Raw genomic sequence first — 57,671 nt, forward strand, 5'->3', positions numbered from 1 at the left:
CCCGGTGCGGTGACGCCGCGCCGCCAGGCCGGCGCCACGCCGTCGACCAGCGCGCCGATATCGAGCGCCGCCCGGGTGGCCCGCCGGGCAATGCGCCAGGCGGCATCATGCGATGCCCGGCGATCATGCTGCGCCTGCAGCGGGTGCTGACCGCCCTGGCTGCTGCTCCAGTCGAGCAACAGCTGGGTGTACTGGTAATTGGCTTCGATCGTGCGCTGCGATATTTCGGCAATGCGCCGCAACAGCGCGTTGCTGTCGCTGAGCAGTTCGGTGCCACGCACCGACAGCTCGATCGCGCGGGCCAGCCGCCGCTGGCTGGGACAGGCGGGCGCGGACCCGGCATGAACGAGCGGCTGGCTCATGACGACACCCCCACAGACAGGCGCGGCAGTACTTCGGTGCCCAATTCATCGATCACATCCAGCACCGGCCGGCCATTGCGCACCAGATGCAGGAGCACGTGGCCGACGCCGGCCTCGGCCAGCCGCTCCAGCGCGCCGGACAACGCAATGCGGCCGCCACGGAATCCCTGGCGCGATGCTTGCGCCGGTGCGCTGGCGCGCTCGTCGAGTTCCAGCAACAAGGGCCGCACCATGGGCTGGCGCGCGGCATGGCCGTCGATATGCAGCACCGGCACGTGCTCGCCGCCGCGGTCCCCCAGCGCCGCCTCCAGCCGCAGGCGCGCCGCTTCGGTGTGGTCGGCGCCGCTGACGCCCAGCACGCAACGGCCACAGCTCATGCGCTGTAACGAGCAGGCGCCGGCCAGCCATTGCGTCATGCCGTGGCGCGGCAGGTCCAGTTGCGCAGCCAGCGCCACACCGGGCGCGGCGGCGCCGATGGCGGCCAGCCACACAAAGGGATCGTCGAGTATCGGGTGGCTGCCCTCGGTGGCCGATTGCGGCGGCGCCTGGCTAGCCCACAGGGCGGCAAAGCCGTAGCGGTCGGCGCGCGTGGCAACCGCCAGTTCGAGCACCACATCGGCGCGCTGTCCGGGCTTGCGCGCCGCCGGCGTCATCAGCCCCAGCGTCATGCCGTCGCTCTGGAACAGCTTGTTATAAGCAAGGTTGGACATCGCACATCCTGGTCGGTTAGGGATGTGGCCAGTCTAGGCGAAGGCCGGAATGCGGAGAATCCCAACGCTGCCGAAATCACCTTTGCGCAGGTCGCAAAGCTTGCCCTCCCGCAAGGGAGGGAGAGGGATTATTTACGGATATTCTTCAGCACCGACGGGGCGCTGGCCATGAAGGCATGCAGTTTCTGGTCGATCAGGCGTTCGATATCCTGCGGCACCGCCAGTCCGTACACCGATTTGCGCATGCCGACATAGAAAATCGCCGCGTGCAGTCCCCACACAAACTCGATTTCATCCTCGTACTGCTGGGCGGTAGGCTCGGCGACTTTGAACTCGCGGCGCAGCTCGGCCAGCACCACGTTGAAGATGCGCTCGCGCAGCCGGGTCAGGTAACGGTGGTTGATGCCCTCGCGCGACAGGCCGGCGTGGATGAAGATGCGAATCCAGTCGCGCTGCAGGATGACCTTGCTGTACTGCTGGTAGAAGTGGTGCAGGCGGTCGGCCAGCGGGCGCTTGCGGTCGGCCAGGATTTCTTCCCACTCCGGATTCCAGCGCGACAGGTAGACTTCCTCGAACACGCGATCGGCCAGCGCCTGCTTGTTGGGGAAATAGCGGTACAACAACGGTTGCGAAACGCCGATCTCCTTGGCCAGATCGCGGGTGCTGGCGCCGAAACCATATTCCGCGAAATAGCGGATGGCTTTCTGGACGATCAGTTGCTCGCGCTCTTCCGGCGCCAGACGCGGCGTCGGCGCCGTGGGCGCCGTGGTGGGAGTGCGGGCAGCAGCTTTTTTGGTGGCGGGCGTTGCCATGTCTGGCTCTCAGTAAAGAATCGCCAAGTATAGCCAGCCGTCGATCATTTGACAAATAAGGCGGCAATGACGCCGCCCCTGCCGCCCCTGGCTCAGACCAGCGCCAGTTGCGGGACCGCCTTGCGCCCGGACTGGCGCTGCATGGCACTGCGCGACAGCGGCGCGCCGGCCGCATTGGCCGCCGTGGCCACCGGCGGCGCCGTCAGCTGGAAGCTGCCGACCATCTCCGACAGCGCGCCGGCCTGGTCGCGCAGGCTGGCGGCTGCGGCTGCGGCCTCCTCCACCAGCGCCGCGTTCTGCTGCGTGACGCTATCCATTTCGGTGATCGCCGTGTTGACGTGGCCGATGCCGGTACGCTGTTCGGCCGAGGCCGCGCTGATCGCCGCCATCACGCCGGTGACACGGTCGACGCTGGTGACCACCTCGCCCATGGTGGCGCCGGCCCGCTCCACCATCAACGTGCCGGTGCCGATATTGCGCACGGCGTCATCAATCAGGACTTTGATCTCCTTGGCCGCCGCGGCGCTGCGCTGCGCCAGGCTGCGCACCTCGGTCGCCACCACCGCGAAGCCGCGGCCCTGCTCGCCGGCGCGCGCCGCTTCGACGGCGGCGTTGAGCGCCAGGATATTGGTCTGGAAGGCGATACCGTCGATGGTGCCGATGATCGCCTCGATGCGCGTGGCGCTGGCGTTGATGGCGGCCATGGTGCTGACCACCTCGGTGACCGCCTGGCCGCCGCGCTGCGCCACCCCGGCCGCCGCCTCGGCCAGCGCGTTGGCCTCGGCCGAATGCTCGGCGTTCTGCGCCACCGCCTGGGTCAGCTGCTCCATCGAGGCGGCGGTTTCTTCCAGCGAACCGGCCTGCATCTCGGTGCGGCTCGACAGATCCAGGTTGCCGGTGGCGATCTGCGACGAGGCCGCCGCGATGGTTTCGGCGCTGCCGCGGATGTCGCCGATCATGCCGGCCAGGTTGTGCTGCATCCGGCTCATCGCCGACAACAGGCTGGTCTGGTCGCCGGCGTCGGTGACGACCGCCACGCTCAAGTCTTTTGCGGCGATCCGCAAGGCCATCTCGGCCGCGTATTCGGGACTGCCGCCGATGGTGCGATGCAGGCTGCGGTTGACCGCGATCACAATCGCCGACAGCAGCAGGCAGACGGCAGCGACCATCAGCGCGACTTTCTGCAACGAGGCGTAGAACGCCTGGTTGATATCATCCACATATAAACCGGTCACCAGGGCCCAGCCCCACGGCTTGAAGCTGACGATACGGCTGAGTTTTTCGGACGGCGCGGCGCTCCCCGGGCGCAGCCAGAAATACGACAGATAGCCCTCGCCGGCCGCCCCTGCGGCGGTGCGGGAAATTTCGCGGAACACGTGGAAGCCGTTGGGGTCGGTGAAATCGCTGAGATCCTTGCCATCGTTGTCGGGACGCGCCGGATTCTGGATCGGCCGCGCGTCCATGCTGATGATCACCAGGTAACCATCCTCGCCGTAGCGGATGCTCTTCAGGACGGCCTTGGCGCGGGTTTGCGCCTCGGCCTCGCTCAGCTTGCCGGCTGCGGCGTCGGCCGCCAGGCCCTGCACGATGGTCAGGGCCGCCTTGGCGACGTCGGCCAGATCGGCCTTGCGCTCAGCGTAGCGCAAGTCACGCGCCTCCATGACGTGGAACACTGAAATCGCACACAGGCACACCAGGCTGGCCACCAGCGGCAACCAGAGCTTTTGCTTGAACGTGATCTTTTTCATACCATTCCCTTTTTAGACATCGGCGCGCCACCGGCGGTGGCATCTGCTCACATTAATTGATCATCCGATCAATATCAAGCTGCCGGCGGCGACAAAAAGTCTACATGGCGGGGACGCTGGCGCTAACCTCCTCAGCGCAGCTGCAGCCGGAAGCTGCTGACCATGCCGGTCAGCGCCGCCGCCTGGTCGCGCAGGCTGCCGGCGGCGGCCGCCGCCTGCTCGACCAGCGCCGCGTTCTGCTGGGTGGCGCTGTCGATGTCGGTGATGGCGATGTTGACGTGGCCGATGCCGGTGCGCTGCTCGTGCGAGGCGGCGGAGAGCGCGGCCACAATTGCGCTGACGCGGGTGACGCTGCCGACCACCTTCTCCATCGTCTCGCCGGCCTTGCCGGCCAGCACAGCGCCGGCGCCGATCCGCTGCACCGAGTCGTCGATCAGGCTCTTGATTTCCTTGGCGGCGCTGGCGCTGCGCTGGGCCAGATTGCGGACCTCGCTGGCCACGACCGCGAAGCCGCGGCCCTGCTCACCGGCGCGCGCCGCTTCCACCGCCGCGTTGAGCGCCAGGATATTGGTCTGGAAGGCGATGCCATCGATGACGCCGGTGATGTCTTCGATCTTGGCGGCGCTGGCATGGATCGCCGCCATGGTGCTGGTGACTTCCTTCACCACGCCGCCGCCATGTTGCGCCACGTCCGACGCGCTGACCGCCAGATCGCTGGCGACACGCGCATTTTCCGCATTCTGGGCCACCGCCTTGGTAAACTGCTCCATGGACGCCGCCGTTTCCTCCAGCGTGCTCGCTTGCAGCTCGGTGCGCGCGGACAGGTCCAGGTTGCCGGCGGCGATTTCTTCTGACGAAGAAGCGATCGCTTCGGCGCTGTCGCGGATGGCGCCGATCATCCCTGCCAGGCTGGCCTGCATGGTCTGCATGGCGAACAGCAGGCTGCCGCGATCGCCCGGCGCGGTCTTGACCACGACGCTGAGATCCTGGCCGGCGATGCGCTGGGCCACGGCGATCGCATATTCCGGACTGCCGCCGAGCGCGCGCTGCAGGCTGCGGTTAATGCCCAGCACGATCAGCGTCAGCATGGCGCCCGCCACCAGCAGCATCAGGCCGACGGTGGTCAGCGAGGCATAGAAATCCTTGTCGATGTCGTCGATATACATGCCCGCCACCAGCACCCAGCCCCAGCGCTTGTAGGCAACAATCCGGCTCAACTTGGTCGAGGCGGCGTGCTGGCCGGGCCGCAGCCACAGGTAGGTCAGAAAGCCCTCGCCGCTGGCGGAGTTGCCGATTTTTGCCAGTTCGCGGTAGACGTAAATGCCGTTGGCATCCCGGAAACCGCTCATGTCCTTGCCGTCGTAGTCGGGGAACACCGGATTCTGGATCGCATGCGCATCCATGCCGTTGATGGCGATGTAGCCGTCTTCGCCGAAGCGGATCGCCTTCATCGCGCGCAGCGCGCGCTGCCTGGCCTCGTCTTCGGTGATGCGGCCTTCCTGGGCGTCGGCGGCAAAGCGCTCGATCTGCTTCAGCGCCGCCTGGTCGAGGTTGGCCAGGGCCAGCTTGCGTTCTTCATAGCGCATGTGGCGCGCGTTCAACACCAGCATGGCGGCAATCGCCACCAGGCACAACAGGCTGGCGGCCAGGGGCAACCAGAGCTTCTGCTGAAAAGTAAGTCGGATATTCATGCTCATGACCTTGCGTACAAACCGCCAAGCTTAAATTATCACTTGATAATTTGCAAGATGTTTTTCCGCGCGGCATGCTTCCAGTATTGCCGGTGGGCCCGTGTCGCCCGGCCGTCTACGCGACGTCCACCGGCGAGCCCGGCGCGGGCCGTTCGCGCTCCCACGGCGGCACGTCACCCCAGGCGGCGATCAGCGCATCGATGAACAGCCTGACCTTGGGCGACAGATGCTGCCGGGTCGGGTACAACACGCGGATCGGGATGCGCGGCCGCTTGTGGCCGGGCAGCAGCGCCTGCAGCCGTCCCGCGCGCAGGTCGTGCTCGACCAGGTAGGCCGGCAGGTTGCCGACGCCGGCGCCATCGAGCGTGCTCAGACGCAGCGCCTCGGTGCTGTTCATGGCCAGCTGGCTGGCGGCGCTGAATTCGACTTCCAGCTCGTCGTCGTAAAACACCCACGGCTGCGGCTTGCCGCCACTGATGTAGAACAGGCACTGGTGCTGCTTGAGGTCGGCGATCGCGGCGGGCGCCGGGTGGCGCGCCAGGTAGGCCGGCGCCGCGCACAACACCATGCGCTGCTGCGCCACGGTGCGGCCGATCAGGTCGGAGTCCTGCAGCTGCGCGCCGACCCGCAGCGCGACATCGACGCCCTCTTCGATCAGATCGACGCACTGGTCGGTGAAGCCGACCTCCACCGATACATTCGGCCATCGCGCCAGGAAGCCGTCGATCACCGGCAACACGTGGGCGTGCCCCAGCGCCAGCGGCAAACTGAGTTTGAGTCGGCCGTGCGGCGCGCCGCTGCGTTCGGCCATGGCCAGTTCAGCGTCTTCCAGGTCGTCCATCAGCTGCACGCAGCGCTTGTAGAACGCGGCGCCGTCATCAGTCAGGCTGAGACTGCGCGGGGTGCGGTTGATCAGGCGAACATTCAGGCGCTCTTCCAGCCTGGCGATACTCTTGCCGACGCCGGACCGGGTGACGCCCAGCTGCTGCGCCGCCACGCTGAAGCTGCCGGCGTTGACGGCCGCGATAAAGGTCGCAATTTCGCCAAAATTATTCAGTCCCACGTACCCTCCGTATCCGGTGTGTATCCATGGTACAAGAAAATCCGGCATGGAGCGCCTCCCGCCCGGCCAGGGGGACTGAATGTCGCCTTTAATTAATCTATTGATCAGCTATATTGGAAGGATGCCGCCGACAACCGCGAAGGACAGGGCCGATGAACCAGATACCGACTGCCACGGATAGCGCCAACCCACAGCGCCGCGAGCTGTCGCTCGGCCTTGCCGCTGCACTGCTGGGCCTGCCGCTGGCGGCGCGCAGCGCGCCGCCGTCGCCGCCAGCACCGCTGTCGCTGGCGTTGATCGAGCTGATGCCTTGGGCGTCGACCACCGCCGACGGCGTGCAGTCCGGCATCCTGGTCGACACCGCGGACGCGCTGTCGGTGCTGAGCGGGGTCGAGTTGCAACTGCGGCTGCTGCCGTATCCGCGCGGCGCCCTGCTGCTGCAGCACCGGCAAGTGGATTTGATGGTGGCGCTGCAGGCCGACCAGCTGGACCGGGTCGCCATCCGGCTGGCGCCGCTGTCGCTGGAGGACATCATCGTGGTCGGCCGTCCCGGCACGGTGCTGCGCGCAATGGCGGACCTGAAGGGGAAAGTGGTGGGCCGCCTGCGCAATGCGGAATATGCGGCGGAATTCGCCGCCTCCACCGACATCATCAAGTACGACACCAATTCCTACCGCCAGAGCGTGCAGATGCTGCAGGTCGGCCGGCTCGACGCCGTCATCTTCATCCGCTCGGCGCTGCTGTTCACGCTGAAGTCGATGCAGCTGACCATGGCGGCGGTGGGCCAGCCGCTGTTAATCGGCCGCACGCCGCTGACCCTGTACGCGACCGCCGCCTGTGCCGCCTCGCGCGCAGGCGAAGCGCTGCGCGACGCCGGCAAGACCGTCTACAAACGCCAGACCGTCAAGGCGCTGGCCGAGCTGCTCAACATCGAGTCCAGCGAACCACCCGCCGCCCTGTCCTGGCGCGGCTGACGACCATGCTCAGTACCTGAGCCGCATGCCGACCGCGTAGGTCTTGCCGAGGCTCGCGCTGCTCAGCTTGTCGTTCTGGAACACCGCATACAGCTCGGTACGCTTGGACAGGGCGTACTGATAGCCCAGCGCGCCCGTGTCGCGCCGGGTGTCGGCCAGCGGCGCCCCACTGCTGCGGGTTTGCGCCCACGACAGCAGGATGCTGCCCGGTCCGGCAGGCACCGCGACGCCGGCCTGGGCGGTCTTGCCCTTGCCGCGCTCGACCTGGTTGATCGCCGTATTCCACGAGGCGAACAGCTTGGCGAGGCCGAGGTTGTAACTGGCGCCGGCGAAATAAGTGCGCTGCTCCGACTCGCCCACCGTGGCCAGCCCCGGCCCCACCCGCACGCGCTGCGCCGTCAGCGTCGCCATCCACGGCCCCTGCTCATAGGTGGCGGTGGCGCCGACGTTGTTGGTGCGGGTGCCGAAACTGGTCTCGCCGAGGCCGATGATGGTGGCCAGCTTGACGCCGCCAGCCACCGGCGTGGTGTATGCAATCGCGTTATCCCAGCTGGTGTCGCCATACACCGTGCGGCCCATCGGCACCGACCAGACCTGCGCCAGCAGCGGCCCCAGGCGAATCGAACCGCCGAAGGGATTGGACTGCGCGGTGGCGACGAACAGCGGATTGAGCACCCGACCGATCTTGAGCTCGCCCGCCGCGCCCTGCAGGCCGAGGTACGCATTGCGGGCGAACAGCGCGTCGGTGGTGGTGCGGCCGCCGGTGCCGGTATCGAGCAGCAGATAACCTTCCACCGCAAAGATCGCCTTCAGTCCGGCGCCCAGGTCTTCCGCGCCGCCGAAGCCCCAGTACGAAGTTTGCAGGCCGCCGCTATTGACCACGCTCGAAGCCGGCCCGCCGGCGCTGGTCTCGGAGCGGCCGGCCCACATGTCCAGCACGCCGTACATTTGCACCGACGATTGCGCCGACGCCGCCCCCGACAGCAGCAGCGCCAGCGCTGCCGGAATACCAGGATATTTCATGTCTCCTCCGATTTTTTATGAAGTTTAATTATCGTTCGATAATTTGAATTAGCAAACATAAACCGCGCTCCCGTCATTTTTTGTCTCGTTTACACAGCAAACAGCGAAAACCGGCGACGCGAATTAATTGATCGATCTATTATTAAATACTTTTACAACCACCAGGAAAGCACAATGACAAGCAGGAGACAATTCATCAAACACGGCGCCGCCAGCATCGGCGGCATCGTCATGGTCGGCTGCGGCGTCCATGGGCCGCTGCGGCCGCCCGCAGCCGGCGCTACGCCCGGCGTGCCGCTGATGCTCAACGGCGCGCCGGTCAAGACCATCGACGTCCACGCCCACTGCATGATCCCGGCAGCGCTGGCCTTGATGGGCATGGATGTGTTTTCGCTGTATCCGAAGACCATGCGCGGCGGCCAGGAAAACGTGCTGGTGGTGGCCGAGCGGCTGGCCGCCATGGATGCGCAAGGCGTGGACATGGAGGTGCTCAGCATCAATCCATTCTGGTACGAGCAGCCGCGCGCGCTGTCGGCCGGCATCGTGCGCCTGCAAAATGACAAACTGGCCGAACTGTGCGCCGCCCGGCCGGACCGCTTTGCCGCCTTCGCCTCGCTGTCGCTGCAGCATCCCGACCTGGCGGCGCAGGAACTGGAGTACGCGGTAAAACAGCTGGGGCTGCGCGGCGCGGCCATCGGCGGCAGCGTGGCCGGGGTCCCGTTCGCCGACCCGCGCTTCCATCCGGTGTGGGCCAAGGCCGAGGCGCTCGGCGCCACGCTGTTCATCCACCCGACCGGCACGCCGGAAATGGCCAAACACTTTGCCGGCAACGGCTGGATGCCGAACGTGATCGGCTATCCGCTCGAAACCACCGTGGCCTTGCAGCACTTCATTTTTGAAGGCGTGCTGGACAAGTATCCGCAGTTGAAACTCTGCAGTGCGCACGGCGGCGGCTATCTGCCCACCTCGGCCGCGCGCATGGACCACGGCTGCTTCGTCAATCCCGGCGCCTGCGCGCACGGTCCGGCGCTGAAAAAGCAACCGAGCGAATACGTCAACCAGCTGTACTTCGACAGCCTGGTGTTCACGCCGGAGGCGCTGGCCACCCTGGTGCGCCAGGTCGGCGTGTCGCAGGTGATGCTGGGTTCGGACCATCCCTTCCCGTGGGCCGCCAAGCCAGTCCAGCATGTGCTGGACACGCCGGCGCTGTCGGAGGCCGACAAGGCGGCCATCCTGGGCGGCAACGCGCGTCGCGTGCTGGGCTTGTAACGCGCTACTGCGGCGGCTGGCGCAGCTGGCGCAATACCAGCGGCGCGCTGGCCATGAAGTCCTCGACCTGGCGCGCGACCAGCCGGTCGAGTTGTTCCGGCACATCCAGCCGGTACACCCATTTGCGCACGCCGATATAGAAAATGGCGGCGTGCAGCCCCCAGATGAATTCGATCTCGTCTTCGTGCTGTTGCGGCGTTGCTGCGGCCACCGCGAATTCCCGGTGCAATTCCGCCAGCACCACATCGAACACCTGCTCGCGCAAGCGCGCCAGATAGCGCACGTTAATGCCCTCATGCGTCAGCCCGGCCTGGATGAAAATCCGGATCCAGTCGCTACTGAGGATGACGCCGGCGTATTCGCGGTAAAAGCGCTGCAGGCGTTCGCGCAACGGCAGGCTGCGGTCAGCCAGCAACTGGTCCCATGCCGGCTGCCAGCGCGACAGGTACACTTCCTTGAACACGCGCTCGGCCAGCGCCTCCTTGCTGGGAAAATAACGGTACAGCAGCGGCTGCGAGATGCCCAGCTCCCTGGCCAGCTCGCGCGTGCTGGCAGCAAAGCCATGGTTGGCGAAGTAGCCAATGGCTTGCTGCACAATCTGCTGCTCGCGTTCGCCCGACGACAGGCGGCGCCGGCCGTCAGGCGCCGGCAAGATGCGCGCCGGGCGGCACTGCGGTCTCACGCATCACCGCTGCCGGCGTGCGGTAGCGTTCCGCCATGCGCATTTCCTGCTCGGTGCGCAATTGCGCCTGCATGTAGGCGCCCAGGTGGCGGGCGTGGGCGACGATCCCGCTGCCGTAGGCGACCCGCTCGGCCGAGTAGCCGGCCAGCGCCGCGTCCACCGGCAGCTTGCCCAGCCATTCGGTCAGCGCCAGCGCGTCGCCGGCCGCCTTGGTCACGCCCATGCCGCAATGCGGCCGGGCGACGAAGGCCGAATCGCCCAGCAAGACCGCGCGGCCGTAGACCAGGCTGGGCGACTCCAGGTCGTAGATCGGCTGGAAGAACGGCTGCACGGTGCGCGCCACCACTTCGGCAAACTGCGGCGACAGCGTCTGTTCCGCCGCCGCCCGCATTTCGCCGATCACGCCGGCCGCGATCAGCGGCGGCGGGATGCCTTTTTCGTAGACATGGCCGGCGGCGTCGGTCGACAGGCGCAGCACCTCGGCCTCATCGGCCGGACGGTACCAGACGAAGTTGTAGCGGCGCTTGCCGGCTTCCATCGCATTGAAAGCACCGGCCACCGGATAGCCCAGCATCTGCTCGCGCGGCGGCAGGCAGAAGCCGAAGTGGCCGAACAACTGCCGATGCGTTGCCGCGCTCAGGGTATGCTCCTCGACCAGGCCACGCCAGGCGATGTAGCCGGCGTAGGCCGGCGCGATCTCCGGCGCCAGCAACTGGCGCACCGACGAGCGGATGCCGTCGGCGGCGATCAGCAGTTCCGCCTCGGCCGTGGTGCCGTCGACGAAGTGCGCCTTGACCAGTTCGGCCGTCTGGGTGAGGTCCACCAGGTGCTTGCCGCAGTGGTAACGCTGCTCCGGCAATGCCGCGCGCAGCAGCGCGTACAGACGTCCCCAGGCCGTCAGGATCTGCGGATGCGGATGTTCGCCGATCACCGCGCCGGCGTGGTCGAGCGTAATGCGCGACGGCACTTCCACGCCGATCTTGTCGTCGCCGATGCCGATGCGGGCCAGGATCTCGAACAGTTCCGGATGCGTCACCACGCCGGCGCCGCGTTCGGCCAGCTGCTCGTTGACCCGTTCATAGACTTGCACATCCCAGCCGGCGCGGTGCAGCAGGTTGGCTGCAAACAGCCCGCCCAGCGAGCCGCCGATAATCGCTACACGTTTCATGGTCTCCTCCGTCGTGTGGTTATGCCAGGCCGAGGGCGCGCGCCTCGGCATGCGGGTAGTTCATCTCGATCGTCACGCCGCTGGGATCGGTAATGAATACCTGGTACAGCCCCAGCGACGGCACCGTGCGCTCGGTGTAATCCAGCGCCCGTTCATGCAGCCTGGCGCGCATCGCTGCCAGGTCGGTGGCCAGGAAGGCCACGTGGTCGACCGCGCCGGTGCCGAACAGGCTGGCCTCGTCTTTGTCGCCCAGGTAGTCCTTCAAACCCTGCGGATCGTTGGCGTCGATGCCGATGATGTGCACCACGCCGAAATCGGCTTCATCGTTGCTGTCGTACAACCAGATGCCGGGAAACTTGAACGGCGGGCGGAAGCCTTCGCGCAGCCCAAGCATCTCGGTGTAGAACCGCCGCGACGCCTCCAGGTCGCCGGTGCGGATCGAGTAATGCCCCAGTTTTCTGATACCCATGTGCTCCTCCATTGTTGATGATGTTTGACCCAATATAAGTTATCGATCGATAACTAGCAAGCAGAAAAATGAAAGATTTTCTTGACATCGTGGTCTGTACATTCGATTATTTATCAACCGCTCACTAAAAAACAAAGGAGACATTCATGCACCCATTCCGCCCGCTCGCTGGCGCGGCCTGCTTCGCCTTGGCCGCCACCTTCTCGGCCGCCACCCACGCGCAAACCACGCCGATCCGCATCGGCCTGCCGGTGCCGTTGACCGGCCCTTACGGCGCCGAAGCCAAGGACCAGGTCCACAACGCCGAACTGGCCATCAAGGAATTCAACGACACCGGCGGACTCAACGGCCGCAAGGCCGAACTGCTGGTGCGCGACGACAAGCTCAACCCGGCCGAGGCCGCCACCCGCGCGCTGGAGCTGATCGAAAAAGACCACGTCAACTTCATCGTCGGCAGCCTGTCGGCCGCCACCCAGCTGGCGGTCAACAACGTCACCCGCCAGCGCAAGGTGCTGTACATTTCGATCAGCCAGTCGGACGCCATCAACGAAGCGGCCGACTTCTCGCGCTACACCTTCCACGAGTCGCTCAATCCGCACATGACCACCCAGGCGGTGGGCCACTACGCCTTCACCAAGGGCGCGCGCATCGCCTTCCTGACCGCCGACTATGCCTATGGCCAGGAAATGACGCGCGGCTTCACGCGGGTCGCCAATGAAGTCGGCGCCACCGTGGTCGGCGAGATCAAACACCCATTGGGCGCCACCGACTACTCGACCTTCTTGCCGCGCCTGATGGCGCTGAAGCCGGACATCCTGGTCTTCAACAACTTCGGCCGCGACAACCAGATTTCCATCAAGCAGGCCGGCGACTTCGGGCTGAAGAAGTCGATTCGCTTCGTCACGCCGATCCTGACCTACACCTCGCGCATCGCCGCCGGTGCCAATGTCTACCAGGGCGTCATCGGCGGCAGTTCCTACTACTGGCAGCTGCAGGACACGATTGCTTCGGCCAAGGCGCTGAACCAGCGCTACCAGGCCGCCAACCATGGCGCGCTGCCGTCCGACTACGGCTCGATGGCGTATTCCGCCGTCAAGTCGCTGCTGATGGCGGTCAGGGAAGCCAGCAGCAGCGACACCGAAAAGGTGGTCGACCAGCTGGCCAGCCTGCAGTACGACACCTACAAGGGGCCGCAGTTCTATCGCAGCTGCGACCACCAGTCGGTGCAATCGGTGCTGGTGATCGCTCCCAAGCCGGCGCCCAAGGATGCCAACGACCTGTTTACCGTGCTGCGCGTGGCGCCGGCGTCGACCGCCGCGCTGCGCAGCTGCGCCGAACTCGGCCACAAGTAATCCCACCCTATCCGCAGGAGGCATCATGGAAGGCATCACCCTTGAGCTGGTGGGACTACAGCTGTTTACCGGACTGGCGCTGGGCGCGGTCTACGTGTTACTGGCGGTGGGACTGTCGCTGATTTTCGGCATGCTCACCATCGTCAACTTTGCGCACGGCGCATTCTTCATGGTCGGCGCCTACGCCGGCTACGCGCTGTACCAGCTGGAACCGAATTTCTGGCTGTGCCTGGTGCTGGTGCCGCTGCTGGTCGGCGCGCTGGGCATGGCGGTCGAGCGCGTGCTGGTGCGGCCGCTGTACGGACGCGGCATCGACTATCCGCTGCTGCTGACCTTCGGGCTGGCCTATGTGATGGTGGAACTGGTGCGCATCGCCTTCGGCAAGCAGGGCCTGCCGGTCGATACGCCGGAACTGCTGCAAGGCTCGGCCGATATCCTGATCGGCCAGTTCCCGCTGTACCGCCTGTTCGTCATCGGCGTCACGGCGCTGGTGCTGTTCGGCCTGTGGCTGTTCATCGAAAAGACCTCGTTCGGCCTGATCGTGCGGGCCGGCGCGCGCGATCCGCAGATCGTCCGCATCCTCGGCGTCGATATCGCCAAGGTGTGGCTGATCGTGTTCGGCCTGGGCACCGGCATCGCCGGCCTGGCCGGCTTTTTATCGGCGCCGATGCAGGGCATCAGCCCGGAAATGGGCGGCCCGGTGCTGACGGTCGCCTTCGTGGTCACCGTGGTCGGCGGCATGGGCTCGCTGGTGGGCGCCATCGTCGCCGGCGTGCTGGTCGGGGTGGTCGAGAGCCTGGCCGTGCTGTTCTTTCCGGAGGCCGCCAAGGTATCGATGTTCGTCATCATGGCGGTGGTGCTGCTGGTGCGTCCGCAGGGTCTGTTCGGCCGTCCCGGCCTGATGAGTTAAAAGGTGAAAATCATGCATGCAAAATCCGAATTCCTGGCGCCGCCCAGCGTTGCCGCCCGTCCGCTGGCCTTGCTGCGCCACCACCGCGCGCTGGCGTCCGTGCTTGCCCTGATGGCGCTGCCGTGGCTGTTGCCCAACCAGTCGGTGGCGATCAACATCCTGATCTACGGCCTGTACGGCGTCGGTTTCAACCTGCTGTTCGGCTACATGGGCATGCTGTCGTTCGGCCACGCCGCCTTCCTGGGGCTGGGTTCGTACACGGCCGGCATCCTGATCGCCCACGCCGGGCTGGGGTGGTGGGCCGCGATTCCGCTGGCCATCCTGGCCTCCGCCGTGCTGGCGCTGGCGATGGGCCTGCTGGCGATCCGCACCCGCGGCATTTACTTCGCCATGGTCACGCTGGCGCTGTCGCAGTGCGTGTACTTCCTGGTCTACCAGTTCCCGCTGTCCGGCGGCGAGAACGGCCTGCGCGGCGTCAACCTGCCGAGCATCGACCTGGTCGGCGTGACGCTGGACCTGCTCAATCCGACCACCAAGTACTATGCCTTCCTGGCGCTGGTGGCGCTGACCCTGTTCGCGCTGTCGCGCGTGCTGGCCTCGCCGTTCGGCGGCGTGGTCGAGGCGATCCGCGAGAACGAGGCGCGCACCCGCGCCTGCGGCTTCAATGTCGAACATACCAAGCTGCTGGCGTTCATCCTGTCCGGTGCCATCTGCGGCCTGGCCGGGGCGCTCAACGCCATTCATTTGTCCAGCGTCGCCATCGAAAGCCTGCACTACGAGACCTCGGGGCTGGTGGTGATGATCTGCCTGCTGGGCGGCATGGGCACCTTCTTCGGCCCGTTCATTGGCGCCGCGCTGTTCCTGCTGATCCAGGACCTGTTCTCGCAATGGACCGAACACTGGCAGCTGTACGTCGGCGCCATCTTTATCTTCTTTGTGCTGTTCTTCCCCAAAGGCGTGTGGGGCACTTTGCTGGAGAAACTCCATGACCGCTGACCTGATCCTGCGCACCGAAAACCTGACGCGCCGCTTCGCCGGCTTCACCGCGCTCAACAACGTCTCGGTCGGCTTCGAACGCGGCAAGCTGACCGCCATCATCGGCCCCAACGGCGCCGGCAAGAGCACGTTTTTCAACCTGCTGTCCGGCACCTTCCCGCCGTCCGAGGGCCGGGTGGTGTTCGAGCAGCGCGACCTGTCGGGCTTGAAGCAGCATGAGTTCGCCCACGTCGGCGTCTCCAAGTCGTTCCAGATCACCAATATCTTCCCGGCCTTCAGCGTGCTGGAGAACGTGCGCATTGCCTTGCAGGCGCGCGTCGGCCGGCTGAATTTCTGGAGCCGGCGCGCCGCGCTGGCACTGGACGACCGCGCCCGGGAACTGCTGGTGCTGGTCGGGCTGGGTGCGCATGCGCGGCGGGCGGCGCGCGAGCTGGCGCACGGCCAGCAGCGCGCACTGGAAATCGCGATTGCCCTGGCCGCCGATCCCAAGCTGCTATTGATGGACGAGCCGACCGCCGGCATGAGCCCCGAGGAAACCCGGTCCATGATGGACCTGATCGTGCAACTGGCCGCCGAGCGCACCGTGGTGCTGGTGGAGCACAAGATGAAGATGGTGATGGGCATCAGCGACCGCATCGTGGTGCTGCACCACGGCGAACTGCTGGCCACCGGCAAGCCGGACGACATCCGCGCCAACGACGAAGTCAAGCGCGTCTACCTGGGCCAACACTGAGGAACTATTATGCTGACCATTAAAAACCTGAACGCCTGGTACGGCACCAGCCATATCCTGCAAAACGTCAGCCTCGACGTGCAGCGCGGCGAGGTGGTGTCGCTGCTGGGCCGCAACGGCGCCGGCAAGACCACCACCATCAAGAGCATCATGGGGCTGATCAAAAAGACCAGCGGCGAGGCGTCGTTCAAGGGCGTCAACCTGCTGGGCCTGGCGACGCACCAGCGCTTCGGACTGGGTTTGGCCTATGTGCCGGAAGAGCGCCGCATCGTGCCCGGCATGACGGTGCTGGAAAACCTGCGGCTGGGCATCGTCGCCTCCGGCAAGCTGGCGCAGGAAAAGGACATCATCGAACGCATCGCCGAGACTTTCCCGCGCCTCAAGGAGCGGCTGGGCCAGACGGCGGTGACCATGTCGGGCGGCGAGCAGCAGATGCTGGCCATCGCCCGCGCCACGGCGGCCGATCCCGACATGATTCTGCTGGACGAGCCGTCCGAAGGCATCATGCCGGTGCTGGTCGACGAAATGTTCGACCTGTTCCAACAGCTCAAGCGCCAGGGCAAGACCATCCTGCTGGTCGAGCAAAGCGTGGAGGCGGCGCTGGGCATTTCCGACCGCGCCTATGTGCTCGACCAGGGCGGCATCGTCTACACCGAACGGGCCGACGCCATGCTGGCCGATCCGGCCATCCAGGAGCGCTACTGCGCCGTGTAAAACCGCGCCGGTGCGCGCGGCCGGGTCTCCACCACACCGCCCGCGCGCCGCCTGCCGTGACCGCCAATTCCCCCTCCTCCGATCTCTAGCTGGCTTGACGCCGATCAAACCAGCTTATCAAAAAAGCCATAGCATAAGCATGCTTCAAGGTTAATCGTTCACTATTTGTTTTTTCTCAAACGAAAGGTATTTAAAATGAAACCTGTCATGCGGAAACTCAAATCATCACGGCAACAACGCGGTCAGGGGATGACCGAATACATCGTGATCGTCGCCCTCATCGCGGTTGCCGCCATCGCGGTCTACCAGCTTTTCGGCGCCACCATACGCAACCAGACGGCCGGCATCGCGCTGGAAGTCTCCGGCAAAAACGGCAGTACTGCCATCACCAAGGCGGGCGATGCCGCCACCAAGGCCGAGACGGCTGCGAAGGACACCGCGAAGAACTCGCTTTCCACCTATGGCGACCAGGCCACCACCGGCACCCAGAACTAAGCCGCTCCGCCTCGACCAAATCACCGGCCTACTCTCTTGAGCGTCCGTCTATCATCCCACGCGCAACGCCATTCGTACCATGAAATCGGCACATTCATCCGTCACGGCCAGAATCGCGCAACGCTGCCAGCAGGGTCAGGCGCTCATCTACGGCATCTTCGTTCTCATGGGCGGCCTGGCCGCCCTGATGTTCCTCTTCAATACCGGCCAGCTCACCGCTGAAAAAACCAAACTGGTCAACACGGCCGACGCCGTGGCGTACAGCGCTGGCATCCTGCATGCTCGGGCGCTGAATTTTGACGCCTATACCAACCGCGCGCTGATGGCCAACGAGGTCATGATTGCGCAAGCGGTCAGCATTGCCTCCTGGTCGGCGCACGTGGTCAAGCATACCGAAAACGTGCCGCCGCTCAGCTGCTATACCTACTACTCGGTGCCCGTGGCCCTGGCGCTGACCGAATATATTCCCGTGTGCTATTTGCTCAGCCTGTATGGCGCCGACGTCACCGCCGAGACGGTGGATGCAGGCGTCCAGGCCGCCGCACAGGCCACCGTCGTCGCATCCGAAGTCGCCAAGGCTATCCTGCAAGGCGCGCAGGCCAATATGGCAGCCACCTTTTTGATCGAAAGAAAATTGCTGATGCAGCAGGTGGCCGATGCCAACTATGCTGGCGACGGCGCCGTCCACGTGGACACCATTCCCCTCACCGATAATTTCGTCAAATTCGACGACGACACCTTTATTCATGCCTACTCGGGCGAGGACCGCGGCCGCCTGAAGGACGCGGTGGTGGCGTCCGCCAACCGGGACGCCTTCGTTAGCCAGCGCTCCTGGACGTCGGCCAACAACTTCGCCTGCATTCTCGGCAACAAGGCCGCCTTCCGCCGTCGCGGCGGCACCGAGCTGGTCGACTTCGACGAGTGGAAAGCCATGGACACGGCGTCCCTGCACCAGTGGACCTGGCACACGCACGGCATTTTCCACCTGCCCACCTGTGACGACAGCGAGATGGCGCTCGGCTACGGCACGCAGGCAGCGGCCAACGGGTCGCCCGACGACGCCGGCGCCAGCTATGGCAACTCGCGCGCCGACAATCCCGCCGCCAGCGCTGCGGCCAGCAGCACCGATTGGGGTTACAGCGGCCTGCCCACTTTCTACGACATCTCGACGGCGGCATTGACGTACACCTCCACCGATCCGAACCCGCGCCTGAAATTCGCCATACGCCTGACGCGGGCCAAGGATCAATTGAAAACCTCGGATGCGGCGTCGGACGTCAAACCGAGCGGCAGGCTGGCCATCGCCGGCCACGCCGCTGGCGACGTGCTGGCGGCAGTCGCCACCTCGGAGGTTTATTTCGAACGGCCCAGCGGCCGCGCGGACGGCAAGACCGAACTCGCCAGCCTGTTCAACCCGTACTGGCAGGCGCATCTGGTTTCCACCTCGTCAGCCGACATGGCCTTGGCAATGACCTTGGGAGGTCCACGATGAACACCCTGTTTCGCTTGCTGGTTCTCTGCCTCTGCGCAGTGTCGCTGGCCGGCCGCGCCAGCACACAGGCCGAGGAGGATATGGCGAGGGCGCCGATGCCGCATGCGCAGCTCGGCGCGCAGGGCACGCCGGTCAAGGTACACCTGGTCAGCTTGCAGGGCTATCTGGTCGGACGACCAGACAACGCCGCGCGGCTGGCCATGCTGCACGCCGAAGTCGAGGACTGCGTGCGGCGCAATAGCGCGGCGGGCATGCCATCCAACCCGCCGCGTGCATGGCCGGACCATATCGACAGCCAACGCAGCGACGTGTATTCCGCCATCAACCGAACCATCCACTACACCAGCGCACTGACCTACGGCGTCAACCAGCGCGATTGCAGCTTGATCGAGACCCGCCTGAGCGGCGCCAGCCTGTTCTCCAGCCAGGGAATCTGCGATATCGACCTGCTCAAGAAGACCGCCCACGGCGCCTGTGACGCTACCGGGCAAGCCAGCGCCAGGCCGCCCATCCGCCGTCCTGGCTTGAGCGCAGGGCAAATTGCCGCCATCCAGCGCGACGCAGCAAGCAACCCCGCCATGGCCGCCATGGCGCAAGCCATCCGCACCAACCCGCCGTCCGGGACCGGGGAACGCAAGACCATCCTCGGCATCGAGTGCGAGGTGAGGAAAAGTCCGTTGAACCCGGACGGCACCGTTTGCCTATCCCGCGGCGGCACCTTCCCGGCGTCGACTTCGCCCAGCACCACGCAGCAATCGGCGATGACACTCGAAGAAGACAGCGCCACATCGGGCTTCAAACTCCAGGCCACCAGCGCAAAATTGGACACGCTGGTCAATGGCGCCGTATTCACGCCTTATCTGGCCGGTGGTTTCCGCATTACCGATACCGGAGTGCGCCCATGAAGACCGCGCGTTGCGATGGCCAGGCCTTGGCTGAATTTCTCGTCCTCGCTGCGGCGCTGGTGCCGCTGTACCTGCTACTGCCGGTCATTGCCAAATACCAGGACGTCGCCAGCCAGGTCGCCATGGCCAGCCGCTACGTGACCTTCGAGGCGATGACGCGCAATGACGTCCAGAGCAGCTGGAAGACGCCGGCGGAGTTGGCGGGTGAAGTGCGGCGCCGCTTTTTCGGCAACGCCAACGCCCCGATCAAGACCGGCGATGTGGCCGGCAATTTTCTCGCCCACCAGAACCTGTTCTGGCGTGGTCCCGACGGCGCCGCGCTGATTGCCGATTTCAACAGCGACGTGGCGGTCAGCTTCGGCCCCGACCAGAAAGCCACCCACGACGACGGGTTCACCCCCGCTAACGACGGCAAGCCGTTCAACGGCATCGTGGCCAGCTCGGTCGGCATTCACACTGCGGAGAAGCTGGGCCTTGAGAGCCGCGGAATCTACACCGCGAACGTCACGGTCCGCCTGGCCAATATGCCCGCCGGCCTGACTGCGTACAAGCCGCTCGACAGCATCGACCTGACGCTGAGCCGCCACACCAGCGTCGTCATTGACGGTTGGGCGGCCAAGTCACCGGCGCAGGTGCAGTCTCGCCTCGACAGCGGCGTGCTGGTCCCCGCCACCAAACTGCGCGCCATCGCCTCGGTGGTCAACGGCAGTGTCGTCCTGGTCGAAGCGGGCCATATTGCCGGTCCCAAGCTGGGCGAACTCGGGTTCTGGACCGACGTCGTACCAGCCGACCGGCTCAAGTAGGCAAGGACCAGCAATATGGACTCGCAACGCAGAAGAACCATCGCAACCGTCGGACGGCTGGCCTTCAGACAGGTTCGCACCCTGTTGGCTGTCGTGCTGATGCACGGCGCCGCCGCGTCAGCCGCGCAGACATGGCCGACCGTGCCCATCCCTCAAGGCATAGCTACCTTCGCCATGGGCGACGAGGTCACGGTCAACGGCCTGCCGCTGCGCATGCGCGGCGTGCTGTCCAGCCAACCGCCGGCGCAAGTGGCGGCGCTGTTCCGTGCCAGCCTGGGGCATCCGTTGGTCGAAACCACGCAAGGCGAAAAATTGGTGCTGGGGCGGGCGCTGGGCGAGTTCTACGCCACGGTCCAGCTTGAACCGGCTGCCGCCGGCACGCGCGGCGTGGTGGCGGTCACCAGGCTGAGCGCGGCGATGAGTGGGCTTGACGCTGCCAGGCAGACTAGCCAGCACCTGCTCTCCCGCTTTCCTGCCGGTTCCACGCTGCTGAGCCACATGAGTTCCGTCGATGCCCAGCGCCGCAGTGACGCCGTGACACTCAGTAATTCCCTGGGCGTGGAACTGAACGTCCAGCATCTCAGGCGGATGCTGGAAGCCGAGGGCTACCGGCTTGAACGCGCTGCTGCTGCGACGGCGCCGACAACCATCTCCAGGCGCCAGCCCCAAGGACCGGGCGCCACCCTGTTTTTCGCGCGCCCCGGCGCCCAAGCCGTTGCGGTGGTCTATCGCGAAGCCAGCGGCAACACCGCCATCGTCCTGAACACCGTCACCGAACTGGAGCCCGCGAAATGACACGCCACCCGATGCATCATCGCGCTCAAGATGGCCAGTCCAGCATGGAATTCGTCATCGTGTGCGCCGCCCTCGCCCTCGCGCTCGGTATCGGCATGAGCGGCGATAGCAGCGTCCTCAAGCAGCTACTCGATGCCTTCAAAACGGCCTACCAGGATTTCAGCTACGCCATTTCTCTTCCGGGCTAATCATGAAACTCAAACTCCCCGCGCTCTCCAAGGTGAACAAAACGTGGGCCGTGCTTGGCACCGCGCTCGCCATCGGTCTGCTGGCCGCCGTCGCCACCCGCAGCTTTCTCAGCACGCAGGTGGCCGAGATTGCGGCACGCAACCAGCATCAGACCGTCAGCGTCGTCGTGGCCAAGACCGAACTGGCGCCACACACCATCCTGTCGAACGCCAACCTCGCCGTCCGCAAGATACCGGTGGAGTATGCGCACTCGGGCGCGGTGCTGCCGGCCGACTTCGGGCGCATCGATGGCGGCGCCATCGCCTTTCCAGTCAAGCCGGGCGAGATGATTATGTGGAGCCAGATGGCGGGCAAGCGGGCGCCGACCTTTTCCGCCCGCCTGCAGAACGGCCAGCGCGCCATCACCGTCGTGGTCGATGAAATCAACTCCATTTCCGGCATGCTGGAACCAGGCGACCTGATCGACCTAATGTTCAGCATGGACCAAAACGGCAAGAAGCTGGTGCTGCCGCTGTTACAAGGCATGCAGGTCATGGCCACCGGCCAGCGCTCGGTCGACGATCCGAAAAGCGGTGAGCGCATGCAGTTCGCCACCGTGACGCTGGACGCCACGCCGGACCAGGCCAGGAACATCATCATCGCGCGGGAATCCGGCAAGCTTACCGCCTTGCTCAGGAACCCAGCCGACAAACCAACCACCGGCAACCAGCGCTACGACCTGGACGCCTTGTTTGGCGCCCAGCCGGTCGCGCGGCCGTCCCGCCAGGCAACCGGCGTCCCCGTGCTGTACGGCGGCAGCGGCGCGAAATTCCCGCCCGAAGCCTTGCATCTCGGTCGCTACCGATCCGGCGCGGCGCCATCTCCACCGCCGCCGGTCGCCGCGCCGCCGCCAGCCGGCGCCACATCGACCACGTCACCCTGACCTGACGACGCAACGTGACCGCCCGGCACCGCCGCGCGCCGCACTCTCACGCCCTTTTTTGGACAGTGCTCATGAACAGCCTTTTCCGCAACTGGCTCTCCGTCCTGCTGATAACAACCATGGCCGGCGCGCACGCGCAAACCCCGCCACAGCGCGTCACGCAGGGCCAACCAGCCGAACGCTATGCCCCCATCAAAAAGCAGGAGGATGCCGAGCCGGCGCCGGAACTTGAACTGTTCACCGGCGAGTCGCGCGTGTTCCCGGCGCCCGGCATCGCGCGCATCGCCGTGGGCAACGGCCAGGTCATCACCGCCAATGCGCTGGACGACAAGGACGTCATCATTTTCGCCAACGGCGCCGGCAACTCGACCCTGTTCCTGTGGCACCAGGACGGCCGCGTCCAGCGCGTGAAAGTCACGGTGCTGCAAGCCGACATGGGCCGCTACGCCCGCGAAGTCGCGACCTTCCTGGCGACGATACCGAAGGCCAAGGCCAGCGTGGTGGGCGACAAGGTAGTCGTCGAAGGCGACGAACTGTCCGATGCTGACCGCGATAAGGTCGCCGAACTGGCCAAGCGCTACCCGTTGATCGTCAACTTCACCAGCCCCATCGGCTGGGAGCAGATGGTCATGATGGACGTCAAAGTGGTCGAGTTTCCCAAGACCGAATTGCGCGAACTCGGCTTGAAATGGAGCGCCACCGGCGGCGCGGCCGTGGGCGGCATCTGGGCCCCCTCCAGTCGCGGCGACGCCGGCGGCTACGCGATCACCGTCAGGACCGGCGACACCAACGCGCCGCCGATCAGCGTGCCGGGTGGCGGCAGCGGCAGCTACGTGCCGCTACCGTCCAATCTGACCATCCTCAGCGCCATCAACCTGGGGCTGAACGCGCAGCTGCTGGCGCTGGAACAGAAAGGCACGGCCAGCGTACTGGCTGAACCGCAATTGTCGACCCGCAGCGGCTACAAGGCCAGCTTCCTGGCTGGCGGCGAAATCCCCTATTCGGTGGCCAGCATCAACGGCGTGACCGTGCAATTCAAACCATACGGCGTCAAGCTGGATATCGAACCCAAAGTGGGCAGCAATGGTGTGATCCGCGCCGTCATCGAATCCGAGGTCAGCTCGATCGACGCCTCGCTCTCCACCGCCAGCGGCCCGGCCCTGCTCACGCGCCGCACCAAGACCGAATTCAACGTCCGGCAGGGTGAAACCATTGTTCTGTCCGGTCTGCTACAACGCAACAGCAGTACCGATATCGACAAGGTGCCGCTGCTGGGCGACATGCCGATTCTCGGCGCGCTGTTCCGCTCCAGGCGCTTCCAAAACAAGGAGACCGAGCTGGTGGTATTCGTCACGCCGAGCATTGTCGACAGCCGCAGCGCCGGCCTGGTGGACCGGACGCAACGCGCCGGCGAGCGCCTGGAACGCAACCTCGGCCGGCAGCCCTACCTGAGCAATCCGCTCCAGCCCGGCGCCGATGCCGCCGGCTTCAACCAGGCGCCGGCGGCGGCCGTGCCGGACGCGCCGGCGCCATAGCGGGAGCCAAGCATGTTCCAGGTCGACATCCTCAACCCCGACGGTAGCGGCAGACAGGTCCACGTGCCGGACGACTGCCTGGTCGGCAGCAAGACCAGCAACGACATCTGGCTCGACAGTTGGCGGGTGGCCAAGGAGCACGCGCGCCTGCTGCGCACGCCCTCAGGCCTGCTGCTGGAAGACCTGGGTTCCTACACCGGCACCAGCGTCAACGGCGTGCGGGTCACCACCCAGCATGGGCCGCTGACCGCAACCGACGTCATCGGGATCGGCCCGTATAAACTACAGGTGCCTTACCAGCCCAGTGCGGTGCAGCCGGTGCAGGCGGCGGCGCCACATTCGCGCTCGGCCAGCGCCGCTGCGCGCAACCAGCGCGCCACGGCGGAAATCCACTCCTCTCGCCTGGCGGCCGAACTGGCCCAGCAAAAACGGACAGAGCCGCTAGAGGACGGCTACCCGCTGATACTCGCCCCGCTGGCGCGGCAGCAGCTCGAATTCGAGTGGCGCCAGCGACTCCACGCCATCCTGCTGGAAACCATGGACCTGCGCCGCCACGACGTCTCGAAAATGAGCGACGCGCAATTGCGCGCGGAAACCCAGCGTTACCTGCACGACATCATGCGCGAACAACGCGCCAGCCTGCCGCCGGAGCTGGACCACGAACTGCTGGCCCGGCAAGTGCTGGACGAGGCCGTGGGCCTGGGGCCGCTGGAAGAACTGCTGGCGGACGCCGGCGTGACTGAAATCATGGTCAACCAGTTCGACAAAATCTACATCGAGCGCCACGGGCGGCTGGAAAAACACCCGCTCACCTTTACCAGCGACCGTGCCGTGCTGGGCGTGATCGAACGCATCGTCGCACCGCTGGGCCGGCGCATCGACGAATCCTCGCCGATGGTCGATGCGCGCCTGAAAGACGGCTCACGCGTCAACGCCATCATTTCACCGCTGGCCTTGAAAGGCCCTGCCCTGACCATACGCAAATTCGCCCAATACAAGATGACGGCGGACGACATGGTCTCGCTGGGGGCGCTCAGCGCCGCGATGGCGGCGTTTCTGGAGATCTGCGTGGCCGCGCGCAAAAATATCGTCGTGTCCGGCGGCACGGGGTCCGGCAAGACCACCCTGCTGAATATTTTGTCCAACTTCATCCCGGCCGGCGAGCGCATCATCACCGTCGAAGACGCAGCCGAACTGCAGTTGCACCATGAGCACTGGATCAGCCTGGAGGCACGGCCGGCCAACGTCGAAGGCAAAGGCGCCGTCCCGATCCGGGAGCTGGTTCGGAATACGCTGCGCATGCGCCCCGACCGCATCGTGGTCGGCGAATGCCGCGGCGGCGAAGCGCTCGACATGCTGCAGGCGATGAACACCGGCCACGACGGCTCGCTCACCACACTGCATGCCAACAGCCCGCGCGACGCGCTGGCGCGCCTGGAAACCATGGTGCTGATGGCCGGCATGGAATTGCCGCTGCCCGCCATCCGCGAACAGGTCGCCGCCGCCATCCAGCTGATTGTGCAGCAGACCCGCTTTGCCTGCGGCACGCGCATGGTCACCAGCATCACCGAGATCACCGGCATGGAGGGTGGCAAATTCCAGATGCAGGAACTGTTCCGCTTCGTCAATCTGGGCTATGTGACGACGCCGGACGGCAACAAGGTGCGCGGCTATTTCAGCGGCTGCGACATGGTGCCCAGCTTCTACGAGAGCTTGCGCGCCGTCGGCAATGCGCTGGACATGGGCATCTTCAAACCGGGAGCGCCGTCATGAGCGCCACCTCCATGCTGATGTTCATTACCTGCATCGCCGCGCTGGCTGCCGCCATCCTCGCCTGGCTGGTCATCGATATCGGCATCGTCACAATGGCCAGCTACCGCGCCCACTTCACGGAACGCACGCGTTTTCAAGTCCGCGAATTTTTCCTGTTTATCGACCCCACCAAGATATTCATGGCGCACGCCGCGCTGATGACGCTGGGCGCGATTGTCGCCGGATTGGCCAGCGGCAGCGTGCTGGTGGCCGCCACCTTCTGCGGTGGCCTGGCGCTACTGCCGCGCGCAGTCTACGCGTGGCTGCGCCTGCGCCGGTTGCGCCAATTCGAAGAGCAATTGCCGGACGCGTTGATGATGCTGGCCGGCGCCCTGCGCGCGGGCCTGAGCCTGAACATGGCCATCTCGCAGCTGGTGGTGGAAGCGCCGGCGCCGCTGGGCCAGGAGTTTACGCTGATGCTGCGCGAACAGCGCCTCGGCGTCACGCTGGAGCAAAGCCTGAACGGCCTGGTGCGCCGCATTCCCACCCAGACCACGATCCTGGTGGTCTCAGCCATGCGCATCGCCACCGAGACCGGCGGCGGCCTGGCGGAAATGCTGGAACGCACCGCCAACACCGTGCGCAGCCGCCTGCAAATCGAAGGCAAGATCCGCGCACTGACGGCGCAGGGCAAATTGCAGGCCTGGATCGTCGGCCTGCTGCCGCTCTTGCTGATGCTGGTGCTCGACCACATGGAACCGGACGCCATGGCGCAGTTGTGGCATACCCGCATGGGCTGGGGCGCCCTGGCCGTCATCATCACGCTCGAATGCCTCGGCATCCACGTGATCCGGCGCATCGTCGCCATCGATGTCTAGGAGCATGCCATGGCCGCTACCCGCATCGAACTGATCATCACCACGCTGGCCATGCTGTCTGGCTTGGCGGTGGCGCTGGTTGCCATGCTGATTGCCCGCACCGTCGCCGCCATTCCGGCCGAGGACCGCAGCTACAAGGATCGGCCGCCGCTGGGCTTCCGGCTGTTCTGGTGGCCGATCCATTGGTGCGGCCATGCCCTGCACCCCTTCATCTCGCGCGCGCCGACCGCCGCGCTGCCGGTGCGCTTGCGCAAGGCCGGCCTGGAATACAGCATCAGCCCCGCCCAATTCACTGCGGCCCGCCTGTTTTGCGCGCTCGCCGTCGCCAGCTTCTCGTGTTGGGTGCTGGACTCGCTGGGCCAGGGCAGCACGTCCGGCGGCTTCGGCGCCGCGCGCTACTGGGAAGTCGGCGTCAGCGCCGCGCTGGCCGGCTGGATCTATGTCGGCATCTGGCTGCGCGACCGCATTGCGCTGCGCAAAAGCGAGCTGCACAAGACGCTACCGTTTTATCTCGACCTCATCACCCTTTGCGTGGAAGCCGGACTCAACCTTCAGGGTGCGCTCAACCAGGCCGCGCTCAAGGGGCCGAACGGCACGCTGCGGGAGGAAATCAACCGGGTACTGCGCGATGTCCGCAACGGCAAGGCGCGGGCCGATGCGCTGCGCGCCATGAGCGAGCGCGTGCAGGAGCCGGCCGTCACCAATTTCATCACGGCGATGATACAGGCCGAGCGGATGGGCATGAATCTGGGGCCGGTATTGCGGGCGCAGGCCGATCAGCGGCGCTCGGAGCGCTTCCTGCGCGCCGAAAAACTGGCGATGGAAGCGCCCGTCAAGCTGCTATTTCCGCTGATAGCCTTCATCTTCCCTTGCACCTTCATCGTCCTGTTCTTCCCCATCGTCATTCAGTTCATGCATTCGGGACTATAAGGAACGACCGCCATGACCTTCCCACAAACCTGCACCATCCATACGGCCAGCGGCGCGCACCGGCTCGATGTGCGGCTGGCAAATAGCTTCCTGTCGCGCTTTCGCGGACTGATGCTGGCCGGACCTTTGCAACCCGCGCAAGGGCTGCTGATCACCCGCTGCCGCAGCGTCCACAGCGCCTTCCTGCGCTATCCCATCGACGTGGTGTACCTGGACCAGCATGGCGTCGTCACCGAATGCATCACGCCGCTGCATCCCTGGCGGGTCAGCTTCAGCGGTATCGGCCGGGACGGTGACGGCCAGCGCTACCGGCGCGCCGCCCACACGCTGGAGCTGGCGGCCGGCGCGGTCGAGGTGATGGCGATTCAACCGGGCGACCGCCTGGTCCATCCCCACCTGCCCCACGCGCCGGTGCAGCAGCCCCGGCATGGATCACAGCGCGGCTCGGCGATGATTGAGTTTACCGTCGTCGGCCCCATCATCACCCTGCTGGGGCTGGCGGTGCTGCAATACGGCATGCTGTTTTTCGCCAGGACGCAAATCAACTACGCGAGCTTCATGGCGGCGCGCGAAGGCGCCACCGCCAATGCCAGCGTCGACAGCGTCCATGCGGCCTATGTGCGCGCACTGGTGCCGCTGTATGGCGGCGGCCAAACGCCGGATGACCTGGCCACGTCGCTGACCAAGGCAAGCGAAGACATCGGCGCCAATGGGACCGGCAACGTCAACATCGAACTGCTCAACCCGACCAAGGAAAGCTTTACTGATTGGAATGACCCGGTACGGCAGGCCGCACTGCACACCGGCAGCCGCCGCGTCATTCCCAACAGCGGACAGGCGTTCAAGGACCAGACGGTGGGCGCCACCTCGGGCCAGACCATCCAGGATGCCAACCTCATCAAGCTGCGCATCACCCACGGCTACCTCCCCAAGGTACCGTTTGTCAAAAACCTGTACGGCACCTACCTGAAGTGGCTGGACCCGCATACCGACGCCTTCCATACCAAGCTGCTCGCCGACGGCCGCATTCCGGTCGTGACCAATATCACGCTGCACATGCAATCCGACGCTATCGAGCCCGCTGCGCCAACTTCATCACCCGGCCCAGGCAACGGCGGCACGCCAGTCAATCCCGGCGATCCCCCCGTCACGCACGACCCGCCGCCGTCCTGCAACAACGCCAGTTGCGCCGACCCGACAACGCCCACGCCACCGACGCCGCCGGCATGCAACCCGCTGATCGACCCAACGCATTGCGAGGGGCCGCCGTGTTCCGTGATGTGCTGCAAACCAGACTGAGGCAATTCAATGAAGACATTCCATCAAGGCATGCTGCTATCGTTCTGTTGCCTGCTGCTATCCAGCGCTGCCATGGCGGAGTGCGGCCCTGTGCCGGGCGGGCCTCCGGCCGCATGCACGCCGAGTTCCCCGGCCAGCATCAGCGCCAGCGGCGGCGTCGACGCTGGCGCCGGCAACCCGCTCAACGTCATGACCGGCAACAAGTACCAGCGCGAAGACGACATGCCGGCGCTACCCGGCATCCTCGGGCTGGAAATCGTGCGGCACTACAACAGCGCCTACAGCAAGCCGGGCACGCCAAGCGGACCGATGGGCCGAGAGTGGAAACTGTCCTACGAGACGGAACTCATCGACAAATCCGGCAAGATCCAGATACTCCAGGCCGATGGCTCCCGGCTGATCTTCGACAGGGACCCGAAACATCCCAACCTGTGCAGCACTGTCCTGCCGGCCAACGGCCGCATCATACTCGGGCAGGAGCCGAACGGCGCCAACGACTACACCTGGACCTGGCCCAGCGGACGCCGCCTGCACTTCAACAGCGGCGGAAAACTCGATCGCATCACCGCCCCCAGCGGCGAAGCCGTCTCCCTCCAGTACGACGCCGACCAGCTCCTGGTCAGCGTCACTGACCCGCAAGGCCGCAGCCTGCACCTGGCTTACCTGGACCGGCAGACCGCCAAGGCCGGCGACCGCTTCCGTGGCGTACAGCGCATCGTCAGTCCAGTCGGCCGCTTCACCTACGAATATGGCAGCACTGTCCCCAAGGGCAGCACCGCCTTCGACGCCCGCATCCTGCTAGCCAATATGGCGCGTGTTCGACTGCCGGCGGGTTCTGCGGCCGGCGTCAGCCGCGTCTACCATCACGAAGATCCGCGCTTTCCCTGGCTGCTGACCGGCATCAGCATCGAAACGCCAGGGCCGCGTGGCCAACCCGTCGTCACCCGCTTTGCCACCTTTGGCTACGACGACAACGCCCAGGCCAATCTCAGCACCCACGCCGGCAATGTCGGCAAGGTCACGCTCGACACCCGGGAAGGCGGCAAGACGGTGCTGACCAATAGCCTGGGGCAGCGTACTGTCTACCGCCACGCCATTGTCGGCGGCGAGCACCGCCTGCTGGAAGTGCGCGGTGCGGGTTGCTCCACCTGCGGCGAGACCAATGTGCGCTACACCTATGACAAGCTGGGCCAACTGGTCGAGGCAATCAAACTGAGCGAAAACGGCGAGCCGATCAGCGCAATCCGGCGCACGCTCGACCACCTAGGCCGTCCCGTCGCCATCAGCAAAGTCAGCTACGAGCACGGCAAACCTGGCGCGGCCGTGCCGCAACTGCGCCTGGCGTACCAGGGCGAAGACGTCGCACCGACGCTGCTCGCCTGGCCCAGCGTGGTGCCCGGCAAGGAGCGCCAAACGCGCATCGCCTACAACGCCGCCGGCCAACCGCTGAGCGTGACCGAAACCGGCTGGATTCCTACCTACGCCGGTAAACAAGCCGCAGCGCCAATTGCGCGCACCACCACGTATCGCTACGCCACCATCCACGGTCGCAGCCTGCTTACGCACATCGACGGCCCGCTGCCCAATGGCAAAACCAACAGCCCGATTGACTCCGACGTCACCGTGTTCGAATACGATAACGGCGCGGACAGCAACGGCGCCACCGCGCAAGGAAAACTGGCGCAATACGACGAGCGCGCAGGATCACACAACGGACGGCTCACACGCATCACCGCCCCCGGCAATCTGGTCACCGAGGTGCTGACGCGCGACGAAGCATTGCGGCCCAGCCAGCTGCGCGTCACGGACGGCGATCTGGTTTGGCTGGCCAGCATTCGCAGCAATCGCCGCGGCCAGCCGGAAAATATCGAACTGAGCGGCGGCGCCATGCAGCGACAACTGCGCTATGAGTACGATGCGGATGGCCGTATCCAAACCGTGACGCGTCCGGGAAACCTGCGCAGTACTTTTGAATATGACCCGGCAGGCCGGCCCAGCCGCATCATCCTGCCGGACGGCAGCGGCGTCGCGATTACCCACGATACCGAGGACCGCGCCGGCAGCGTTTCACGCTACAACGACATGACAGCGGCAGCGGCGCAAGCGCTGGCATCGATCCGCTTCGACTATAGCCGTGACATCGGCAAACCTGGCCGCCTCACGGCACAGGCCGATTCACTCGGCCTCCTCAACAGCTACCGCTACAACGACATCGGACAAGTCATCGCCATCACCAACGCCATCGGCACGCATTCCACCTTCGCCTACGATGCGGATGGCCGGCTTGCCAATCGCACCGATGCCGCCGACAGCAAGGACGCGGCCTCACTAGCTCTGGCCTATGACAATGCCGGCCGAGCAACCCGAGTCACCGCGCCAAACGCCGTCAACACGCTGCGACGCTACGACGACTTCGGCCTCAAAGTATTCGAAGCGGACCCGGACCGGGGCGTTACCCTGTTCCGCTATGACGTGGCAGGCCGGCCACTGGTTCGCATCGATGAAACCGGTACAGCCACCAGCTACAGCTACGACCACGCCGGCCGGCTGCTGGCAGTCGGCAAGGACAAGATCACCAATCTGCTCCAGTACCGGTATCGCGGCAGCCGGCTGGCCGGCATGGTCAGCACCACCGATGGCAACCCGGCACATGCCGTCGAGCGCCTGGAATACCAATACGACGCGTTGGGCCAGAAAACCAAAGAGACACGCTGGCTGGCCGACGTGACCGCACGCACCGCCTCCGAAGGATTGCTCTTCATTACCCGGTACGAATACGACGAAGCTGGTCGCCTGGTTCATCAAGTCCTGCCGGATGGGCATAGCCTGCACTACCGCTTTGCCGCAGCGGGCGATGCGCGTCAACGGGCGGACCAGCGTTACCGTCCCGGCCAGCTCCACGCGATTCTGTTCGATGATCAAATCGTCGTCAGCGACATCGAGCAAACCATTGCTGGCGGGCTGACCGGCTACACGATGAGCAACGGCGCGCGGCAACAAATCCAGCTGGACCGGCGTGGCCGCATTGCGCAATTGCGCACGGTCGCGGATTCAGCAAATGGCCCCTGGTGGCGCCGTATCGCGGCATGGTTCTCCTCCAAGCCGGATAGCGCCAACACGCCGCTCTACCAACAAATCAACCATTACGACGAAGCTGACAGACTGGTCCAGATTGAACGCCAAATGGCCGCACCTGACGTTGGCAAGCCGCCCAACGCGCGGCGCGAAAAATACGCTTATGACAGGATGGACAGACTGACCAGCATCGTCTCCAGCGACGGAGCGGACTCAACTTTCCGCTACGACCCGGTCGGCAACCGCGTCGCAGAGTCGGTCAAGTTTACGCACCAATTCGGAGATAAGATTCCTGCCACGGAGCCAACGGCATTTAGATTCAATTATGCACCGAGGGGCAACTGGCTGCTCTCGACCACACAGGCGAATGCAACCGCAGTCCCACATGTGCAGAATGCTTGGTTTTACCATCCTACAGGGCTACCAATAGTACAACTGCGATGGCAGACCAGCGGCGCGACTAACAGGCACATCTTCTATAGCCGCGACAAACGCCCTATCTCTGTATACGAGAACGGTCAACTTATTGCGCGTTACCACTACAACAGCCAAGGCGAGCGCATCGCGAAGACTATTTTTTCACTTCGATCAGAGCTTGTACCGGTCTCGCTCGCCAAGGTGGCGATCCGAGGTGAAACCACCTATTCGCTGTATAACGACGAACGTCTAGCCGCCGAGACGGACAGCCGTGGACACATCACCGCCCACTACGTTTACCTGTACGGCAAGCCGGTGGCAAAAGTTGAAATGATGGATAGCACCTCTCTGATCCATCGCTTGTGGAGTGCAGTCAAGATGCGCACTGAAGGCAAGGCCCGCAGCAGCCTGCCACAAGTCTTTGCTATCGTGGCAGATCACTTGGGCACCCCTCAGGAAGTCCTAGATGAGCGACGGCAGGCGGTATGGCAAGCAGCCACGGCCGCATTTGGCCAAGCGCGCGTGACCTACGCGGCGGTCTCAAAGAATGGAAAACCATTCCAGATGGATTTGCGCTTCCCTGGTCAAGTCTATGACGCAGAAACCGGCCTGCACTACAATTACCTGCGCGACTATGACCCACTACTGGGACGCTACTTGGCCCCCGACCCGCTGGGGGTCAGCGCCGGAACTAATCCATACACATATGCGTCAAATAATCCGCTCACGAACGTTGATCCTCTAGGTTTGTATCAAATCGACGTTCACTATTACATGACGTTCTTTCTGGCGATCACAGCGGGAGTAGATAAAGATGTCGCGCGCCAGATTGCGCTAGCGACTGAGTATATCGATACGAACCCGGTGACTAGGCCAATGAAGGACGGAAGGTTTCTGGACTATTGGGATAGTGTTTTCATAAATCAGCCCGCGCTAGTGCGCTACCATTTCGTGGAGGATGGTTACGACCCTCCTCGAACCGCAGTTGAAAGCCTCTACTACATTACGACTGGTAGTGATTTGCAGAGCTATGTAGATCGACGTATTGTCATGCCGGCAAGTCCACAACTTCAGCGCCTACTGGATGCATCCAATTTCGCGAAGACCGACCCCAATGCCAACTGCCTTTCAAGCGCTCAACTCTTCGGTGAATATCTTCATGCTTTTGAAGACACGTTTGCACATCGAGACAGGTTCAACGAACCGTACGCAGCGACTACCGGAGGACTTGGTATTGGCCACTTAATGGGAAGCAAAGACCCGGACTATACATATAACCATCCCACTCTAGAAATAGCAGGTATTCCAATTGCGCCATGGGACAACAATGAAGCAAGGACCCTAGAGATGGAAACAGAAGTGTTCAGTAAACTGAAAGCTTTCAGCAATCCCGCAAATCACCAAGAGTCGTCAATAAATACGATCGCGTATACATTGAAAATTTTCAACGCCTTTCAAGCCAATGAAGATTCGGGAAATATCAGCGACAAGGTTGCGATACTTAACAAGGCGCTTCAGTACTTAGGCTATTCAGGAATTGATCTTACTTATAAACGGGGACAAGATGCGTACAGCAATAGTGAAGCAGCGACAAACCGGGATGATGCCCTGAGCAGACTTGACCCCTCGGATTACATTGGCACGATTCTGCCGAGGGGAACCGCTCCGTTGCCTCAGTAAACGATGAAACTTCATATATCTAGTTGCCGGTCAACTCTGCTCCTAATGGCCTTATTACTATGCGCCATTTGGCTGCTGTGGCCGGCGGAACAAACGAAATCATTCTTACAACCACCGGTGCCGACTCCGCACCCGTTATTGTTTTGCGCCGAGGTACGGCCAAAATTCGGCTCCTATCAAGAAGCAGTAATTAGAGAGCCGGGAGTGCATTGCCTTAGCGTTGATTTCTGGCAGCGGCGCCTTTCCGATTTTGCGGGTCATACTGGACCGACATCACATAGTAACTTAATTACGATAACAACGAATGATGTCACGATCGACATGTCCAATCGCACCTTACACAGCGATGGAAATTCTAATGGCGTTGCGGCGCAACGAATCGAGCAAGACGATAGACAGATACCAACCAATATCACCATCAAGAATGGCGTGCTTGATCTCAGGGGAGCAGGAACAGGCGTAGATATATTGGATCAATGGCCCATGAATAATATCAATGATCAGGCGCCAAGGAAAATTTCCGGCTTTAGAAAATCAGGTATCGTACTTGAAAATCTACTGATTAAAACAGACAACGTAGGGATAAAACTCGAGGGAGATGGCAACATCATCCGCAACTGCATAATTGAGAGCGGCGGGCACAGCGCCATCACGTTGGCAGGCCCGAATGGACAGATTATAAATAATATAATTACGCTCACTGAGCCCATGCCTCCCGCCCATGGCGCATCAGGTTTATTGTCTCAATTCGACAATCTATCTGATTTCAGAAAGAAGCAACGCGCAGCCATAGTCTTGCATCGAGCGACGGGCACTGTAATTAGCGGCAATAGGATTGAAGTCAAAGGGACATCCCAGACTTACCACAACATTTACCTCACCGATGCCAGCGTTAGCGTACATATATCAGACAACACTATTGTAGGCTCTGCCGATATCGTGACTTCTACAAAAGGGAGCACAGCCAACATGAAGGATAATGTAGTCCAGAAACACAAGAAGAAGCAATGGTGGCACCAGGATATTTTTTAACCTTATTGCGGCAGGAGAGCGGCATGAAAGCTAAAACAAGTCGAACCCTCCAGTTAATTCTATCGCCGCTCGGCTTGTACTCTATATATATTTTAAACATATTTCTTATACCGAAATATTATTTAATTAGTTTCTGGATTATTTTAATTTATCTTAGCATATTCCTTCAAGGGATTAGGCTTTTGGCTATGGTAGCGCTGTCCTTCAGTTCGAACATTTTCCTAAAGACACCTTTAAGGCTAACCTCGTTTAACGTACTTGTGGCAATACTCGTCAGTCAATTGGTATGTTGGCCGCTGTTTTTCTTGCACAGCACTTACATCATGTTACTACCCTATGCGATCAGTATTGGTGTACCGGATGCTCCCATACGGAGCCACGTTGACTTAGCGGCCATAGCGCCATTTTATCTCCTGTACGTTCTAGCTCTGCCTTTTCTGATAGTGATACTTGGGTTATTTCTATTTCTATGCTTTTCCCGCAGGCTTTACCAGGAAAAATGCATCACTTTCACTATTTTCGTTTCAACTTTTACTATCGCGCTAGTACTGAATGTGAGCGGAATTGCCCCAATTCCAAATGAGTTGCTATACATATTTTGGCTGCTGCCATCGATCCTCGTGTCCGCGTACTTGGTCGATAGACAACCGACGACGACTTCATCCTCAAGTTGATTAATTATTTTTATCAGGCGACATAAAATGCGCATCAACTTTCGTACGATTAAAATTTTTATCAAAATTTTCGTAATTCACAGAATACTTACTCCTTCATTTTCAAATGCAGAGCAATTAAATCCCAAAGTACACAATTCATTCTGTGAAGTCGCAGTGGACCTAACAACGGACAATTGGTCTGTTTCAATCCGTAATTCAGGAATTTTTTGTATAGGAAGTACTCTAAAACAAACTTTTCCTTTGATTAGGTTGCCGCATCAAGCGGTCCCAATGAACCCGTTGATCAGCATATTTTCGAGTAATGTTACTGTTGATTTAATGAATCGAAATCTTTCCGCACAAACCCCAACTGGGCAAGGGGTGGTGGCGGAAGATACGTCGAGGATGCCTCGGCATACTATTGAAATAAGAAGGGGAACAATCCGTACCGCGAGTCAGCCAACCATATTTATGGTTAATTCTTGGAACAGCAATAACGTACGCTTTGGCAGCGGCCGCTTTGCCATTGCGGAGTCAGCCAGTGATCTTACTCAATACAAACCTACCGAGTTCGTGCTGGAAAACCTCACGCTCACGGCCGAAAATCACGTCATCATCATGCAGGGCATGAACAACATAATCCGGCATTGCAAGATCATTGGCGGTAACGGCACAGTCAATGTTTTCGGTCCCAATCTGATTTTTGAGGATAACGAAATTATTTTGCACGCCAAAGCCCAGGCTGAGGCAAGCGACCAAGCGCCAGCCGCCCTGTATCTCGAAGACGCAGCCGGCAGCGTCGTTCGCAACAACCGCATTACGATCAAAGGCAAAACCTCCGGCAGTCAAGCTATTGTCCTGAAAAATTCACCGAACGTCACCTTGCAAGGCAATACTATCAGCGGTACCGATTCCCTCTATAACCTCCTCGACGAACATAGTTCTGTCATGGCTACCGACAATCACCTCAACCGATGAACTGTGCATATGGCTACCCATACCGCGATTCGCATTGCTGCAATTTGCATGTTGGCATTGATAACTTCACCAAGTTTAGCGCAGGAATGTTTTCAAATACGACTGCCTGAGGGCCACAAGGAAATCCGCGTCCCAGCCAACCTTGCCCTGGTGAGATATCAGGGCCAATCTGCCTTGACTCCCGCTGGGTTTTGGCTGTATCACGAGGGAGAAAATTTGTCGCTCAGTGGCCTAGGTCACTTTTGCCTGGCCCAGGATATTGTCCGAAACGTGGGAATAGCGAAGCTACTCGACGAACCAGATGGGTCGGGTCCGCTAATTCAACTTTCATATGGTGACCTCACCTTTATTCTCATAGATCTATTCTCTTCGGCTTGGCAGTTCGCCGTGGCAACCGAGGTGAGTACTTGCAAAATAGCAATTGATAATAGTGGAGATGACTGGACAATTTCGATTTCAAATTCTGGCAGTTACTGCATCGGCCAAGATCTTCGTCAATCTGACCCCTTTTACAGACTGCCGCATCAAGCAGTATCTAAGGAGCCATTATTAGTCATACAAAGAAGTCACGTTCTTGCGGATCTTAATCAACATCGTCTCATCACCAGTGTACTTAGCCGTGCAGGAGTAAGAGTGCTTGCATTGAAACAATCGCCGATTAACGGAATAACCGTCCGGAATGGCTTTATCTCATCAAGCTCAGGGCCAACTGTCTTTATGGTCGATGCATTCGACGATGGGAAAGACGCTAGGTTTGGTCAACATCTCGCCATTGCCGCGTCAAACGGAAATACATCCCGGTATCGGCCTACCGAGTTTGTCTTGGAGAACCTGACACTGGAAGGAAATAGCCACGCCATCGTCATGCAGGGCATGAAGAACATCATTCGGCATTGCAAAATCAGCGGCGGCAATGGCACAGTCAATATTTTTGGACCGAATCTAATTTTTGAAGACAACGAAGTTATCTTGCACGCCAAAGCCCAAGCTGAGACCAACGACCAAGCGCCAGTCGCCCTCTACCTCGAGGATTCAGCAAACAGCGTGGTGCGAAACAACCGCATCACGATCAAAGGCAATACCTCCGGCAGTCAAGCTATTGTCCTGAAAAATTCACCGAACGTCACCTTGCAAGGCAACACCATCAGCGGTACCGATGCGCTCTATAAGCGCCTAGACGAACAGAGTTCTGTCATCGCGACCGACAATCTCCTCAACCGATGAACGTGCATATGAATACCTACACCGCGCTGCGCATCGCTGCAATTTTCATGTTGGCATTGATAACTTCACCAAGTTTAGCGCAGGAATGTTTTCAAATACGACTGCCTGAGGGCCACAAGGAAATCCGCGTCCCAGCCAACCTTGCCCTGGTGAGATATCAGGGCCAATCTACCTTGACTCCCGCTGGGTTTTGGCTGTATCACGGGGGACAAAATTTGTCGCTCAGCGGCCCAGGTCGCTTTTGCTTGGCCCAGGATATTGTCCGAAACGTGGGAATCGCCAAGCTACTCGGCGAACCAGGTGGGTCGGGTCCGCTAATTCAACTTTCAAATAGTGACATTACATTAGATTTACGCGGGCACACGCTACGCTCAGATCGTGCCGGCGTCGCAATTGAGGGCTACGTTGGAGGGAAAATCCACCAGACCTCCCCCCATACATTTTCGTTTACGAACGGCAGTATTGAAGTGAATGGCAAAGGCGTATCTTTCACGGGATGGCAGTACGTGGGATATAGACACAACTATCGACCTGATCCAGCTCTACTAGATACCGTGACAGAGTGGTACGGTCCAGACTTTGGAGATTTCAGCGACACAAATATTCTCTTGGAAAACCTCACCATCAAAAGCGGTGGGTTGGCTGCCTATCTAATCGGTCGCAACAACGTCATTCGTCATTGTCGTATTGAAGTGGAAGGCCATGAAGCGGTGGCGCTGTTCGGCGCAAACAATCAACTCATCGACAACGAAATTATCGTCAGGCGTACACTCCCTCCACCGGTTGCCCAAGACAATTCGCGCCCGAGATTTGGTACCTACTATTTGGATTATGCCGCCATATGGATCCGCGATGCCCCAAGACTCATCATCAGGGGCAACAAAATCACGATCGAGGGTTTGTTCAATGCCGAGCAAGCGATTCTGCTTGCCAATAGCCCCGACGTTGTCATCGAAGACAACGAGGTCACCGGCGCTAACAACCTCTACAAAGCGCTCGACGGGCAATCTTCCGCACGGGCGCACAACAATCGAAAGCGGTTTGGGAAGTGGCCCGACAATTAAGACTTCTTTTACTAAAACTTTGTCAACAAATCCAAGAACGCTAGTGCACGGTAGGAAGCGGCGCTGGTGCGCGCGGCCGGCGGGTGATCTCCACCAGATCGCCCTGCCCGTCGCTCGCTTTGACGGTAACCGTCACTTCGCCGGCGCTCACAGACTGCCCTGCGGACAGTAGCGCCTTCCAGTGGCGCTCGTCCCGGTCATCCACCGGCTGCACGCGGATGGGGCCGTCATGAGAAGTCAATGCGGTGTCGACGGTGTAGACCAACACGCCGCTGCGTGACATGGCGCTATCTTCGGCTTCGGCGCGGCGACTTTCGGCCACCACCACCGTGTGCGGTCCCGTCGGCATGACAGCAATTTTGACGTTGCCCGACCGCTCAATCGGCGTCAACCGCACGGTGCCGGCGCCGCAGGCAATCTGTTGATCATCAAGCCAGCCCAGTTGCCAGCGCTCCCAGCCGAGATAACCCGGCGACAGCCCTTCCGGCTCGCCCATCACGCTGAACTGGCCGACGTAGGTATGCCACAGCTGGTTCGACGGCAGCGGTCCGGCCAAGTCCACCAGCGACAAGGCATGGCCGATCTCATGCACAAACCAGCCGCCGCGCAGGATGGGCAGATCGGCGCCGGAGGTGGCGCCGTTGAGGAATTCGCGTCCGCCCGCCATCACGCCCGAGCCCGGCGCTGCGGTGAATGCCGGGCCCCAGTCGATAGCCTTAGCGTCGGGATTGGCCACCACCAAGATGGCGTCATTGTGGGAATAGTCGATGCCGGGACCGGCAAGGTTGATGGCTTCCTGTATATAGGCACGCTGCACCTCGAACGGCGCGCCACGGCTGAAGTGATAATCGGCCACCGGCTGCCGCATGCGTATCCACTGTGGGCTGACGTCGAACATCAGCTTCATCCGGCCATATGACACCGCACTGAAAAACTGTTCTGCGCGTGGGGAAATGATGTCCAGCACCTGCTGCGGCGATACCGTGGCCGGCGCATCGCTGAAGTCGACAAACAGCACGCGGAAGCGCACTTCGCCGAGCGGCTTCAGCCGCAGCGGATTGCGTGGGAAGCCAAGACCGACATCACTGCGCAGTTGCATCTCCGGCAAGCGGCATGCCGCCAGCGGATCGACAGCTGACACGTCGGCAGCCGAGGCCGGCAACACGCCGCAAAACGCGACCAAAGCGCTCAAAGCAACCGCTTTATCGGCCATCCTTGACGCCGCGCGCAGGCCAGCCACGCCTAATGCGTTTCGCTGTAGAAGCAGCGGCCGCAGGCCTGGCGATAACTCTCGTTGCCGCCAATACTGATCTGCTCACCTTCCTTGATGCGTTTGCCGTTTTCGTCGACACGGATATTCATGGTCGCCTTCTTGCCGCACGAGCAGATATTCTTGATTTCCTCAATATCGTCAGCCAGCGCCAGCAGATAGGCCGAACCGGGGAATGGCTCGCCGCGGAAGTCCGAGCGCAAGCCATAGGTGATGACGGGAATGCCGCGCACCTGCGCCAACTGGTGCAGCTGCTTGACCTGCTCCTTGCTCAAAAACTGCGCCTCATCGACCAGCAGGCATGCGATTTTTTCGTCTATGGTTAGAAGAAAATCGGTATTAGCGTCGAAGACTTCGGTATCGCGCTGGGGGCCCAGACGCGACGTCACCTTGCCCACGCCATAGCGGCTATCGATGGCGGCCGTGAACAGGCGCACTTTCTGCCCCTGCTCTTCATAGTTATGCGCCACCTGCAACATGGCGGTGGACTTGCCCGCATTCATCGCGGAGTATCGAAAATAGAGTTTTGCCATAGGCGAATTATAAACCGCGAAAATAAAAAATAGAGCATACTTGCCCGACCTGCCCATAGGAGAACTCATGCGCCAACCTGCACTGTTCAACCTGATTGGCAAGACGCCGCTCGCCGAGGTGACCCGCCTCGATACCGGCCCTTGCCAGTTATTCCTTAAACTGGAATCGCAAAACCCCGGCGGTTCGATCAAGGACCGTATCGGTCTGGCCATGATCGAAGCGGCCGAAGCCCAAGGTCTGCTCAAGCCCGGCGGCACGATTATCGAAGCCACCGCCGGCAATACCGGCCTCGGCCTGGCACTGGTCGGACGGCTGAAAGGCTACCGCGTGCTGCTGGTCGTCCCCGACAAGATGTCCACCGAAAAAGTGCTGCACCTGAAGGCGCTTGGCGCAGACGTGCGCACCACCCGTTCCGACGTCGGCAAAGGCCATCCCGAGTATTACCAGGACTACGCCGCGCGGCTGGCCGCCGAAATGCCGGGCGCCTGGTTCTCGGACCAGTTCAACAATCCCGCCAATCCGCTGGCGCACGAAACCACCACCGGCCCGGAAATCTGGGAGCAGATGGGCCACGACATCGACGCCATCGTGGTCGGCGTCGGCTCGTCCGGTACGCTGACCGGCTTGACCCGCTACTTCCGCCAGGTCGCGCCGCAGGTGGAATTCATCCTGGCCGATCCGGCCGGCTCCATCCTGGCCGAATACATCGCCACCGGCCACGTCTCTGAAACCAGCGGCTCGTGGGCGGTGGAAGGCATCGGCGAAGACTTCATCCCCGCCATCGCCGATATGACCGGCGTGACCAAGGCCTACACCATCGCCGACGTCGAAAGCTTCGCCACCGCGCGCGCGCTGCTGAAGGAAGAAGGCATACCGGGCGGCTCGTCCACCGGCACGCTGCTGGCCGCCGCGCTGCGCTACTGCCGCGAACAGACCACGCCCAAGCGCGTGGTCACCTTTGTCTGCGATACCGGCACGCGCTACCTGTCCAAGGTGTACAACGACGGCTGGATGCGCGACCAGGGCCTGCTGGAGCGCCAGCGCTTCAACGACCTGCGCGACCTGATCGGCCGCCGCTTCGACGCCGGAGAAGTCATCAGCGTCACGCCGGAAGACACGCTGATGATCGCCTTCAACCGCATGCGCGCCGCCGACGTGGCGCAGCTGCCGGTGCTGGAGAACGGCCAGCTGGCCGGCATCATCGACGAATCCGATGTGCTGCTAACGGTTGGCGCGGAGCCGGAGCGCTTCAACAATCCGGTCGGCGCCACCATGACCAAGCGGCTGGAAATCCTCAAGCCCTCGGCCGACATGCAGGCGCTGCGCGCCACGCTGGATCGCGGCCTGACCGCCGTTGTCGCCGAGGGCGACACCTTCTACGGCCTGATTACCCGTTACGACCTGCTTAACCATCTGCGAAGGACGCTATCTTGAGCGACAAACCGAGCAACCACAAAGCCGCCCTGGCCACCCGCGTGATCCACGCCGGCCAATCGCCCGACCCATCGACCGGCGCCATCATGCCGCCGATTTACGCCACCTCCACCTTTGTGCAGGAAAGCCCCGGCGTGCACAAAGGCCTGGACTATGGCCGCTCGCACAATCCCACCCGCTGGGCGCTGGAGCGCTGCGTGGCCGACCTGGAAAGCGGCGCGCAAGGTTTCGCCTTCGCCTCCGGCCTGGCGGCGATATCAACGGTGCTGGAGCTGGCCGATGCAGGCTCCCATATCATCGCCGGCGACGATATGTATGGCGGCACCTACCGCCTGTTCGAGCGGGTGCGCCGCCGCAGCGCCGGCCACCAGTTCACCTACGTCGACCTGACCAATCCCGAGAACCTGCTGGCCGCCATCAAGCCCGAGACCAAAATGGTGTGGGTGGAAACGCCGACCAACCCGATGCTCAAGCTGGCCGATTTGCAGGCCATCGCCAACATCTGCCGCGAGCGCGGCATCATCGCCATCGCCGATAACACCTTCGCTAGCCCGATCGTCCAGCGTCCGCTGGAACATGGCTTCGACATCGTGGTGCACTCGGCCACCAAGTATTTGAACGGCCACTCCGACATCATCGGCGGCATCGCGGTGGTGGGCGGCGAGGAACGTCAGAAGGAATGGCGCGAGCAGTTGGCCTTCCTGCAAAACTCCGTCGGCGCCATCGCCGGCCCGTTCGACAGCTTCCTGGCGCTACGCGGCGTGAAGACGCTGGCAATCCGCATGGAGCGCCACTGCGCCAGCGCGCTGGAACTGGCGCGCTGGCTGGAACAGCAGCCGGAGGTGCGCAAGGTGTTCTATCCGGGGCTGGAATCGCACCCGCAGCACGAACTGGCCAAGCGCCAGATGCAAGGCTTCGGCGGCATCATCTCGATCGATCTGAATACCGACCTGCCGGGCGCACGCCGCTTCCTGGAAAGCTGCGAAGTATTTGCGCTGGCCGAGAGCCTGGGCGGCGTCGAAAGCCTGATCGAACATCCGGCGCTGATGACGCATGCGTCCATCCCGGCGGCACAGCGGGCGGCGCTGGGCATCGGCGATGGTTTGATCCGGCTGTCGGTGGGAATTGAAGATTTAGAGGATTTAAGGGCCGATATTCGTCGTTCGCTCGACGCTATTTAACTGCTAATATTCGGCGCATGACTTATCTCATCTTCATCATCATCGCCGTGCTGGCCCTGGGCTTCGCCTATTCGATCCTGGTGGCGGACGCCAAACCGGTGGTCGGCAGCGACTATTACAAGGTCTCAAAGGACGGCCGCGTGCTGCTGGCGGCCGGTCCCAAGGTCAGCGCCATCAAGCCAACGCTGTATCCGGAAGGCTTGAAGGTCAAGCTGCGCGGCGGCAAACGCGAGGGCGAATTCTACGTGCACGACCTGGTGGCGGAAGTATTCCTGCCCAATCCGAACAAGCTGTCGGCGGTACGCCACCGGGATGGCAACGTCCGCAATAACAAGGTCGAGAACCTGCAATGGGCCCGGCTCGAAGACATCGAACATCCCGAGCCGGTGGTCTACCCGCGTCCCTGACTATTCGCCGGGATGGTAGCGGCGTTCGAGGTTTTTCTCCACGTCCGCCTTGTAGAACAGCACATCCTTGAATTCGCCGCGCGCGTACATCGCCGCCTGGTCATTGAAGTGCGGCGAAGCCGGATCGCCACTCTGCCCACCGGCCAGGATGCTGCGGGCCTTGATGCGTGGCCCAAACTCCACCGCCGCCACGAAGCTATTGCCACGCTCGCCGTAAATCCGCTTGGTCTTCTGCTTGGACGTGGTGCCATAGGCGGCCAGCGATCCCCAGTTGGCCGAAGCGAATGGCACCGGCAAACTCGGTTTGCTGTCGTCAAACGGCTGCACGATATCGCCGGTTAAACGCTGGAAGCGATTGATCTCGCCCCACGGCGTCTGCCAGTTGCCGAAATCCTTGGTCAGTTTGGCGGTGGCGCGCTCCAGCGCCTCCAGCCGCTGCTGCGGCGTGATGGCGGCCTGGATGTAATCCAGTACCTGCACTTCCTTGGCCTTGGCCGCCGGCTGGTACGTGGTCCACAAATCCTGCGCGCAGAACACAGCCAGCGAAGTGGCGGTCGATTCCAGCGAATAACGCATATCCCAGCCGCGCAGCGCCTTGATTTGCGGCGCCAGCGCCGCCTTGCGCGCATCGTCGGCCGGCAGTTCGTCGTAGGCGGCGAACAGCTGCGGCAGCAAAGGCTCAAACGCCGGAAGCTGCGTGTCGTACGCCGCAGCGATCAGGCTGTCGATGGTAAAGCCTTTTTTGTTTTCCAGCACGCGCACGGCGTGGATGCCGCGCGGGTTCTCCGGATTCATCGACATATACGCCGGATAGTCCTTGACCTTCGGGCTGTAGGCGCCGGCCGCCGTGTACGGCCAGTTATTGGTGTTCTGGATCCAGCCGTTCTTTGGATTGAACAGCGTGATGGTTTCCTTCACCTCGTGCAGGCCTTGCCACTCGGTGGCCGGATTGCTGCCATCGACCGGATGCTTCCAGTCGAATTGCGGATCGCGGCGCGGGATGAAATTCCCGTGGAAGTAAGCGATATTGCCGTCGGCGTCAGCATACACGGTGTTGTTGGACGAATTGGTGCGCAACTCCATCGACTTGTAGAAAGCCTTGTAATTGCGCGCCTTGGTACGGCTGAAGGACTGCGTCAGCGCCTTCAACGGTTCATTCATCAGGCGCACCGCCACCCACTTGCCATCCTTGGCGCGAACGATCGGGCCGTGGTGGCTGTAGTAGACGCGCACCGTCTTGCTGGCCATGCCGTCCTTGGTCTTGTACGGCAGCGCGATGTCGACCGCCTTCAACGGCCGCTGCTCGTTGCCGTACTGGTAGAAGAACTGGCCGTCTTTTTCGGTGATGGTTTCCAGGTACTCGTCGATTACATCACCGCCGCCGGAGGTATGCATCCAGCCGACACGGTCGTTAAAGCCCTGGTAGACGAAGAACTGGCCCCAGGTCACGGCGCCATACGCGTTCAGGCCTTCCTCGCTGTGCACCGCCACTTCGGGACGGAAGTAGAACGAGGTGTGCGGGTTGATCATCAACAGCGCATGCTTGTTCTTGGTCAGCGCGGGGGCGATGGCAAAGCCGTTCGAGCCGCCCGGCTCCTTATCCAGGTCGATGCCATCGCTGGACGACATCAGCACCGGTGGCATCAGCGGCAGCTTGGCGCCGTCCGCGTACAGCGACTGCAGCTGCTTGATGTCGATGGTCTCGATATCGCCGCCGATACTGCCTTCGCTGAAGCTGAGCGCCATCCACGGCTCAAAGTGCGTGAGCAGCGCCGGCTTCACATCCGCATGCGTTTGCAGATAGTAGTTCAGGCCATCCGCCCAGGCGTTCATCAGCTTTTGCAGCCACACCGGCGCGGCCGCGTACTGGCGCTTCAGCTCATCGGGATTGATGAAAAGCTTCATGCGCAGGTCTTTATACAGCTCGGCCTCGCCCTCCACTTCCGCCAGACGTCCCATGGCGTTGATGAAGTTCAGCTCCACGCGCGGGAAGTCATCCTCCGCCTGCGCGTAGACCATGCCGAATACCGCGTCGGCATCGGTCTTGCCATACACGTGCGGGATGCCCCATTTGTCGCGCAAGATGGTCACGCGCTGGGCGGCGGCCTTGAGGCGCACCGGTTCCGCAACCGAAGCGGTGTTAGCAACGGCAGGCGCCGCAACCGCCTCGCCGGCGGCGGCAACGCACACCGACGCGGCACAGATCAAAGCTACCGGAGCGCGCGTCATCATCAGGCGCTGGCCAGCTCGGAAATACGGCGTTGCAGATTGGTGATCTCTTCCAGCAGCGCGGCGTTCTTTTCGCGCAGCGCCATGTTCTCGGCGCGCAGTTCGCGCACGTCGGTCGGCATATCGCTGTAATCGACTTCCGGCGCGGCCTTGCCTTCCTTCGGCTCCTTGGCCGGACGGGCGGCGGCGCGCAGGTCGCGCACTTCCTTGGCGGCCTTTTGCAGTTCCTTCTTACCGCCGGCAACCGCCGCCAGCTGCTGCTCTTCCGACAGCGACGCCACCGTGGCCGCCGCATTGATCGAGATGGTGCCGGCGCGGACCGCTTCCACCAGTTCCGGCGTCGCCGTCTTCTGGATCTTTTCGATCTGGCCGATGGTGGCGCTGCTCAAGCGCGCGGCGCGGGCGATGTCCTCGCGCGACGCTAGCGGCATGGCGGCCGGCTTCTTCGCTGCGGCCTCGCCTTCTTCCGGCGCGATGCGGGCATCTTCGGCGGCGGCTTCGGCAGCCAGCTCCAGCGCGCGCGCCGTCATGATTTCTTTCTTGCGCAGCGCCAGCACGCCGCGCTGGTAATCGGAAATGCTGCGCCGGCCCAGATTGTTATCGATCATCCACAGCTTCACGTCTTCCATGCTGCGGAAGCTGGTGTTTTCCGTCACCTTGAACGGAATGCCGTGCTGCTGGCAGATCTGGTAGCGGTTGTGGCCGTCCACCAGCACGTCTTCCCACAGCACCAGCGCGTCGCGGCAGCCTTCCGTCAGGATGCTGCGCTCCAGCGCCTGGTATTCACTCTCAGTCAGCGGCTCGATGTAAGCGCGCAGCGCGTCATTAATTTTGATTTGCATATCTATCCTTGAAATACCGGCGCCGGCGGTGTGACCACGCTCGCTCGTACGCCGAACAGCATGCTACACCATCCAGCGGTCCGCCAAAAGCATCAACTTGCAAGATGATGACTAAGGCAATTTTAAGAAACCACCATTACTATCTCAACCAGTCAAACGTGCTTTCTCCGCAAATTGACCAAAGCCCCGACAGGTCCCCCGCCTGCTCGGGGCTTTTCTTTTGCGTTTTTGCAACAGTCATTTCACTCTGACAACGACAGCAACCTACATTCATGTTATCTTCAATGCACTGGAGTAAATATTAATTCTTTGGAGAAATAACATGATTGCAAAAATGTCTCTCAAATTAGCCGCCGTTGTGGTTGCCGCCGCGTTCAGCAACATCGCCGGCGCCACTGTCGTCGACGTCAGTGGTCAATATACTTTGCAGTATTCGGTCGCTGCGGTGGCAGGCCAAAGCCATGAATATGTCTTCAATTACGCGATCACCAACGTCGCGCAGGGTTACGCCGGCAGCCAGACCGGCCTGGACGGCTTTACCGTCTACATTCCGACCAGCGCCACGGTGCTGAGCGCAACCGTGCCTACACCTTACGTTGGCGCTCCGGGCTTCTGGAGCAAGGGCCCTTCGTCCAGCCTGAGCCTGGGCGGCAACGGCAGCCAGGACATGGTCGCCCCGACCGGCTATCTGGCCTACACCTTCTGGGGCCAAAATACGGAATCGGTCTACCAGCAAACGGGCACTGCCCACTTCAGCCTGACGCTGGGCAACGTCTCGCTGGGCACCAATACAGTCGGCATTTCCAGCTACTACGGCTTCGCCACGCCACCGACCGGTCAGCAATACGTGACCAACCAGTATGGCAACTACTCCACCTTTACCACCCAGGCGGTATCCGCAATCGCTGCGGTGCCGGAGCCGGAAACCTACGCAATGATGCTCGCCGGACTGGGGATCATGGGCGCAGTCGCCCGCCGCCGGCGCCGTCAAGGCTAAAAAACAGAAAAACGCGCTACGGCGCGTTTTTTTGTGCTTAGCGGCCTTGCTCCTTGGCCGCCGTCTTGATCTCCGCGCAGGACAGCGGCTTGCCGTTCTTCGCGGCCTCCGCTTCCAGTTGCTGGCAGCCCTGGTAGTTATGCCAGAACACCAGCACATACCCGGCCACACCCAGCACCACGGCGATCATTGCCGCCGCCAATCCCACCTTCACCACTTTTTCAGACGCCATTTCCAATCCTTCTAGCCTGCTAAACAAAGGAGTAATGGTAGCACCCCGCCATTTGCGCGGCGCAAAAAAATAGTTCGGAATAGAATCGGGCACAAGGAGGAACACTATGTACGAACACTTGACCGGCAAATATATTCCACTCGCAACCGAGCGCACCAAGGATGCAGTGAAAGACCTGCAACCCGGAGAGCGGCGCAAAATCGATGTGATCAATCCCAAGGACCCAACCGACCGCATCATCACTGATGCATGGGTGGTGCAGGATGACGAAGGCGCCCACTTCAGTTTCCAGGATGGCGCACTGGGCGGCGACGCTTATCTGGGGCCAGCGGATCAGGTGCGGATAGCGATCGAGGAAGCGCCGCTCGCGGATTGAACTGGCACGGCGCCGTCGTGTGCTGATGCAGCGTCTGGATGCATCAGCACATTACCCTCTTGACTTGCGGCGGCGCACTGTCGCACCTACCAGCCCCAGACCGGCCAGCAGCATGGCGAAGGTTTCGGGTTCAGGAACGGCGCCGACGGGATCAGCTTCACGTACATTGCGCGCGATGAAGAGAATGCGTCCCGTGAGCAAAACCGACTCGGTCGAGTACACCATCGTCGGATTGAAGGATGTGATATTGCCGTCCGAGGAAAAATCACCGAAACTCAAGGTGCCGTCCGGCGAGTTAAACGTTCCCGCAAATTTTGACGGCTGAAACTGTGTGATATCCGTATCGAAATAAAGGTCAGCAGGCTGATTTGCATAGGTGTACTGGCCACTCACTGCGACCAGCTGGCTTGCAAATGTCATCGTGCTGACTTTTGCAGCGATGACACCTGCTGCCGAATATCCATATACCGCATCGAGCGCCGTCGACCCATCAGGCAAGCGACTGCCTGCCGGCACAAAAACAGAATGAGCGTTCTGGGACGTGTCATACAACATTTCAAACAGCATCGCCTTGGCGTCATTTGGCGAGTAAACAGCTCCTTTCGAGTAGGCCACTCCGATACCGAGTTGAATGATTGCCGCATGCGAGCTGGAGGCAGCTAATAGGGAACCGGCGATCAGCGCGCGCACTAGAATCTTCTTCATGCGTATTTCCTTGTGTGAGTAGTCAACTGCGTTAGCCGCAGGCCCATGACATCACAATAATTATAAGAAATACAATGCGGTATGTATGTAGCACAAACGTGCTACAAGGAAGACCTCAGCGCCGCGGAAAGTTAGCGAATGCCAACTGAAAGAGGATGGCTTTTGTAGTGGTGCTCCGAGCCGGAATCGCATTGCCAGATAAATCAACCACTTATCCCAGAAAAGTGTAAATTTAAGGAATTGGCCACACAGTTTTTAAAACGAAACGCCGCTGTGGCCATACCTCATCGCCCGTCCACGCGCCGTCCACTGGCCGTATTGTAGATAGCAAATGGCGTAGACTGCAGGCGCTCGTCCGCCCTAGCAAGCGTCAGCGGCATGCGCAACGCTGTACGCGGGAAGAGCATCCGAGAGGATGTCGACGCACCGATGTATTGCCAGCGTTGCGCGGAAGGATTCAAATCGCCAGGCATTTCTTCGCCTCCCAGCCGTCACGCACTTGCCAGCGTTGCGCCGCAGCACTAAAGCGTGCCGACCATCGGTCTTCTGGGGCATCACTGGCGCCGCAGTGCGACATCCGCTTGGCGAAAACGTGCTTCGTCCAGGACAACATTTGTTTATAATCACATCCATGAACGCTGCCAGGCATTTTCACATGCAGTCGCCGCCATGATCGGAGGAACCTCTCCCGGTCCGAATCCACCCCAACGCCTACTCACATATGGACCAACCGCTTTCCTCGCGCCGTACCGCGCGCAATTCCGCCGAAAGGCTCGCCACCGGCATTCCCGGCTTGGATGAGGTACTGTGCGGCGGGCTGACCCCAGAACGTGTCTATCTGATCGAAGGATCGCCTGGCACCGGCAAAACCACGTTGGGCCTCCAGTTCCTCCTTGAAGGTATCGCGAAGGGCGAGTCGGGACTCTACATCACCCTTTCAGAGACAATCGACGAGCTTGACGCTGTGGCCGAAAGCCACGGCTGGAGCATCGACGCATTGTCGATATACGAGCTTGCCGACGAACAGCGGCTCAATCCGGAAGGGCAGCAATCGATCTTGCATCCGTCGGAAATCGAGCTTGATGAAACCTCCAGGGGTGTGATGGACAAGGTGGATCAGGTTCAGCCGGTGCGGGTCGTGTTTGATAGCCTCTCGGAAATGCGCCTGCTGGCACAAAACTCCTTGCGCTACCGACGTCAAATTTTGGCGCTCAAACAGTTCTTTTCATCGCGCAGCTGCACCGTGCTGATGCTTGATGACAAGACCAGCCAGTCCGACCAGCATCTTCACAGCATCGCCCATGGCGTGGTCAGTCTGGAACAAATGCCGCAGGAGTTCGGAAAAGAACGACGCCGTGTCAATATTCTCAAAATGCGCGGCATCAAATTCCGCGGCGGCTACCACGATTATGCGCTCGACACCGGTGGTATCCGGATCTTTCCACGACTGGTGGCGGCCGAGCATCCTGGCGAGTTTGTGCCCAAGCCGCAGTCCAGCGGCTCTGCCGGACTGGATCATTTACTGGGCGGCGGCTTGGTCGCGGGTACCAATACCTTGATCATGGGCCCGTCCGGGGTCGGCAAAACCACTGTCACCGTGCGCTGCATGTTGTCGGCGCTGGAACGCGGCGAGAAGGCGGCGTTCTATCTGTTCGACGAAGGTTTGGGGACATTCCTCGCGCGCAGCTCCTCCTTGGGCATGAATCTACGTCCGCATCTTGCGAGCGGATTATTGACTGTGCGCCATGTCGATCCGGCAGAATTGTCTCCGGGTGAGTTTGCGCAAATGGTGCGCGATGCCGTGGAGACTGACGTCAAGTTTGTCGTCATCGACAGCCTCAATGCCTATCTCCAGGCAATGCCCGGCGAGCAATATCTGATCTTGCAGATGCATGAGCTTTTAACCTACCTCAACCAGAAGGGTGTGACCACCGCCTTGGTCATGGGCGAACACGGTCTCGTCGGTGCCCTGCAACGTGACGTTGACCTGAGCTATCTGAGCGATACGACGCTGTTGCTGCGCTTCTTTGAGGCCCGAGGCAAGCTGCGGCGCGCTATCACCGTGGTCAAGAGCAGGACAGCAGAGCACGCGTTGACCATTCACGAATTGGTCATGCATTCCAAAGGGATTGAGATCGGCGATCCGCTCGAAGGCTTCGAGGGTGTGCTTACCGGCCTGCCGACATACCGCGGCGGGACGGCAATGCTGAATTCGGGTGATGATGCGTCGGCTTGATCCTCGTGAAGAGCGCGTTATTGTTCTGGCGCCGCGAGGGCGCGACGCTGAAGTGATCGCCACGGTGGTCGGCCGCGACGGCGTGGTGACCGAGGCGGTAGCCGATTTCAAGCAATTGTCGCAGGCGATCATACACGGCGCGGCGGCGGCCGTGGTGGCGCAGGAGGCGCTTGTCGGCCAAGACCTGGTGGCGCTGCGCGAATGGCTTGCATGCCAAGCGCCTTGGTCCGACTTTCCCTTTGTGGTGTTGCTGGCGCGTCGCTTGGGCAATGAAGATGTCGCGATACGTGCCGTACTCGCAACGCTCGGCAATGTGGTGGTGCTGGAACGCCCGCTGAGTGTCGAGACGCTCGGCAGCGCCACAGCCTCGGCTTTGCGGGCGCGCCGCCGGCAATACCTGTCGCGGGAAGCCTTTGCAGAACGATTGCAAGCTGCCGAGGCGGTTGAGGCGCTGAATCAGACATTGGAAGTCCGCGTTGCGGAGCGCACCCGCGCGTTGTCCCATGCCAACGACCAGATTACTGCTCAGGTGATGGAACGTGAGCGGACCCAACAGGCATTGGCGCAATATCAGAAGATGGAAGCGCTTGGCCGGCTTACGGGCGGCGTGGCGCACGACTTTAACAATCTGCTCAGCGTGATTCAAAGCAGTGTGGAACTCATCTCCATGATGAGCTCGGACGAGAGCATTCGCACCCGCGCCAAGACGGCAAAGGCGGCTTGTCAGCGCGGCGCTAAGCTAACGGGGCAATTGTTGTCGTTTGCACGTAACCAGACGCTTGATATGCGCTCGGTGGAAATTCGCGCGTTGTTTGATATTGTCACCGAGCTGGCCACACCGCTATTAGGCGCGGGCATAGAAATAGTCGGTGATGTCGGCGACGGCGCGGAGCGGGTCATGGGCGATGCCAATCAGCTGGAAATGGCCATCCTCAACTTGGCCATCAACGCCCGCGATGCCATGGACGGTAAAGGCCGTTTAGTATTGCGCGCGTCGCGTGCACCCGCCCCAGCAGCACTGCCGGTTGGTCAATATGTCCGCATTGAGGTGTCGGACAACGGGCCCGGCATGTCCGCCGAAGTGGCGGCCAAGGTATTCGAACCCTTTTTCACGACGAAAGCCGTCGGCAAGGGTACTGGCCTGGGACTCAGCCAGGTCTACGGCATGGCCCAGCAATCGGGCGGCGCCGCCTTTGTCCGCAGCGTCGAAGGACACGGTGCAACGGTGGAGATTTGGTTGCTCGCGGCGACCGGAGAAGTGAAGCCTGGAATTTCACAATTGAGCGAGCGCCTGTCGTTGGCGGGCTTAAAAGTGTTGGTGGTCGAGGACGATGACCTGGTCCGCGCCGGCATGGTGGACGCGCTCATGTCATTCGGATGTGAAGTCACGCAAGCCCGCTCGGGGACTGAAGGGCTTTCAGCGCTGCACATACGCCGACCGGACTTATTGCTGACCGATTACCTCATGCCCGGTCTGACCGGTGCACAACTGGCAAGAGAGGCGCGAATGCTGTTCCCTGGATTGCCTGTTTTAATCACGTCAGGCTACGCCGACATGGCAGCGATCGAAAGCGCGGTAGGTCAACATGCCATATTACGCAAGCCTTTTGAACTCCCGGAGCTGGTACGCGCAGTCAAGCATTGCCTGGTGACTAAACAGGGATGAGCGGATGAGCGTGGGGTCGGCGAGGCGCCGCATTTCTGTGGGACCATCACCAAATGCGGCAAGCAGTGGTTCCCGCGTTCCCGATGGGACACGAAACATGCTCTGCGGCTTCTCCACTGACGGCAAAACGTCGCCTCGTCCTACGTCTTGGTGCGGTCGGAAGCGGTAACATAAACAGTCAGTTCACGTTGGTGGCAATCGTGTAGACGATGCAATACCGGTGCCCTGCAATGAAGGCGTGTAGCGCGTATTGACGCGGGGCGGATGATGAAAAAGATTTTAATTATCGATGACAATATAGATTCTGCCCAGGCCCTTGCCGCCATTCTCGAAATGATCGGCCATCGCGCAGAAATCGCCCACGGTGCGGTGTGCGGCCTGACGGCGGTCATCACTTTCCAGCCCGACATCGTGTTCTTGGATATCGGGATGCCGGAAATGGACGGCTATCAAGTCGCGGCCCGCATCCGCGCCGACACAACGATGCTGCAGCCATTCCTGATCGCGTTCACTGCTTGGGATGACGTCAAATCACTTGCGCGCAGTGCAAAAGCGGGATTTGACCGCCACATCGCCAAGACATCATCATTCGAGACATTGGTCTGCGCGATCACCGAGGCGACGCGATAGCGGCATTGCCTGCCGAGACGAGCGACAGCATATCGACTATTTCAACCAGCTTGACTGGTTTGACCATGTGGTGGTCGATTCCTGCTTCGCGCGTCCGTCTGCGATCATCATCTGTGCCCCACCCGCTCAGCGCCGCAATATAAACACCACCCAAGCCCGGCTCCGATCGGAGTTGCCGTGCAACTGCAAAGCCATCGAGATATGGCATGCCCAAATCTAAGATCACGACATCGGGGACAAAATTCAATGCGCCAGCCAGCGCCTTGGTGGAATCGACAACGACACAAATCGAATGCCCTACTTCCTCCATCAGCGCCCCCAACGTTTCTGCCGCATCGACATTGTCGTCGACAATCAGAATTCGCAGGCTACGCTCGTCGGACGGAGTGTGTGCCGCCGCAGCGGCCGACATCACTGCGGCGCCTGGCGCTTGAGCGATCGGCAGCACCAGCGTGAACGTCGATCCCAACTTGTCTCCCCCGCTGACAACATCAATTCGGCCGCGATGCATTTCGGCCAGTTGCTTGGACAGCGCCAACCCCACCCCCAACCCGCCGCGCGAACGTTCGGCGCTCCCATCAACCTGGGCGAACAGTTTGAAGATTTGAGGCAGCATCGCCGCCGGAATGCCGATCCCGGTATCGACGACATGGATCAAAACGTCGCCGCCTGCCACTTCCGCAGCCAGCTCTATGTGGCCCCCGACAGGGGTATATTTGGCCGCGTTGTGCAGCAGATTGCTGACGATTTGTGCTATGCGCGTGGCGTCCGCATACAGCCATACGTCGGCCTCGGGAATGGCGAGCTTGAAATTGTGCTCATTCGCCTGGATTAACGGGTGGCTTGCTTCTACCGCGATATCGATCACAGCCTTCAACATTACCCGCTCGTGCTTGAGGTTAACCTTACCGCTGCTGATACGTGACACATCAAGCAAATCGTCAACCAGCCGAACCATGTGGCCGAGCTGCCGCTCCATCATATCGACCACCCGAGGTGCTTGTTCCGGCTTCCCTATTCTGAGCAGAGTCAAGCCATTTTTGATCGGCGCCAGCGGATTACGTAATTCGTGTGCCAGCGTGGCCAGGAACTCGTCTTTATAACGATCCGCTTCCAACAGGCGTTCAGCCTGATTACGCAACGCTTCGGCGGAGATATTACGTTCGATAAGGTCGGCTGCCTGCCTCGCAATAATATCGAGCAGACGCAAGTCACGCGCGCTGGGCAGTTGCTTGCTGGTCCAATGGGTTGTGATCATTCCGACCAGGCGGCCGTTTCTGGTGAGCAGAGGTGTCGATTGCGCCGCTCGCACACCGGCTTTGCGGAAAGCGATCAGGTCTTCACTGCCAGAAATAAATTCACAAGCTTCGAAATCGGAGACAATCACACGTTCGCCCACTTCGAGCGCCTTGCCGCAGGTGGTCGCGCGGCCAGGCTTCACCCATTGCCAATACGCAACAGCCTCTTCGTCGAGACCGTGTTGCGCGATCAGCTGCAATGCCCCTTTTGTCGGATCATATCGCTGCATGCTGCCGAATTCGGACCGCATGATCACGGTGGCCGCTTCCACCAGCTTCTGATACAGCTCGCCAATCGAGTTCTCGTCGATAAGCATCGCGCTGATTTCATGCAGCAGCTGAGCGTCTGAGAGCGCTGTTTCCAGCTGACTCTGCCCTTGGTTCTTCCGCTGCAACGCCAATTCGAGTTCCTGCTTTTGCGCCACCACCAGTGCCAGCTCTTTGCGCAGTTCCGCAGTACGCGCTGCCACAAGTGTCTCCATCGCACTATTGAAGACAGATAATTCCTGTCGTTTAAATCGTTCAATAAGAGTCGCGGGCATGTGAAAGTCCTCTCTGGCAACAGCAAACATGTGGTTAGAAGCATTCGCCATTGCAGACGAAAGACCTTGCACTCAGGAGCAAACCGACATGCAGGCACCCGGCGGCCGGGCAGTATCCATATACTACCAGCAGAGTCTATTCTTGATTGGATTAGGTGAGGATTCTACGGACGAACGCAATGTGTCTGTCGCGCATTAGTCGAATGTCCACGCAAAGTCTCGCACGACCCGCCGCTGGACCGCGCGCCGGCAGCGTGTAACGCTCGACAAGCGCAATGCCGGCTGGATCAACGTCGTCCTTCACGCGATACTTGGGGCACCGCCCCGCCGTCCAGGAACCGGCAGTACGGCGCCACGACGTTTGCCCCCTACCGATCAATGTCCGCTGGATAGTTGCCGCTGTCGAGGCAGCCGTTGGCCAGCGGCCGCCGCCGACTGCGGTCCAAATTGGACAAGGCGATCTTGCGGTCCGATACCCGCTTTGTACTCACGGCCGCCCCGATGTTCATCGTATCCACCGCATCCAATCTGGCATTCCGCCGCTAAACGTTGGCGACTTTTCCTCGACCAGAACAGCATTTTTCACCGCGACCAGTCGAATCAACTGCGCATAATCTACATCAAGCAACAATCCGCCTCCGTGCGCGGCGTCCAGCAGCTTGCGTATATCGTCGAGTTGCGCCTCGGCCTCGAAGCTTTGCACGGTGACATTTCTATCATCCACTGAAATTTCGGCAAGATGGAAGCGATTAGTGGGTCAGACATAAATGGTCGTAGTGAAGGTGGCGATCATCGCCAAAATTTGCGGCGCTAAATGAGTTTGCCGTCCCCGCGCGATGCGGCGGCGTATTTCGCCCGCTCGTTCTGCCAGTTTTGCAGGCCTTGGGGCACGCATGCGCTATCAATTCATTATAGCGGCATGCAGTGCATTGAAGACGCACTCTTCCCGTCCGACTAACACGCTCGCGCGGGGCGACGCATCCGGCTATCGCCGCAGGGTTGCGCCGCCCTCGGCGAGTGGCCGGCGTGGCTGCCACGCGGCTTTGCGAGGTATGGGCTGTGCGTGACTGGCTCAGCGTGTTCCCGACGGTGTCGCCGCCATGGCCACTTTGTTCACGGTACGGCATAGCGAGAGGAAATCGACGTCCAGCGTTTGGCGTCTGTCATGGACCTCGTGTGGGATTGCCAGACTGGCACGGTTGCGGTCCTGTAGCTGAAGATTACGCACATCCTCGGACATCATGTTCTTCGCGATAAGCCGATTATCAAGCACCACTCCCTACTGGTAGTCGACGTTCTGACCGAGAACCCAGCACTTGCCCGGCATCCGGCAATTCGGATCGGCTTGTCTTAGGTGTCGTCCGGACGCCACTGCGATGCCGCAGCCGCCGGGGAAAATTTCTCCTTGGTAGCAGATGCCAAAAGTCCGCAGACGCCAACAAAAAAGCTTCCAGCGTGGGATGCGTGTACTAAAATAAGTTTTTCAGCCGCTACCCACACGACCAACATGCTTAAAACGATGATCGCAATGGAATTCATGGCGATACTGGATAACATTGTTCCATCGTCCCCCGGCGCTCGTCAGGACCTGCTCGAAATCAAAACGCAAGTACATGAAGCAGCGAAAAGCGGCAAAATTCTCGTTCAAGAATGGCAAATTCTCATCGAAAGAAGCAACGAGGTCGAACATGTGTGTGACAACACGCCGAAACATTAGGCAAGCCGCCCACCATTACCCGCTCCCGCACAGCCACATCGCCGCGCACACCACGCGCCATTAGTGTAGCGCCCTGCTAACACTCAGCGGTTCACCACTTATCTCCGCAGACTTGAACAGGCAAGCGAATGCCGCATATTTCGCTGGAACAACCACACGTCAGCTACGGCCGTAATGCGCGGCATTACGGCGGGTTGTCACACGACGACGACTGGCGCTCCATCCACGGTATAGCGTATCGTCACCACATCACCCTCCCTGTAATTCCTTCGGACTTGGCCTGGACGGAGGACCGCCGTTTCCAGCAGCAGGCGGTCATGGATGCGTGCCAACTTCGCGGCGCTGTCATACTGGGCGAGGAAGTTGGGCGTGGATGTCAAGACCGGCCCGGTATAGCTTCCGCGGAGTTCGTCGGTGTCGCCGCAGGGATAGCCGACGCCGTCAAGTGAGCTCAGCAGATAGTCTAACTCCTCTTCGCGCGCCTGGAGGGGCTTGATCAATTGCGCGACTGCCCACGCCTTCGCATCGTCAGCGACGGAAAACTGGCCGTCACGCTCAATCACCACTTGCAGCGTTGC

52 protein-coding genes (1 of these 52 running past the window's edge) are annotated in these 57,671 nt (G+C 61.5%); 33 read left to right on the top strand and 19 right to left on the bottom strand.

What is annotated here, in order from left to right; translation table 11 throughout:
* From GTP69_RS22310 to GTP69_RS22335, 6 genes are all read right to left on the bottom strand, one after another.
* On the bottom strand, positions 1-362 hold a 362-nt coding region (locus GTP69_RS22310), incomplete at its 3' end, for a hypothetical protein (protein ID WP_161056926.1).
* Positions 359-1,072 carry an LLM class flavin-dependent oxidoreductase gene (locus GTP69_RS22315; protein WP_161056927.1) on the bottom strand — a complete coding sequence of 238 codons (714 nt, stop codon included), beginning with the start codon at positions 1,070-1,072 and terminating at the stop codon, positions 359-361. The genes GTP69_RS22315 and GTP69_RS22310, both read right to left, overlap by 4 nt.
* A 128-nt stretch (positions 1,073-1,200) precedes the next feature.
* Positions 1,201-1,884: a TetR/AcrR family transcriptional regulator gene (locus tag GTP69_RS22320; RefSeq protein WP_161056928.1), complete on the bottom strand. Its 684-nt coding sequence runs from the start codon at positions 1,882-1,884 to the stop codon at positions 1,201-1,203.
* A 92-nt stretch (positions 1,885-1,976) separates the two neighbouring features.
* Complete coding sequence (locus tag GTP69_RS22325; protein WP_161056929.1) at positions 1,977-3,632, bottom strand: methyl-accepting chemotaxis protein; 1,656 nt, start codon at positions 3,630-3,632, stop codon at positions 1,977-1,979.
* 131 nt (positions 3,633-3,763) lie between these two features.
* The gene (locus tag GTP69_RS22330; protein ID WP_161056930.1) at positions 3,764-5,323 is read right to left on the bottom strand and encodes a methyl-accepting chemotaxis protein; all 1,560 of its coding nucleotides are present in this window, start codon (positions 5,321-5,323) and stop codon (positions 3,764-3,766) included.
* 115 nt (positions 5,324-5,438) lie between these two features.
* Complete coding sequence (locus GTP69_RS22335; protein WP_161056931.1) at positions 5,439-6,386, bottom strand: LysR family transcriptional regulator; 948 nt, start codon at positions 6,384-6,386, stop codon at positions 5,439-5,441.
* Positions 6,387-6,538: 152 nt separating this feature from the next.
* On the opposite strand from GTP69_RS22335, the gene GTP69_RS22340 reads away from it, so the two are divergent.
* Positions 6,539-7,360: a substrate-binding periplasmic protein gene (locus tag GTP69_RS22340; protein ID WP_161056932.1), complete on the top strand. Its 822-nt coding sequence runs from the start codon at positions 6,539-6,541 to the stop codon at positions 7,358-7,360.
* A 9-nt stretch (positions 7,361-7,369) separates the two neighbouring features.
* Here GTP69_RS22340 and GTP69_RS22345 read toward each other — a convergent pair whose 3' ends face one another.
* Entirely contained in the window at positions 7,370-8,383 is a 1,014-nt protein-coding gene (locus GTP69_RS22345; RefSeq protein ID WP_161056933.1) for a porin, read from the bottom strand.
* 174 nt (positions 8,384-8,557) lie between these two features.
* Between GTP69_RS22345 and GTP69_RS22350 the strand changes: the two genes are divergently transcribed.
* Positions 8,558-9,652 carry an amidohydrolase family protein gene (locus GTP69_RS22350; RefSeq protein ID WP_161056934.1) on the top strand — a complete coding sequence of 365 codons (1,095 nt, stop codon included), beginning with the start codon at positions 8,558-8,560 and terminating at the stop codon, positions 9,650-9,652.
* Between the two features lie 4 nt (positions 9,653-9,656).
* On the opposite strand, the gene GTP69_RS22355 is transcribed toward GTP69_RS22350, so the two are convergent.
* From GTP69_RS22355 to GTP69_RS22365, 3 genes are read right to left on the bottom strand one after another with little or no spacing between them, the layout of a single operon-like run.
* Positions 9,657-10,304 (bottom strand): TetR/AcrR family transcriptional regulator, encoded by a 648-nt coding sequence (locus GTP69_RS22355; RefSeq protein ID WP_202424530.1) that lies wholly within the window; start codon positions 10,302-10,304, stop codon positions 9,657-9,659.
* Positions 10,291-11,502, bottom strand: a complete 1,212-nt coding sequence (locus GTP69_RS22360) for an FAD binding domain-containing protein (RefSeq protein WP_161056936.1) — start codon at positions 11,500-11,502, stop codon at positions 10,291-10,293. Before GTP69_RS22360 ends, GTP69_RS22355 begins: the two co-directional genes overlap by 14 nt.
* Positions 11,503-11,521: 19 nt before the next feature.
* On the bottom strand, positions 11,522-11,971 hold the full coding sequence (locus tag GTP69_RS22365) for a VOC family protein (protein WP_161056937.1): 450 nt from the start codon (positions 11,969-11,971) through the stop codon (positions 11,522-11,524).
* Between the two features lie 146 nt (positions 11,972-12,117).
* Between GTP69_RS22365 and GTP69_RS22370 the strand changes: the two genes are divergently transcribed.
* From GTP69_RS22370 to GTP69_RS22470, 22 genes are all read left to right on the top strand, one after another.
* Entirely contained in the window at positions 12,118-13,323 is a 1,206-nt protein-coding gene (locus GTP69_RS22370; RefSeq protein WP_161056938.1) for an ABC transporter substrate-binding protein, read from the top strand.
* 25 nt (positions 13,324-13,348) lie between these two features.
* Entirely contained in the window at positions 13,349-14,233 is an 885-nt protein-coding gene (locus GTP69_RS22375; protein ID WP_161056939.1) for a branched-chain amino acid ABC transporter permease, read from the top strand.
* A 12-nt stretch (positions 14,234-14,245) separates the two neighbouring features.
* Positions 14,246-15,229, top strand: coding sequence for a branched-chain amino acid ABC transporter permease (locus GTP69_RS22380; protein ID WP_161056940.1), 984 nt, complete (start codon positions 14,246-14,248; stop codon positions 15,227-15,229).
* Positions 15,219-15,962, top strand: a complete 744-nt coding sequence (locus tag GTP69_RS22385) for an ABC transporter ATP-binding protein (protein ID WP_161056941.1) — start codon at positions 15,219-15,221, stop codon at positions 15,960-15,962. The genes GTP69_RS22380 and GTP69_RS22385 overlap by 11 nt, the downstream gene beginning before the upstream one ends.
* Before the next feature lie 9 nt (positions 15,963-15,971).
* The gene (locus GTP69_RS22390) at positions 15,972-16,676 is read left to right on the top strand and encodes an ABC transporter ATP-binding protein (protein WP_161056942.1); all 705 of its coding nucleotides are present in this window, start codon (positions 15,972-15,974) and stop codon (positions 16,674-16,676) included.
* Positions 16,677-16,871: 195 nt separating this feature from the next.
* The gene (locus tag GTP69_RS22395; protein WP_371868063.1) at positions 16,872-17,171 is read left to right on the top strand and encodes a hypothetical protein; all 300 of its coding nucleotides are present in this window, start codon (positions 16,872-16,874) and stop codon (positions 17,169-17,171) included.
* Positions 17,172-17,250: 79 nt separating this feature from the next.
* Positions 17,251-18,663: a pilus assembly protein TadG-related protein gene (locus GTP69_RS22400; protein ID WP_161056944.1), complete on the top strand. Its 1,413-nt coding sequence runs from the start codon at positions 17,251-17,253 to the stop codon at positions 18,661-18,663.
* Positions 18,660-19,568, top strand: a complete 909-nt coding sequence (locus GTP69_RS22405; RefSeq protein WP_161056945.1) for a hypothetical protein — start codon at positions 18,660-18,662, stop codon at positions 19,566-19,568. The genes GTP69_RS22400 and GTP69_RS22405 overlap by 4 nt, the downstream gene beginning before the upstream one ends.
* Positions 19,565-20,371 carry a hypothetical protein gene (locus GTP69_RS22410; RefSeq protein WP_161056946.1) on the top strand — a complete coding sequence of 269 codons (807 nt, stop codon included), beginning with the start codon at positions 19,565-19,567 and terminating at the stop codon, positions 20,369-20,371. Before GTP69_RS22405 ends, GTP69_RS22410 begins: the two co-directional genes overlap by 4 nt.
* Before the next feature lie 141 nt (positions 20,372-20,512).
* Positions 20,513-21,166 carry a hypothetical protein gene (locus GTP69_RS22415; RefSeq protein WP_161056947.1) on the top strand — a complete coding sequence of 218 codons (654 nt, stop codon included), beginning with the start codon at positions 20,513-20,515 and terminating at the stop codon, positions 21,164-21,166.
* The gene (locus GTP69_RS31135; protein ID WP_202424531.1) at positions 21,163-21,354 is read left to right on the top strand and encodes a hypothetical protein; all 192 of its coding nucleotides are present in this window, start codon (positions 21,163-21,165) and stop codon (positions 21,352-21,354) included. Before GTP69_RS22415 ends, GTP69_RS31135 begins: the two co-directional genes overlap by 4 nt.
* Before the next feature lie 2 nt (positions 21,355-21,356).
* On the top strand, positions 21,357-22,277 hold the full coding sequence (gene cpaB, locus GTP69_RS22420) for a Flp pilus assembly protein CpaB (protein WP_161056948.1): 921 nt from the start codon (positions 21,357-21,359) through the stop codon (positions 22,275-22,277).
* Between the two features lie 71 nt (positions 22,278-22,348).
* Positions 22,349-23,812 carry a type II and III secretion system protein family protein gene (locus GTP69_RS22425; RefSeq protein WP_161056949.1) on the top strand — a complete coding sequence of 488 codons (1,464 nt, stop codon included), beginning with the start codon at positions 22,349-22,351 and terminating at the stop codon, positions 23,810-23,812.
* Between the two features lie 12 nt (positions 23,813-23,824).
* Positions 23,825-25,585, top strand: coding sequence for a TadA family conjugal transfer-associated ATPase (locus GTP69_RS22430; RefSeq protein ID WP_161056950.1), 1,761 nt, complete (start codon positions 23,825-23,827; stop codon positions 25,583-25,585).
* Positions 25,582-26,442 carry a type II secretion system F family protein gene (locus tag GTP69_RS22435; RefSeq protein ID WP_161056951.1) on the top strand — a complete coding sequence of 287 codons (861 nt, stop codon included), beginning with the start codon at positions 25,582-25,584 and terminating at the stop codon, positions 26,440-26,442. Before GTP69_RS22430 ends, GTP69_RS22435 begins: the two co-directional genes overlap by 4 nt.
* A gap of 9 nt (positions 26,443-26,451) precedes the next feature.
* A complete protein-coding gene (locus tag GTP69_RS22440) occupies positions 26,452-27,372 on the top strand; it encodes a type II secretion system F family protein (RefSeq protein ID WP_161056952.1) in 921 nt (306 codons plus the stop codon).
* Between the two features lie 12 nt (positions 27,373-27,384).
* Positions 27,385-28,671, top strand: coding sequence for a DUF192 domain-containing protein (locus GTP69_RS22445; RefSeq protein WP_161056953.1), 1,287 nt, complete (start codon positions 27,385-27,387; stop codon positions 28,669-28,671).
* 9 nt (positions 28,672-28,680) lie between these two features.
* A complete protein-coding gene (locus GTP69_RS22450; protein WP_161056954.1) occupies positions 28,681-33,843 on the top strand; it encodes a DUF6765 family protein in 5,163 nt (1,720 codons plus the stop codon).
* Positions 33,844-34,164: 321 nt separating this feature from the next.
* Complete coding sequence (locus GTP69_RS22455) at positions 34,165-34,875, top strand: right-handed parallel beta-helix repeat-containing protein (RefSeq protein WP_161056955.1); 711 nt, start codon at positions 34,165-34,167, stop codon at positions 34,873-34,875.
* Between the two features lie 701 nt (positions 34,876-35,576).
* The gene (locus GTP69_RS22460; protein ID WP_161056956.1) at positions 35,577-36,509 is read left to right on the top strand and encodes a right-handed parallel beta-helix repeat-containing protein; all 933 of its coding nucleotides are present in this window, start codon (positions 35,577-35,579) and stop codon (positions 36,507-36,509) included.
* A 9-nt stretch (positions 36,510-36,518) separates the two neighbouring features.
* On the top strand, positions 36,519-37,733 hold the full coding sequence (locus tag GTP69_RS22465) for a right-handed parallel beta-helix repeat-containing protein (RefSeq protein WP_161056957.1): 1,215 nt from the start codon (positions 36,519-36,521) through the stop codon (positions 37,731-37,733).
* 8 nt (positions 37,734-37,741) lie between these two features.
* A complete protein-coding gene (locus GTP69_RS22470) occupies positions 37,742-38,797 on the top strand; it encodes a right-handed parallel beta-helix repeat-containing protein (RefSeq protein ID WP_161056958.1) in 1,056 nt (351 codons plus the stop codon).
* A gap of 40 nt (positions 38,798-38,837) precedes the next feature.
* Here GTP69_RS22470 and GTP69_RS22475 read toward each other — a convergent pair whose 3' ends face one another.
* A complete protein-coding gene (locus GTP69_RS22475) occupies positions 38,838-39,989 on the bottom strand; it encodes a metallopeptidase domain-containing protein (RefSeq protein WP_161056959.1) in 1,152 nt (383 codons plus the stop codon).
* Positions 39,990-40,039: 50 nt separating this feature from the next.
* Positions 40,040-40,600 carry a thymidine kinase gene (locus tag GTP69_RS22480; protein ID WP_110848651.1) on the bottom strand — a complete coding sequence of 187 codons (561 nt, stop codon included), beginning with the start codon at positions 40,598-40,600 and terminating at the stop codon, positions 40,040-40,042.
* Between the two features lie 67 nt (positions 40,601-40,667).
* On the opposite strand from GTP69_RS22480, the gene GTP69_RS22485 reads away from it, so the two are divergent.
* The 3 genes from GTP69_RS22485 to GTP69_RS22495 are packed head-to-tail and all read left to right on the top strand — an operon-like array spanning position 40,668 to position 43,623.
* On the top strand, positions 40,668-42,035 hold the full coding sequence (locus GTP69_RS22485; protein ID WP_161056960.1) for a pyridoxal-phosphate dependent enzyme: 1,368 nt from the start codon (positions 40,668-40,670) through the stop codon (positions 42,033-42,035).
* Complete coding sequence (locus GTP69_RS22490) at positions 42,032-43,216, top strand: trans-sulfuration enzyme family protein (protein ID WP_161056961.1); 1,185 nt, start codon at positions 42,032-42,034, stop codon at positions 43,214-43,216. Before GTP69_RS22485 ends, GTP69_RS22490 begins: the two co-directional genes overlap by 4 nt.
* 17 nt (positions 43,217-43,233) lie before the next feature.
* Complete coding sequence (locus GTP69_RS22495; RefSeq protein ID WP_161056962.1) at positions 43,234-43,623, top strand: HNH endonuclease family protein; 390 nt, start codon at positions 43,234-43,236, stop codon at positions 43,621-43,623.
* Here the strand turns inward: GTP69_RS22495 and GTP69_RS22500 are convergent, their stop codons facing one another.
* Both GTP69_RS22500 and GTP69_RS22505 read right to left on the bottom strand, forming a co-directional pair.
* Positions 43,624-45,855: an acylase gene (locus tag GTP69_RS22500; protein ID WP_229261100.1), complete on the bottom strand. Its 2,232-nt coding sequence runs from the start codon at positions 45,853-45,855 to the stop codon at positions 43,624-43,626.
* Complete coding sequence (locus GTP69_RS22505; protein WP_161056963.1) at positions 45,855-46,694, bottom strand: hypothetical protein; 840 nt, start codon at positions 46,692-46,694, stop codon at positions 45,855-45,857. Before GTP69_RS22505 ends, GTP69_RS22500 begins: the two co-directional genes overlap by 1 nt.
* Positions 46,695-47,028: 334 nt before the next feature.
* On the opposite strand from GTP69_RS22505, the gene GTP69_RS31430 reads away from it, so the two are divergent.
* Positions 47,029-47,691 (top strand): PEP-CTERM sorting domain-containing protein, encoded by a 663-nt coding sequence (locus GTP69_RS31430; protein WP_229261101.1) that lies wholly within the window; start codon positions 47,029-47,031, stop codon positions 47,689-47,691.
* A gap of 37 nt (positions 47,692-47,728) precedes the next feature.
* On the opposite strand, the gene GTP69_RS22515 is transcribed toward GTP69_RS31430, so the two are convergent.
* Entirely contained in the window at positions 47,729-47,923 is a 195-nt protein-coding gene (locus tag GTP69_RS22515) for a hypothetical protein (protein WP_161056964.1), read from the bottom strand.
* Positions 47,924-48,029: 106 nt separating this feature from the next.
* On the opposite strand from GTP69_RS22515, the gene GTP69_RS22520 reads away from it, so the two are divergent.
* Positions 48,030-48,299 (top strand): hypothetical protein, encoded by a 270-nt coding sequence (locus GTP69_RS22520; RefSeq protein ID WP_161056965.1) that lies wholly within the window; start codon positions 48,030-48,032, stop codon positions 48,297-48,299.
* A 51-nt stretch (positions 48,300-48,350) separates the two neighbouring features.
* On the opposite strand, the gene GTP69_RS31435 is transcribed toward GTP69_RS22520, so the two are convergent.
* Positions 48,351-49,004 (bottom strand): PEPxxWA-CTERM sorting domain-containing protein, encoded by a 654-nt coding sequence (locus GTP69_RS31435; protein ID WP_229261102.1) that lies wholly within the window; start codon positions 49,002-49,004, stop codon positions 48,351-48,353.
* A 721-nt stretch (positions 49,005-49,725) separates the two neighbouring features.
* On the opposite strand from GTP69_RS31435, the gene GTP69_RS22530 reads away from it, so the two are divergent.
* The 3 genes from GTP69_RS22530 to GTP69_RS22540 all read left to right on the top strand — a co-directional run bounded on the left by GTP69_RS22530 (position 49,726) and on the right by GTP69_RS22540 (position 53,536).
* Positions 49,726-51,240, top strand: a complete 1,515-nt coding sequence (locus GTP69_RS22530) for an ATPase domain-containing protein (RefSeq protein WP_161056966.1) — start codon at positions 49,726-49,728, stop codon at positions 51,238-51,240.
* Entirely contained in the window at positions 51,224-52,906 is a 1,683-nt protein-coding gene (locus tag GTP69_RS22535) for a response regulator (protein WP_229261103.1), read from the top strand. The genes GTP69_RS22530 and GTP69_RS22535 overlap by 17 nt, the downstream gene beginning before the upstream one ends.
* A 264-nt stretch (positions 52,907-53,170) precedes the next feature.
* Positions 53,171-53,536, top strand: coding sequence for a response regulator (locus GTP69_RS22540; RefSeq protein ID WP_161056967.1), 366 nt, complete (start codon positions 53,171-53,173; stop codon positions 53,534-53,536).
* Here the strand turns inward: GTP69_RS22540 and GTP69_RS22545 are convergent.
* Positions 53,517-55,376 carry a hybrid sensor histidine kinase/response regulator gene (locus tag GTP69_RS22545; RefSeq protein ID WP_161056968.1) on the bottom strand — a complete coding sequence of 620 codons (1,860 nt, stop codon included), beginning with the start codon at positions 55,374-55,376 and terminating at the stop codon, positions 53,517-53,519. The two genes, GTP69_RS22540 and GTP69_RS22545, sit on opposite strands and share 20 nt — an antisense overlap.
* 505 nt (positions 55,377-55,881) lie before the next feature.
* Positions 55,882-56,079: a hypothetical protein gene (locus GTP69_RS22550; RefSeq protein WP_161056969.1), complete on the bottom strand. Its 198-nt coding sequence runs from the start codon at positions 56,077-56,079 to the stop codon at positions 55,882-55,884.
* A 702-nt stretch (positions 56,080-56,781) separates the two neighbouring features.
* Between GTP69_RS22550 and GTP69_RS22555 the strand changes: the two genes are divergently transcribed.
* A complete protein-coding gene (locus tag GTP69_RS22555; RefSeq protein WP_161056970.1) occupies positions 56,782-57,093 on the top strand; it encodes a hypothetical protein in 312 nt (103 codons plus the stop codon).
* 197 nt (positions 57,094-57,290) lie between these two features.
* Here the strand turns inward: GTP69_RS22555 and GTP69_RS22560 are convergent, their stop codons facing one another.
* On the bottom strand, positions 57,291-57,671 hold the end of the coding sequence (locus tag GTP69_RS22560; protein ID WP_161056971.1) for an ATPase. 555 nt of this gene lie beyond the right edge of the window; the window shows 381 of its 936 coding nt (coding positions 556-936); its start codon lies off the right edge, out of view — the gene reads right to left on this strand; its stop codon occupies positions 57,291-57,293.

The organism is Duganella levis, assembly GCF_009857605.1.
Lineage (GTDB): Bacteria > Pseudomonadota > Gammaproteobacteria > Burkholderiales > Burkholderiaceae_D > Rugamonas > Rugamonas levis.

Excerpts from the sequence above, each read along its gene's own strand:
- GTP69_RS31430 (WP_229261101.1), top strand. The coding sequence starts at position 47,029 with ATGTCTCTCAAATTAGCCGCCGTTGTGGTTGCCGCCGCGTTCAGCAAC.
- GTP69_RS22405 (WP_161056945.1), top strand. The coding sequence starts at position 18,660 with ATGAACACCCTGTTTCGCTTGCTGGTTCTCTGCCTCTGCGCAGTGTCG.
- GTP69_RS31135 (WP_202424531.1), top strand. The coding sequence starts at position 21,163 with ATGACACGCCACCCGATGCATCATCGCGCTCAAGATGGCCAGTCCAGC.
- GTP69_RS22375 (WP_161056939.1), top strand. The coding sequence starts at position 13,349 with ATGGAAGGCATCACCCTTGAGCTGGTGGGACTACAGCTGTTTACCGGA.
- GTP69_RS22425 (WP_161056949.1), top strand. The coding sequence starts at position 22,349 with ATGAACAGCCTTTTCCGCAACTGGCTCTCCGTCCTGCTGATAACAACC.
- GTP69_RS22380 (WP_161056940.1), top strand. The coding sequence starts at position 14,246 with ATGCATGCAAAATCCGAATTCCTGGCGCCGCCCAGCGTTGCCGCCCGT.
- GTP69_RS22325 (WP_161056929.1), bottom strand. The coding sequence starts at position 3,632 with ATGAAAAAGATCACGTTCAAGCAAAAGCTCTGGTTGCCGCTGGTGGCC.
- GTP69_RS22410 (WP_161056946.1), top strand. The coding sequence starts at position 19,565 with ATGAAGACCGCGCGTTGCGATGGCCAGGCCTTGGCTGAATTTCTCGTC.
- GTP69_RS22365 (WP_161056937.1), bottom strand. The coding sequence starts at position 11,971 with ATGGGTATCAGAAAACTGGGGCATTACTCGATCCGCACCGGCGACCTG.
- GTP69_RS22520 (WP_161056965.1), top strand. The coding sequence starts at position 48,030 with ATGTACGAACACTTGACCGGCAAATATATTCCACTCGCAACCGAGCGC.
- GTP69_RS22320 (WP_161056928.1), bottom strand. The coding sequence starts at position 1,884 with ATGGCAACGCCCGCCACCAAAAAAGCTGCTGCCCGCACTCCCACCACG.
- GTP69_RS22465 (WP_161056957.1), top strand. The coding sequence starts at position 36,519 with ATGGCTACCCATACCGCGATTCGCATTGCTGCAATTTGCATGTTGGCA.
- GTP69_RS22445 (WP_161056953.1), top strand. The coding sequence starts at position 27,385 with ATGACCTTCCCACAAACCTGCACCATCCATACGGCCAGCGGCGCGCAC.
- GTP69_RS22350 (WP_161056934.1), top strand. The coding sequence starts at position 8,558 with ATGACAAGCAGGAGACAATTCATCAAACACGGCGCCGCCAGCATCGGC.
- GTP69_RS22480 (WP_110848651.1), bottom strand. The coding sequence starts at position 40,600 with ATGGCAAAACTCTATTTTCGATACTCCGCGATGAATGCGGGCAAGTCC.
- GTP69_RS22535 (WP_229261103.1), top strand. The coding sequence starts at position 51,224 with ATGATGCGTCGGCTTGATCCTCGTGAAGAGCGCGTTATTGTTCTGGCG.
- GTP69_RS22440 (WP_161056952.1), top strand. The coding sequence starts at position 26,452 with ATGGCCGCTACCCGCATCGAACTGATCATCACCACGCTGGCCATGCTG.
- GTP69_RS22470 (WP_161056958.1), top strand. The coding sequence starts at position 37,742 with ATGAATACCTACACCGCGCTGCGCATCGCTGCAATTTTCATGTTGGCA.
- GTP69_RS22505 (WP_161056963.1), bottom strand. The coding sequence starts at position 46,694 with ATGCAAATCAAAATTAATGACGCGCTGCGCGCTTACATCGAGCCGCTG.
- GTP69_RS22485 (WP_161056960.1), top strand. The coding sequence starts at position 40,668 with ATGCGCCAACCTGCACTGTTCAACCTGATTGGCAAGACGCCGCTCGCC.
- GTP69_RS22390 (WP_161056942.1), top strand. The coding sequence starts at position 15,972 with ATGCTGACCATTAAAAACCTGAACGCCTGGTACGGCACCAGCCATATC.
- GTP69_RS22400 (WP_161056944.1), top strand. The coding sequence starts at position 17,251 with ATGAAATCGGCACATTCATCCGTCACGGCCAGAATCGCGCAACGCTGC.
- GTP69_RS22460 (WP_161056956.1), top strand. The coding sequence starts at position 35,577 with ATGCGCATCAACTTTCGTACGATTAAAATTTTTATCAAAATTTTCGTA.
- GTP69_RS22360 (WP_161056936.1), bottom strand. The coding sequence starts at position 11,502 with ATGAAACGTGTAGCGATTATCGGCGGCTCGCTGGGCGGGCTGTTTGCA.
- GTP69_RS22495 (WP_161056962.1), top strand. The coding sequence starts at position 43,234 with ATGACTTATCTCATCTTCATCATCATCGCCGTGCTGGCCCTGGGCTTC.
- GTP69_RS22340 (WP_161056932.1), top strand. The coding sequence starts at position 6,539 with ATGAACCAGATACCGACTGCCACGGATAGCGCCAACCCACAGCGCCGC.
- GTP69_RS22370 (WP_161056938.1), top strand. The coding sequence starts at position 12,118 with ATGCACCCATTCCGCCCGCTCGCTGGCGCGGCCTGCTTCGCCTTGGCC.
- GTP69_RS22435 (WP_161056951.1), top strand. The coding sequence starts at position 25,582 with ATGAGCGCCACCTCCATGCTGATGTTCATTACCTGCATCGCCGCGCTG.
- GTP69_RS22545 (WP_161056968.1), bottom strand. The coding sequence starts at position 55,376 with ATGCCCGCGACTCTTATTGAACGATTTAAACGACAGGAATTATCTGTC.
- GTP69_RS22530 (WP_161056966.1), top strand. The coding sequence starts at position 49,726 with ATGGACCAACCGCTTTCCTCGCGCCGTACCGCGCGCAATTCCGCCGAA.
- GTP69_RS22395 (WP_371868063.1), top strand. The coding sequence starts at position 16,872 with ATGAAACCTGTCATGCGGAAACTCAAATCATCACGGCAACAACGCGGT.
- GTP69_RS22540 (WP_161056967.1), top strand. The coding sequence starts at position 53,171 with ATGATGAAAAAGATTTTAATTATCGATGACAATATAGATTCTGCCCAG.
- GTP69_RS22450 (WP_161056954.1), top strand. The coding sequence starts at position 28,681 with ATGAAGACATTCCATCAAGGCATGCTGCTATCGTTCTGTTGCCTGCTG.
- GTP69_RS22315 (WP_161056927.1), bottom strand. The coding sequence starts at position 1,072 with ATGTCCAACCTTGCTTATAACAAGCTGTTCCAGAGCGACGGCATGACG.
- GTP69_RS31435 (WP_229261102.1), bottom strand. The coding sequence starts at position 49,004 with ATGAAGAAGATTCTAGTGCGCGCGCTGATCGCCGGTTCCCTATTAGCT.
- GTP69_RS22515 (WP_161056964.1), bottom strand. The coding sequence starts at position 47,923 with ATGGCGTCTGAAAAAGTGGTGAAGGTGGGATTGGCGGCGGCAATGATC.
- GTP69_RS22455 (WP_161056955.1), top strand. The coding sequence starts at position 34,165 with ATGTCCAATCGCACCTTACACAGCGATGGAAATTCTAATGGCGTTGCG.
- cpaB (WP_161056948.1), top strand. The coding sequence starts at position 21,357 with ATGAAACTCAAACTCCCCGCGCTCTCCAAGGTGAACAAAACGTGGGCC.
- GTP69_RS22330 (WP_161056930.1), bottom strand. The coding sequence starts at position 5,323 with ATGAATATCCGACTTACTTTTCAGCAGAAGCTCTGGTTGCCCCTGGCC.
- GTP69_RS22385 (WP_161056941.1), top strand. The coding sequence starts at position 15,219 with ATGACCGCTGACCTGATCCTGCGCACCGAAAACCTGACGCGCCGCTTC.
- GTP69_RS22345 (WP_161056933.1), bottom strand. The coding sequence starts at position 8,383 with ATGAAATATCCTGGTATTCCGGCAGCGCTGGCGCTGCTGCTGTCGGGG.
- GTP69_RS22500 (WP_229261100.1), bottom strand. The coding sequence starts at position 45,855 with ATGATGACGCGCGCTCCGGTAGCTTTGATCTGTGCCGCGTCGGTGTGC.
- GTP69_RS22430 (WP_161056950.1), top strand. The coding sequence starts at position 23,825 with ATGTTCCAGGTCGACATCCTCAACCCCGACGGTAGCGGCAGACAGGTC.